The 41,367-nt window shown below is 70.4% G+C and carries 7 protein-coding genes; 3 read left to right on the top strand and 4 right to left on the bottom strand.

The window, feature by feature from the left end; translation table 11 throughout:
* The coding region (locus AB0K82_RS38405) for a TIGR02680 family protein (protein WP_364406780.1) at positions 1-3,831 on the top strand (3,831 nt) is incomplete at its 5' end.
* Positions 3,828-5,066, top strand: a complete 1,239-nt coding sequence (locus AB0K82_RS38400; protein ID WP_364406777.1) for a TIGR02679 family protein — start codon at positions 3,828-3,830, stop codon at positions 5,064-5,066. The genes AB0K82_RS38405 and AB0K82_RS38400, both read left to right, overlap by 4 nt.
* Positions 5,067-5,530: 464 nt before the next feature.
* Here AB0K82_RS38400 and AB0K82_RS38395 read toward each other — a convergent pair whose 3' ends face one another.
* The 4 genes from AB0K82_RS38395 to AB0K82_RS38380 all read right to left on the bottom strand — a co-directional run bounded on the left by AB0K82_RS38395 (position 5,531) and on the right by AB0K82_RS38380 (position 39,690).
* Positions 5,531-5,863: a DUF2637 domain-containing protein gene (locus AB0K82_RS38395; protein ID WP_364406775.1), complete on the bottom strand. Its 333-nt coding sequence runs from the start codon at positions 5,861-5,863 to the stop codon at positions 5,531-5,533.
* 441 nt (positions 5,864-6,304) lie between these two features.
* Positions 6,305-7,474 carry an RICIN domain-containing protein gene (locus AB0K82_RS38390; RefSeq protein ID WP_364406773.1) on the bottom strand — a complete coding sequence of 390 codons (1,170 nt, stop codon included), beginning with the start codon at positions 7,472-7,474 and terminating at the stop codon, positions 6,305-6,307.
* Positions 7,475-18,184 (bottom strand): hypothetical protein, encoded by a 10,710-nt coding sequence (locus AB0K82_RS38385; RefSeq protein WP_364406770.1) that lies wholly within the window; start codon positions 18,182-18,184, stop codon positions 7,475-7,477.
* 167 nt (positions 18,185-18,351) lie between these two features.
* Entirely contained in the window at positions 18,352-39,690 is a 21,339-nt protein-coding gene (locus AB0K82_RS38380) for a hypothetical protein (RefSeq protein WP_364406767.1), read from the bottom strand.
* A 1,092-nt stretch (positions 39,691-40,782) separates the two neighbouring features.
* On the opposite strand from AB0K82_RS38380, the gene AB0K82_RS38375 reads away from it, so the two are divergent.
* The coding region (locus tag AB0K82_RS38375) for a hypothetical protein (RefSeq protein WP_364406764.1) at positions 40,783-41,367 on the top strand (585 nt) is incomplete at its 3' end.

Below are 41,367 nucleotides of genomic sequence, written 5' to 3'. Positions count from 1 at the left end.
GGCGGCAGGCATCCCCACCCCGAGCGGCTCGGCTACACCTGGCTCGAGTTCGGCCGCCGCGCCGCCGACGGCAGGACCGAGTTCCGGACGATCGGATGCGGGATGAAGGCCGTCACCGGGCGGGGCATCGCGCGCCACTGGTTCTTCGTCACCTCACAGCGGGTGGGTACGGGGCTCGGCCTGGTCTCACCGACCGGGGTCGCGCTCACCCGCGAGAAGCTGCGGGAGGCGGTCGAAGGGCACGGGATGGTCTATGACAGGGCGTCCGACTACCGCCGGGCCGTCGACGAGGCGCTGTTCGGGCTCGGCGAGCATCGGTACGAGGCGCTGGTCAATCTGCTGATCCAGCTTCGTGCTCCCCAACTGTCGAAGAAACCCGACGAGCGGCTGATGTCGCGGGCCTTGACCGAGGCGCTGCCGCCGCTCAGCCCCACGCTGATCGGTACGGTGGCCGAGGCCTTCCGTGGCCTGGACGAGGAGCGCGACGCGTTGCGCGCCCTCGAGGAGGCACGTGGGGCGGCAACCGACTTTCTCGGCCACTACCGCCGATACGCCGCGATCGCCGCCAAACGCCGGGCGGCCGCGCCACGGCAGACTCACAGCAGGTACGAGCGGTTGGGCCGGGAGTTCGGCGAAGCCGAAGGCCGGTACACCGCAGCGCAGGCCGAGCTGGAGGCGGCAGGGCGGCTCTTGGGGGAGCTCGCCGAGACGAAACGGCGTCTGGAGGCCCGCAGGGAGGCGCTGCAGGCCAGCCCGCGGATGCGCGACGCCGAACGAATCGAGCAGATGGGCCAGGACGCTCGGCGCCGAGCCGACCACGCGGCCCGGCTCGAACGCGAGCACCGGGAGAAGACCGCCGAGGCCGACCGCCGCCGATCCGCCGCCGACACCACGCGGTGGCGCCGCGACGAGGCCGTCCGGACGCTGGACGCGATGCAGGAGCAGGCGGCAGGAGCGGCACGGGCGGCACGGTGCGCCGACGAACACGAAGAGATCACCGTCCGGTGGGAGGCCGACCCGGCCGCCGCGCGCCGGGGCACCGAGGCGCTGGCCGTGAACAGGTCCCGTGCCGTCGCCGAGCTCGATCGGCTGCTGGCCGGGCTCGAGCAGGCCCGGATCCGGCTGGGGAAGGCCCGTGAGGAGGTCGAGCGCCTGGACGGCGAGTTGCGCGCCGCCGCCGAGCGGATCTCGGCCGCCGAGGACGCGACGCGTGAGGGCGCCGCGGGCCTCGTCGCGGACTACCTGCGTTATCTGACCGAACTGACCGAGATCGAGGTCGGGGACCCGGACGCGATCATGGCCGCGCTGGAATCGTGGGCGCAGACGGCCGCAAGAACCAACCCGGCGGCGATGGCCGTGGACGACGCCGCGCGTGCGGCCACCACCGCGCTGGGGCGGCTTGAAGCCGACCTCGATTCCCGCCTGCGCGCCGAACGGCAGAAGGCCACAGAGCTGGAGACGGAGATCTCCCGGCTCGAGTCGGGTGTGCACGACGTCCCGCCCGTCCCCCACACTCGCGACGCCGCGACGCGTACCGACCGGCCCGGTGCACCGCTGTGGAAGGTCGTCGACTTCTCCGGCCCGCTCCCCGACGAACAGCGAGCCGGTCTCGAGGCGGCGCTGGAGGCCTCAGGCGTCCTCGACGCCTGGGTGACGCCACGAGGCGAGTTGCTGGCCGAGGACGACACATTCGTCCTGTCCGGCGCCCCCGTCGACGGCCCCTCGTGCGCGACCGTGCTCCATCCCGCCGTCGACCGTGCCGACCCTCAGGCCGCCGCCCTCAGCGACGAGGTCGTACGAGCCGTCCTCACCCGGATCGGCCTCGGTCCCGGCACGCGCACCTGGGTCACGGCGGACGGCCGCTGGGTCAATGGCGTTCTGGGGGGAACGTGGCGCAAGGACACCGCCGCGTACATCGGGGAGGGAGCCCGCGAGGCGGCCCGGCGGGCTCGGCTGGAACGTCTGCGCACCGAACTCGCCCATGTCGGCGACCGCGTCGCCGGCCTCGAACGGGACCTGACGGCATTGACGGCGCGCCAGCGGACACTGGCCGACGAACACCGGAGGCTCCCTCAGGACACCGCACTGCGCGAGGCGCATGTCCGGCTCGCCGAGGAGCACCGGCGACGCCGTGAAGTGGACACCGCGCTCGCCGAGGCCCGCGGTGTCGTGGCCCGTCGGCAGGCCGAGGTGGACACGGCCACGGAGCACGCCGCCGAATTCGCCGCCGATGTCGGCCTGCCGGCCGATGAGGAGGAGCTGCGGATCGTCCGCTCAGCACTGGACGATTACCGGCTGGCATTGGCCGGACTGTGGCCGGCCGCCGAGTCGGTGCTGTCCGCCCGCCAGGCACTGCGCGAAGCCACGGACGACCTGCAAAGCGCCCAGACCCGGCTGTACGAGGCCGCCGAGCTGGCCACGGTCGCCCGCGGCGAAGCGGAGCAGGCCGAGGAGACCTACCGGGCCCTGGTGGAGACCGCAGGCGCCGCCGTCGAAGAGCTGTTCCGGCAGCTCGAAACAGTGCACCAGGATCTCGATGCCCGCGAGTCGGCCGAACGGACCGCCGCCGAACGCGAGCGGAATGCCGTCGCCGAACGCGCCAAGGCGGAGGAGGCCCGCGACCGGCTACGCGAGGCCATCCGCGAAGCGGCGACCGCCCGCGACGCCGCGGTCGCCGAGTTCCGGTCGTTCGCCGCCACCGGTCTGCTCGCCGTCGCGCTGCCCGAAATCACGACCCCCGACCCCGCCACCGAGTGGGCGGCCAACCCCGCCGTACAGCTCGCCCGGGAGGTCAACGCCCGGCTCGAGACCGTCGACGACTCCGATGGCCCATGGGAACGCAGTCAGCGGAAGGTGGCCGAGGAGCACAAGTTGCTGTCGGACGCCATGTCCCGGCACGGCCACTCGGTCGGGTTGACCCTGCACGACGGCATCATGGTCGTGGACGTGCTGTTCCAGGGGCGCACCCGCGACATTCCCGGCCTGGCCGACGCGCTGGCGGAGGAGACCGGGCAGCGCGCCCGGCTTCTGTCGGCCAGAGAACGCGAGATCCTGGAGAATCACCTCCTCAACGAGGTCTCGGGCGAACTCCACGAGCGGATCACCGCCGCCGAGGAGGAGGTGTCCGCGATGAACGCCGAGTTGAGCGCCCGCCCGACCTCGACCGGCATGCGGCTACGCCTGATGTGGAACCAGGCCAAGAACGCCCCCGACGGCCTCGGCCGCATCCGCGCGACACTGCGGCAGACCGTCGATGCCTGGTCGGCAGAGGACCGCACGGCCGTGGGCGCGTTCCTGCAGGAACGGATCGCCCAAGAGCACGCCGACAACCCCGCCGCCGGATGGACCGAGGCGCTGACCCGGGCGCTGGACTACCGCGCCTGGCACGAGTTCTCGATCCAGCGCCTTCAGGACGGCCAGTGGCGCCCGGCGACGGGCCCGGCCTCCGGCGGCGAACGCGTGCTCGCCGCGTCCGTGCCGCTGTTCGCCGCGGCGTCGGCCCATTACAAGTCCGCTGCCACCCCCTACGCACCCCGGCTGGTGGCACTGGATGAGGCGTTCGCGGGTGTGGACGACGACTCGCGCGCCAAGTGCCTCGGCCTGTTGGCGACCTTCGACATGGACGTCGTCATGACCAGCGAACGCGAATGGGGGTGTTACCCCTCAGTGCCCGGTCTGGCCATCTGCCAGCTCTCCCGTCGCGACGGCATCGACGCGGTCCTCGTCACTCCTTGGCGGTGGAACGGCCGGGAACGCGACCGTACTCCCCGGCCCGATCCGTTCCCCCGGCCTGAAGCCGGTGATCCCTCGCAGGACGGGCTGTTCGCATGACGGCTGACCTCGACCGGCTGCGGCGGCTCCTGGGTGGGCCGGACACCGAATGGCTGCTCGCCCGGGCCCGCCACCGTCTCGAACGCGGCGCTCCACTCACCGGAACGACCACGCTGGCCAACGCGGCGCCGGACCAGCGTCGCGCGATCGAGAAGCTGCTGGGCCGACGGGCCGGCAGCGGCGCCTCGCTCTCTGTCTCCCTCGACGAGGTCGACCGCGTCCTGCGCCGCGGTGCCTGCCCCGACGGCCTTGCGTCCGCGGTCGAACTCCTCGGCGGCCCCATCCGTGACCTGGCGCGTGAGAACGCCGATACGGCCGCCGCCTGGGAGAAGGCCCACGTGCGGCTCGACGCGGTCATCGCCGGCCGTCCCGACTTGACCGACTGGCGAGCCTGGCTGGACGGCACCGGATCGGTCCGCCGCCTCACCACCGGTCCCGGCGACGCCAAGGACGTCCTGGACCGGCTTGCCGCCGTTCTCGACCGCATCCCCTCCCCTGGCATCCCCCTCGGCCAGCTCGCCGCCGAGACCTGCGGTGACGCACACGCCCTTGATGAGGGATCCGCACTGGCCACCCTCGCCCTCTCGGCGGCCCGTGCCCTGGGCGGCCTCCCCTACCGTTCGGAGGGGACGGCCGAATCCCGCCGGCGAGCGTGGGCGAACGTCGGTGTCCACCTGGACGATCTGTCCTCGCTCGTCCTCTGCCTCGGTCTCACCGGAGACCAGAGGACACCGCACGGACGCATGCTCGAAGCGGCGAAAGACGCGGGCGAGCCGATCACCCTCACACTGCGCATGCTCCGCCGCCATCCGGGGCCCATCCGTACCGGGTTGGTCCGAATCTGCGAGAACCCCGTGGTCGTCGCCGCAGCGGCCGAAGCCCTCGGCCCGGAGTGCCCACCGCTGGTCTGCGTGGGCGGACGGCCATCGGCGGCCGCTTGGCAACTGCTCGATCTGCTCCACCGGGGAGGCTCCGCCTTTGCCTACCACGGCGATTTCGACTGGGGCGGAATCGCCATCGCCACCGCCGTCCGCGAGCGTTTCGCATGGCGTCCATGGCGCTTCGACGCGGCCGCCTACCTGTCGGCCACCTCCACGGCCCCCTTGACCGGCCGGCCGCGCCCGACCCCCTGGGACCCCGCCCTGGCCACGGCCATGGCAGAACGCACGGTCCGGGTGGAAGAGGAACTCGTCCTAGGCGATCTGCTCGCGGACCTGGCCGAGGCCGCCGGCTAGACCCTCCCGATCGCCGTACGCACACCGATTCAGGTCCGGGTGATCTCCCGGGCCACGCCCCGCCGCCAGCGTGACCGGTCACCGCACAACCTGGGCGGGTGAGTTATCGGCTTTCGGAAAGGAGGTGAGTGAACCGGCGAGGCCGGCGTTCTTGACCAGGCGCCCCCACCGGGGACTTCGCTCGAACCGTCGCCCGATCGCCGCGCCACCGGGTAGCTCACCGTTCTCCGCCCGGTACGCAAGGGCCCACTGCCAGGCCTCCAACTGCAAGCGCCTGCGGAGACCGGACACCGGCAAGCCGTCGTTTCCAAGATCCTCCGGTACGGGCTCGGTCGCCACCGGTGCAGATCCTGCATCTTTCACGACCGGGGCGTCGTGATCGACTGGATCCAACAGCCGCATCCGTAGCTGCCCCTGCAGAAGGTGATAGGCCCCGACGAAGGCGAACGAGGGCCACGCGGCGATCACCCGGCCGACCACCGTAGGCTCGGCGACCTCGACATGGCGGCCAGGCTCGCCAGGCTCCCGACAATGAGAAGCGTCCACGACAACCATGGGGCGCCAACACCGGTCCTGCCCGCCAGTAGCACGGACATCGATGACGCGACGACCATCCCATCGACGCTCAGCGGGATCAGCGTCGCGTTCAGCGACGTCTCACCGTGCCGGAGCGCGAGTTCGTGCATGTGGCCGAAGCTCACCACCGCCGCGATCAGCGCGAGGAACACCACACTGACCGTGGTGATACGGCGAATGCAGACGTCGGCCGAGCCATTCCAGGTACGGTGATTTCGCATCGCCGCTCACCTGCTTCCCAGCAGAAATGAGTGGGTGAGGGCGAGAGGATGTGCGTTCGGCTCCAGTACGGCCTCGGACACTTCGGACCGGGGCCAGTGTGGTCGGAAGCTTCGCTTCCTCCCCGCTGGCCCTCGCCATTCCACCCGGGAGGCGACCCCCGGACCCCCGCGGCAGGGGGCTTCGCCCCACGCACCCCCACCGCCGCCTCCGTCATCACGAAGCCGAGGGTGCGGTAGACCTCGGCCTTTCTCTTTGGGTCGCTCATGCGCCGCTACCGGGGCGGCGATTCGGTTCCCTGAGCGGGGTCACCGATCCGGCCTGCCGCGATGGCGGCGGCCACGGCGGGCGTACCTCCCGGAGGGTCCTCTCCCCTGCGGGAGGTACGCCTTCGTGCGTTCTGTCTCCTGATCAGCGGTTCACCGCGGCCACGGAAGCCCGATTCACCGGACGAAGGTCCACAGGTGGTCGTCCTGGAGGCTGCAGGGGAAGGTGGTCAGCTTGGCGTCCTGCCCGCCGGAGCCGTTCAGGCCGGCCACATCGAGGCACTGGTCGCCCGGGGTCTTGACGTTCCGGATCCAGTATGCGCCCGACGACTTGCGCTCCAGGTACCACATCTGGTTGTCACCGGGCCCCGGGTCGCAGTACCACTCGGTCACGTCGCCCTTGTCCACGGTCCCGTAGTCCGGCAGGTCGAGGCAGTAGCCGTCCTTGGTGTTACGGATGGTGAACAGGTCGGCGCCGTTCGGGCCGGCACCCTTCTGACCGACCACCAGGTCCCACCGCTGGTTGTCGGCGGACGATCCGTCACACGTGTGCTGCTGCACCTTCCCGTCGATCGTTCCCTTGCCGAAGCCGGGGACGTCGACGCACATCCCGGTCATCACGTTCTTGAGCAGAACGCCGGAGGCCGCCGAGGACCCCGCGTTGTTCGGGAGCGCCGCCGCGTTGCCGGGGGCCGTACGGGGCGTGCTGCGCCTCGAGTGGACGGCCTTCGGAGACGCCGACGTCGGCGATGGAGCGCTGCTCTTCGCCGGCCGCGGCGCGATGTACGGGGCCGTCTCGCCGCCCTGCTGCGCGGCCAACAGCTGCAGTCTCCGTGCCGCTCGGTCGTCCGACGGCGCGGCGTTCGCGGCGGCGGTGGTGGTGCCGGGGGCCGTGGCCGTCGGCGCCGACGCCGGTGGCGAAGCGGCGGCGTTCTTCGGGTCCTTCTTCACCGGTCCGGCGGCCTGGGGAAGCGCGTTGTGCGCGGTCTGCCGGCCCGGCCTGGTCCCGCCGCCCTGCTGCGGCGCGGCGGTCTGTTGCGGAGTGCCGCCCTGCGGGGCGACCGTCTGGGCCGTCTCGCCGACGGTCCGGTTCTGCGCGGCCGGGTTCTGGCCCGTCGAGAGCGCCACCTGCCGCGCGTGTTCCTCGGCGGCCTTCTTGTGGCTGTAGGAGCTCAACGCCCCGATGCCGAACACCGTCCCGGCGACGACGATCAGCGCGGCGCCTCCCGCCAGGACGCGCGGAGCGAGCTGGGGCTGCTCGCTGGGCTGCCACGCGCGCTTGTTGAAGGCGCTGACGAGCTTCGCGCGCTCCTGGCGCTGCCGCTCCGTTTCGTTCTGCTCGCTCATCTACTCTTCCTTGCTCACTGTTAGTTGGGGGATCCCGTAGAGGGCGGTCATCTCATCGGACAACCGGTTCTCCGCATTCCAAAGCACCTCCTCGACTCTCGCCATCGCCGCCGGGAACTCCGACATCAGCGCCATGAACCGGTCCGGCGCCTCGACCGGAGCAGAGATGTCCATGAATCCCTGCAATGTTCTTTCCAAATCCTCGAGTCGCGGCAGAAGTGACTGCACGATCTGAGGCAATGGCCCGGCCTTGATCTCACGAACGCTTTCCCGCGAGCCCGTTAGGTGACCTGCAACGATCATCCGCCATTCCTTGGCGGTCAGTCGCGGGCCGCGCTTCATCATCAGTTCCTGGAAACCGGAAAGCTCCGTCCACACCTGATTGAGCCGGTCGGCGGACTCGACGGCGAGAGGCTGTGGCCAGGCGGCGAAGCGATCGGGAATCAGCGACGGGTTGTAGTGCGTTGCATGCGCGTATTCCCGGGCCACGGCGTAGGCCATCCGATTGTTCAACGGTATGGAGTCGGGACGATAGGGAGCTCCGCGAACCTCGAACAGCACCATGCCGTTCTCCTCGTCGACCCCCATCGCGCCCATGCCGTAGTCGGAGTCCAGATCGCCGGAGTGAAGGGGGTGGCCCGGAGGAGGGGACAACAGATCCTTCCTCAGCACACCCTCACCGCGACCGTGCACGATCGAGGCCAACCAGTCGATGATCCGAGGCCCGTCCGTCTTGGCCTTCGTTCGGGTGTTCACCACGTAGGGCTTCTTGAAGACCGGATCCGAAGCGCTGTACCCAAGCGCCGCCATGAGCCCTGGAACATCCTGATTCGACTGCCTGAGTAGAAGTCGGGACATCTCTTGCCGGTCGGACGAATCGAGCAACTTTTCGAAGATGGAGGCGAAGTCGCTCCGGGCCATCAACCTGAAGAGGACATGGACGGTCCCCCCGAAGGTTCCCCCCTTCGCGCGCTCGAGGTACATCGCGATCAGCGTGATGAACCCACGCGACCTGTCCGACAGCGACCTGGAATATCTGCGCTCATAGAATTCGTGCACCGAGTGCGCCGCCCGCCGTATGGCCGTCGCCTGTTTGGCACTGAGCACTTGACCGATGGCCTCGTCGAGGTCCGCCAGGCGTATGCCGTAGGTGGCCTGGAGCCGCACGTTGAAACGCACGTCCTCCGCCGATACGTCCGTCTCCTTCCGGAGAGCGACAGGCCGAGCCGATCCACCCAACGCGGCCGAGAGCGGGAAGGTCCTCGTCGGCGCGCCCAACGCGAGCTCTCTCATCTTCGCGACCACGCCGACGATTTGGAGGATCGCGGTCATGACATCGCGCAGGTCCACCATCGGGGCCAGCACGAATTCGAGACTGGAGCGGCTCGAGCCCGGAACGCGATCGGTCTCCAACCGCCACCCATCGCCTTCGAGCAGGACCTCGCCCCGGGAGTACAGCGGAACCGTGACCCGCAGCAACTCCAGTTCCAGCCCGAACTTGGCGCTCAGCGAGGGAGAAAGCGGCGGTTCGCCGGCCGGGCCGGTGGCCGACGCCGGCTGGATCGGTCGGGCCGGCTCTCTTCTCGACGTGGGGGCCTCGTCACCGGAGCCTCGGCCACCATCGGCCCTCCGGTGGACCTCCGCCCCGATGGGATCGACGCCGAGATTGGCGATCGGCGCCCCGCCGTCACCCGTACGGGAACTCCCGTCAGGCGGCGCGGACGAATCCTCCGCGCGACCTGCCGCCGCCGGCGTCGCCGGGACCTGCGTTCGCGGCGGTGCGAGCCGTACGTCCGAGGTCCGCGCCGGCGGCGCCTGGGCCGATGCCGGACCGGGGCCCGCGATCGGTTCGGTCGCCGCCCAGGACCCGGTGTGCGGTCCCGGTGCCGCGAGCCGTACGAGCACGACCCGCCGACCGGACGAGGGACCGAACTCGCGGGGGACGCCGTCCGGCGGCACGACGGTGATGCGCAGCCCCAGGACGACGGCCGCCGCGGCGAGCATCAGGCCGGCCGCCTCGTCCGTGCCGTCCGGTGCGGTGATCCCGGTCGTCGCGGCGCGGCGCCGATCGTCCGTCGGGCCGTGGCCGCCATGGGCGGGCCCGGCTCCGTCGGTCGCTCCCGCCTCGCGCGGAACCGAGAGGTGCGCGTCGAGCGCCGGCCACAACCGCCGTTCGCCCGGGGCCTGCCGGAGGTCGGCGGTGAGCGCGTCCGCGAGGTGAGTCCGCAGCTCTCCCGGCGTCGGCGGCCTGCCGTTGCCGACGGCGGCGGTCTCGGCGGGCGCCACGGCGCCCAGGGCGTTGACGAGTTCGTCGCCCATCGCGGCCACGGGGATCACGTTCAGCCCCATCCGTGTGAGCGTCATCGCCTGAGGGGCGGTGGGTCCCCCCTCCTCCGCCTCGGGGACGGCCACCGTTTCGCTCCGGCCCATCGTTTCGCTCCGGGCCACCAGGCTGTCGGTCGCCGGAGGCTCCGGCTCAGCGGGCTCGGGAGTCGAAGATGTTTCCGGAGGAGCGTCCGCCGGGGCGGGCGCCCTCGGAGGATCGGTCTCTCCGAGCCACACCGTGTCATCCGGGGGCTGCGCCGGGTCGGCGAGGCGCCGGTCCGGCGGTGTCGCCGGGGTGGGGGGCGCGGCCAGGGTCATCTGGTCGAGCCGAGTGGCGATCGCGCGTACGTCGTCCTCGGTCCAGGTTCGGTCGGCGGGTCCGCCGCGTGCAGCGTCCCGGAGCCAGCCCAGGATCTGCGCGGCGCTCTCCTCGTTCCACTGCGCGCGGCGTACCTGCTCGGACAGGTGCAGGACCACGCCGAACGGATCGTCGTCGTTCTGGCGTCGCCGCAGCCCCTCCGCCTCCTGGCGTGAGAAGGCGTGGGCCTCGGCGGCGCGACGCAGGAGCTCCGGCAGTGCCGGGTGCAGCGAGGCCAGTCGCCGGGAGCGTTCGGCGATCTCGGTGGTGAACGCCTGCTCGAACGTCTGCCGCCGGCCGTGCGCGGTCCGGTACAGCCGCCCCAGGTCGTTGTAGGTGAGGTCGTGGACATCCGACTCGGCGCGCTGGACCGGCGTGAGCAGGTCGTGCGTGTCGGCCACGGCCGCGGTGAAGAACCGGCGCCGGGAGGTCATGGGGTCGGACACCCACACCGCTTCCTCGGCGCCGGGGTCCGTACGCGTCGAGGCCGGGTCGAAGGAGGACGTCCGCCCGTCGGGGTCGATCCACGTCTGCCGCATGGTGCCGTCGAGGCGGATCACGTCGACCCGTACCCGCGCGTCCAGCGCGAGGGCGACGTCGCGCCCCACGGTCACCGGGTCCAGGGCCTGCACCGCGGCTTCTGGGGGAAGGATCGCGGGCGCGCCGGTCGGGTCGTCCGGCCGCTGGGCGTGCAGGGCGTTGACCGTGTTGATGATCTCGGTGGTGGCCTGCTGGACGGACTCGACCGGGCCGGTGATGGGGCGGCCGAGCCGGAGTTCGTAGTGCTCGAGGGCGCGGGGCGTTTCTACGGCCGGGTCGGTCTGCCGTATCGCGGCCAGGTCGGCGTTCATGGTCCGTACGGCCCAGCGCAGCACCGCCTGGTGGGCCTGGACGGCCCGGGCCTTCTCGTCGGTCGTGAGAACGACCGGTCGGCCGCCGCCGGTCCGCTGCCGGATGTGGCGGATGACGCCCTGGTGAGCGCGCGCGACGCCCAGGTGGCTGCCGGCCGCGTCGACCAGGAGCGGAACGAGGTCGAACCGGGGGGCCCGGTCCACGCGCGGCGCGGTGGGCGGCCACGGGCGTACCTCCGGCTCGGCCCTGTCCTCGACGTCCGCGGCCGGGCTCTCGGGCACCGCCCCGGCATCGATCAGCGACTCGATGGCCCGCAGGTACCGCTGCGGCATCGGCTGAGACGGGTCGAAGACACCGCCGGCCATGATCCCGTCTGCGTCGCCCCGCCCGGACGACGACGGGTCCCCATGCTCATACGGCAGTCCCAGGCGATTGAGGACCAGGCTGAGCAGGGCCGCCGTGAAATCCTTCGTTCCCCAATGCAGCGCGTCCGGTCCGCGCAGGTCCAGGTCGGGAGCGTCGCTGGTCCGGCCGGGCCGCAGCTCGACGGCCTCCGGGTGCTCCGAATCGATGACCAGTTCCACCTCGACGTGCAACTGGTCCTTGGACTCCGGGAGCTCATACCCCTGGTTGACGTACCGATCCAGCGCCCGCTGCAGGGAGGCCTCGATCTCCGTGACCTCCTCCGCCGGGACTCCGAACAACGGCCGTACGGGAGACACCACCGTGTGGTGGCGCACCCACTGGCCGGTGTCCGCCTGAATGCGCCGCACATTCCCCCGCATCCGGGTCTCCGTCCCATCAGGGGTGGACCGCTCCTCGGCGATCCGCAGCACCGGCGCCTCGGACCGGCGATGCGCCCACTGGTCCGGACTCGCCGGAGTGGCGACCCGCCTGCCCGGCTCGGCGACGGGCGTCACCTGGGCGGTCGCCGGAGCGACGGCGGCGGCGAGGTCTCTGCGCGCGGTACCGCCGGCGAGGTCCGGGCCCGCCCACGCCGGTGCGACCGACTCGATCCGCACGTCCGAATCGAAGTTCTCGAGCAGCAGTTCCGCCAGGGAGACCGGCTGCAGATGGTCGGGCCACACCTTGACGTGATAGGGGTCCGGTCCTCCTGCCGTGCCGGACTCCTCCTCGTACAGGTCTTCCGCCGATTCGCCCAGTGGGGGATGTTCCCAATGGCTCAGGACCACCTGGCGGCCCCGCTCGTCACGTGCCGCGGAACCGAGCGCGACATGCTTGGAGCCATCGAAGAGCACCCAATGACCCGGAGGGATCTCGGGCTCCACGAGCCCGGTGTCCGGATCGAATCGATGCTGCCGGGTGGACGACGGGTCACCGACGAGCTCGAAGAGGGTCCGGGAGTAAATATCCTGGCCGCCGCTTACTGCGACATGTTCATCGAGCCCGTACTCGAGCGCGTCGAAGTATGCGTCTTCCGCCGCCCGGGCCGCCTCCTGGTGCACGTCTTCCAGCCAATTCTTGTCGACGGCACCGGTCCAGTACGCGGTGAAGAGGTGCGACTCCCAGCAATTCATCGTGCTGTCCGACTTCGGTACGGGGCCGTTCCCGCGAAGCCACCGGGCGAAGTCGTTGGGCAGTCCCTTGTTGTTGAATTCGGCGATGCCCCATCCACCGTCGGCATCGGCGGTGACGTTCGAGTCTCCTCTCCACCAGTAGAATCCGGCCGATCCCTCGGCGGCCAGCATCACCCGGGTGACCAGATCCCGCGGCACTGCGGGATTCACCGGGTAGACGTCCTCGGGGGCCGTCCCGGACGCCGGTACGAGGTCCAGAGGGGCGCTGGGCACTCGACGAGCCGGCGCGTCGCCCCGTCGATCGGTTCTCCGATATTCGGCGACACTCGTCGTTGCGAGGCGCGCCGGAACCAGAGCGACCTGGACACACGCCTTCGTGCCATTCTCATGGGGCATGCTGCGGCTGCTGTCCCGCCACTGGATGGGGACGGTGGACGGGGGCAGCGGAGCGAACGGAGCGTCGGCGGGACGGGAGCCGAACAGGTGCGGCAGGGTGTTCTCCAGGTCATCGGCCAGCCGGTGGCCGCCGTCCGGGCCCTGTTCCAGCGGCAGCATCCCGTACATGCCGCCGGAGACGGGCACCCGGAGAGTCCCGCGGCGGCCGGTCAGGGTCACGGCGACGTCGAACCTGTAGTGCCGGTACCGGCGGGTGGCCTCCTTGTTCCTCTCGTCGGTGCCGCCGAGCTCCCCTTCCTGTTCTTCTGCCTCGTCGCGGCCGTATTCGAACGCGCCGGTCCCCAGTTGCTCGGCGTCGCCGACCTCACCGCCGCCCTCCGGGCCGAACCGGACGCGGAAGCCCCTGGACCTGCCGGTCTTCTCCTTCTCGGCCTCGCTCTCCTGGGTGTAGATCCGGCCCTTGAACGGCGTGCCGTCCAGCGGCCCGATCGGCTCGGCCCCGGTGATCTCCAGGCCGGCGATCGTCTTCCGCGAGCCGACCGGGACCTCGTAGGCGTTCTTCAGCGACTCCTTGATGTACGGGCGGATCAGCTGCTGACTGGTGAAGTGCAGGTACCGCAGGCCCGCGATGGTCGTGAAGTCCAGACCGGGGACGTTCCAGGCAGCGGGGGCGCTCAGATCGTCGGGGAGCCGGTACGGCGACGAGGGCAGCGCCGCCCAGCGCTCGACGGCGGCGGCGAACGGGACGCCCCAGGGATGCAGGTTCCGCGCGAGGGCGTCGACCGCCTCGTCGGGCTGTCCCTCCCACGGCGGGCGGGCGTCCCAGGCCGGGGTGTCGCCGAGGGCGGGCTCGCGGCCCGCGGGCGGCGCGTCGAGGATCGCGATGCTCTGCGGGACCAGCAGCCGGACGTCACCGGTCGCTCCGTCGGGGGCGTCCGGCTCGATCACGGTGTGCCAGACGAACGGCCGGTGGGAGTACCACCGGTCACCGGCCTTCGGGTCGGCCGCCAGCCGGCCGAGACCGATCACCGCCTCCCGCAGGCCGCGCACCGGTACGTTCAGCAGCTCGGGCAGCTCGGTGTTGAGCCCGACCTCGATCCTGAACGACAGCGGGTGTTCGAACTCCAGGGAGCCTTCGCGGGTGCCGGCCCGGTAGATCTCCAGGGTCTTCTCGTGCGCCTCCGTCCCGTGGGAGGACTCGGCGGTGAAGTCGACGCCGGCCTCGACGCCGCCGTGGCCCTCCCCGTGGCCCTTGCGCCCGACCCGGCCGCGGACGTCGACCCCGCCGCCGTACGTGAAAGCGGTCGACTTCTCGCGGGACTCCTCGCGCTGTCCCTCATCGCGCAGGGTGAGCTTCACCTCCGGCCGCGGCGACTGTGACGTGGCGGTGCCCACCGCGGCGGTCGCCCGGACGAACACGTACCGCGTGCCGCCGAACGGCTGCGGCACCGGGATCCAGCGGGTGACTCCGGATCCGGTCAGCAGGCCCCAGTTGTTGCGCAGGGCGTCGGAGGAAAACGCCGCGTCGAGCTCCCGGGCGAGAAGGTTGGGGCGGTCCTCTCCCTCGAAGAACTCCTTCAGCACTCCGTGGTGGCGGAGCTGCTGCTTGATCTTGTCGAGGACCTGGCCGGCGTTCATGGTCTCGGGATAGGACATCCCGGGCAGCAGGCCGGGCGGAACGTGGCGCGTCGGCGCCTGAGGCACCGGCCGCGTCACGCCGGGCGCGGTCAGGCCCAGATCGAAGATCCGCCGCTGGGGGACCAGCAGGTCCATCGCGTCCGTCACCCGGAGATACCGGCGCGTCCTCGACCGGTACCCCCGTCTCCACCGGATCAGCGTCACCTCGAAGACCGGGTCCGTGCGGTACGTGTGCGTCGTGCCCTCGTAGGTCGCGCGTGAGATGCCGATGTGGCCGCGCGCCTCGCTCCGCTCCTTCTTCCACGTGAATCCAACGTGATCCTGAAGGGTGACCTGGACGCGGCCGCCCACGCTCCCCCCGTGCTCACCGCCGGCGGAGTGCCCGGTCTCCGGCCCGTCTTCGGGGCTGACGACCTGTTTCCCGGCCTCGGACCCCATGCGGAGCTGAGGGCCCGCCGCGAAGCCGTAGCCGCCCTTGAGCTTGTGCTCGCCGCCGTACTTGTGGCCGCGGGTGCCCTGGGCGTACTGCTCGATCTCCGTGCTCCCGCTCGCCCCGGCGTGACGCGGCCGGTAGCCGCGCAGCCGGATGCGGAAGGCCTGTTTCAGGCCGTCCTTTCCCCGCGGCAGGCTGACGATGCGGCCCTTCTGCCCGGTCAGAACGGGGAAGTACTGCGCGAGCTTGTCCGGCTTGTTGAGGTCCTTGATCGCTGACGGCCAGTTCGTACGGTCGTCGGCCCAGCGGTCCGGCAGGCCGTTGGCCTCCGCGTACAGCCGGGCCGCCAGGCGCGGCAGCTCCGGGATCACGAAGAACGACGGATAGACGCCCGACGCGCCCCCGGCCGCCAGGTCGACGAAGTCGTCGGCCGGCCACGCCGCCGGGGTCTCGGCCGTACCGGCCTTCTCGAGCTCGACGGCGGTGAGCGGCGTGGCCGGACGGTGCTCCTCGGGGACGACGATCCGGGCGGTGACGTCTTCCGGCCGGTCGATCCACCAGGTGATCCGGCTGCGTTCGGCGGGGCGCACCGAAATCTGGTAGATGACGTTGTAGTCGTGCTCGTCCACCTGGCCGGTGGTCTCGGTGCGCCGGTAGGACTTGGCGCTCCCCCCGAACTCCCTCTTGGCGGTGTAGGAGTACCCACCGTGCGCGCTCCAGGCGCCGAGCACGAAACGAATCCAGGGCCAGGTGAACCGCACACCCCCGCCCCAGCCCAGCTCCGCTCCGATCTCGGTGTTGCGGTGGCCGGCCGTCGCCGCGGCCAGCAGCGCGCGCCCGTTCACGGTCATCGGATAGGAGTCTCCGCCGATCCGCTCCCTCGGCTGCGCCTGGACCGAGATCTCGTACGCGCGCCCGCCGACGTTGACCGTATGGTCCACTCCGGCCATCACGGCGGGCAGGTCCGCCTCCAGCGCCGGCCTGCTGAAGTAGGTGACCAGGTCCAGGTCCGCCTGCGACCAGTCCACCTTCTTCCCGCCCGAGACGGCGTCGTGCTCCTGCTCGAGGACCGCGCGGATCTGCTGGTGCACGAGTTCGGAGCCGGGCAGCAGAGCCGGCATGCCGAAGCCGACGCCCCGGCGCGCCGCCAGCGCCAGCGGCTCCCGGTGCGCGGGGTCGACCTGGATCGGACGGTTGAGATTCCGCGGCCGCCGGAACGCCGACGGTGGTGGCATCGAATCCGCCGGAGTCCGCACGGCGCCGGTCATCCGCTTCTCGAAGTCGGCGGCCTCCGGTTTCGGCACACTGGTCTCCGCCTCCACGACCGTGCTGACCGGGTCGATGGTGTGCGTCGTCGAGCGAATGTCGACGTCGACGTGCAGGCCCGTCCGATACCGGGACTGCCTTCCGCCGCGGTTCAGCACCGTGTGGCCGAGCCCTTGCTCGGACAGCCCATGGCCGGCGCCGCGCGAGAAGGGCGTCATGAAGGACGGCCCGCGTACGAAGCCCTTGCCCGTGCCGTGCTGCGCGTGTTCGAGGTCGGGCGGGTGCGCCCCGGGGTCGGCGTCGAGGCCGGCGATGCCGAAGGAGAAACCCGTCGCCGCCTTGCTGTCACCTTCCTGCCCCGGTTTGACCGTCAGGCCGACCCCAGAGTCCTCCCGGACCGTCACCTCGCTGTCGCCGAGGTACTGCAGCCGCTCGATCTGCGCGCTGAACGAGAAATGCCCTTCGAACCGGCTCAGTGGCCCCGTCGGAACCGTCACCTTCTTCGTCGGCACCCCGCTGCTGAGGACCACGCGGCTACGGTTACGCGTCGACTTCTCGTTCACGTACTCGGTGACCTCGCCCATCACCGTACGGACGGACTCGGCCGGCAGGCCGGCGCCGAGGAGGCGCCGCTGCAGGTTCGCGACGACGGGGATCAGGTCGACCGCGTTGATCGTCTCGGTCGCCTGCGACGGACGCCGCACGCCTGCGGCCGCGCCGGTCCGGGGCGTCGTTCCCTCCGGCCGCGGCGCGTCCGGGGCCGTGAAGGGCTCGGGGAGGTCGACGTCGAAACGCTGGGGCAGCACCACATCGTTCGGGCGCTCCGCACCGTCGACGAACACCCGTATCCCCAGACCCGACCGGAAACGGGTGTTCGCCGCCACGAACACTTTGCGGCCCGCGATCACCTGCCGGTCATGGCCCTCCTCCTTCTTCACGGACGCGTCCGCGGTCACCGCCGGCAGCCCGGGCACCACGGCCGACGCGACCCGCGAACCGATGCCGAGGAACGACAGGAGGAGTGCGTCGAAGCCGCGCGTGACCGATCCGCCCGACTTGCCGCCCGAGGACATCGAGGCGAAGGAGACCCCGTAACTGCGGACGCCGCCGGTCGGCTGCTCGCCCGGGCTCGCGTCCCGCAGAACCGGGCGGATCCACACGAGGTGGCCGTCGGCCACGAGGAACCGGCCGTTCTGCAGGAGCGTCTCCCACTTCTCGATGCTCTCCTCGGCGCTCTTCCCGGTGTCGTCGGTGCCGAGGACCTCACGCAGTCCACGCTGGATCCCCGCGCTCAGCTCCGGACCGTCGTCCGCGCGCCGGACCCTGCTGCCGACCTCATGGGCCCAGCGCTGGGCGTCCTCGGTCGACCACGGGTCGACGCCGGTGATCGTCGCCTCGCCCAGGGCGTCCTTGTCGAGGTACCACGGAGCCCGCGGCCGGGCCGGCCGTTCCGCCGCCGACGGCGTCCGGCCGTCCGCGGCCGCGGGCGCCGACTCGGACGACGGCGCCCCGGTCGGACCGGTGGAGGACGACATCGGCCGGTCCGCGCCGGTGCTCGCCTCGGCCGCCGTACCGGATGCATCCGCGGGACCGCCGGATGCGGCGGGAGGACGGGACCGGAGCGCGGGGGTGCGCCGGCGGAGGATGGATCGGATCGAGGAGACCGAGTACCAGCGGTACGGCCTCTTACCGGACCCGGCCGGCGCCACGGCGGGCACGACCGACGACGCCGGAGCGAGCTCCGCGGGGGCCTGCAACGTCTTCATCGCGGCCTGCCCGGCGGAACGCGTCGCGACATGCGCCGGGACGACTTTGACCTGGACACACGCCTTCGTGCCGTTCTCATCGGGGACACTCCGGCTGCTGCTCCGCCACCCGGAGGCGTCCGCCGGAACTCCCGCCACGGCCCCACCGGCACGAAGAACCGCCCGGCCAGGCGAGGAAGAGGTCTTTCTGGCGCGCACAGACTCCACCCGTTCTCCAAATATCGACGCATGTCATGCCAGATTCACCTTCCTTCTCCCGGAGCACACCAAGACGGCCACGCCCCCAACGTCAGATGACGGCGCCCTCAACGCCAGACGACGACTTCGACGCAATCCCCCTCGCTATGGCTGGACTTCCGCCACCCGGAGTCGTCGTCGAGCGGGTCGGCCATCCCAAGCCCTCCGGCGGCGGACTCGGGCCTCCCGTCCCCCGTCGTCCGGTCGGCCACGGGCACTTCATCCGTAGCCGTGCCGGTCTGTGAGGCGGGCCCCTGCGGCGCGGGCGGGGCGGGATGCCGTGGGCCCTCGTCCGGCCGGTTCACCACCCGATAGATCGGTGCCGCCGCGACCGTCTCCGCGTCGCCTTCGCCGGCCGGCGGCAGGGCGGCGGCGAACCCGCGTGCCCCGGGCGCGGTCAGCGGGAAGTCCCGCAGCACCACGCTCGCGTCGACCACCGACTCGATGTCCCGCAAGTACCGGGCCGGCATCGGCTGCGACGGGTCGAAGACGCCCCCCGCCATGATCCCGTCGGTCTTGACGGCCGAAGACCGCACCAGCCCGCGGAACAGCGACAGCACGTCCCGGTACTCGTCCCGCAGGCCCAGGTAGTGGAACAGTTCGTGCAACAGCTCGACGGTGAAGTCGTCCGTCCCCCAGTGCCGTGCGTCCGGCCGGTCCAGCCTCAGGTCGGGAGCGTCGGCCGTCCGGCCCGGCCGGATCTCGAGGGCCTCCGGGTGGTCGGGGTCGACGACCAGCTTCACCGCGAAGAAGGCCTGGTCCTTCGAAACCGGGAGCTCATATCCCTGGTTCGCGTACTGGTCGATCATCCGGTTCAGGGACCGCTGTATCGAAGCAACGTCGTCCGCGCCCACCCCGAACATCGGCTTCACCGGCACGACGACGACATGGTTACGGACCCACGCGCCGTTCGCCGCCTGGATCCGCTGGACGTTGATCCGGATCTGCGTCGCCCAGCCCGAGACGCGTGGAGTCCCGTCCGCCACGCTGAAGTCGGCCTTGGCCTCGAAACTCTCCGTCTCCACGTGCATCACCGGCGCGGCGAGCCGCCGGGCCCGCCAGTCCGCGCTCGCCGGCTTCTCGACCTTTGCAGCGGGTTCCACGATCGGCGCCGCCACACCACCCGTAGGCCGAAGACCGCGCCCAGGCCCCGACGACCACGCCGGCTCCGCCGACACGATGGACCTGGGCCGGCTGAACTGCGGAAGGGTGAGAATCTCCTCCAGCGTCGTCTTCTGCAGGTACCCCGAACCGGTCGAGGGCGGATCGTAAGGAGCGGCCGTCCGCCGTCCCGGCTCATCCTCGGGGAAGTTCCAATGACTCAGCGCCTCATGGCGCCCCTGCGCGTCGCGTGTTCCGAGCGCCAGCAAGACGTGGGCGCCCCCGTTGATGATCACCAAGTGCCCGGCGGGCAGGTCGGGCGTGACCAGGTCGGTTCGAGCATCACGTCGGTGCCGCATCGGCTCGCCGGCGGTCAGGGAGCGCATCAGCGTGGCGCCATAGGTCTCGACCCCCCGCAGTGTCGCGGCCATGGCGTCCCGCCCGCCGTTCAGCGCCGCGCGGTACGTCTCGTCCGCCGCCTGAGACGCCTCACCGTGGATCCGCCTCAGCCAGTCCCGGTCGACCGCACCAGACCAGTGCGCCGTGTAGAGGATGGCCTCCCAGCAGTTCATCCGGCCGAGTTCCGTCGGCGCGGGCCCCTGTCCGCGGACCCACCGCGCGAAGTCATTGGGCGTGCCGTTCCTCGATGTCGCAGAAACCTGGAATCCACGGCTCTGGTCGGGCAGCACCGGCGGAACCCACCGGTAGAAGCCGATCGACCCCTCCGCGACCCGCAGTACCCGACGCGTCCAGTTCCGTACCCGGGCCCGATCAAGCGGGTAGACATCCGACGCCGGAACGCTCGCCGCCGGCCGCAGATCCGACGGCGCGGACGGGACGGCATGGGACGGCAGGCCCGGCTCCCGGCCCACGTCCGCACCGGGCTCGAGCCCCCGCGGCGCGGATGCGCCGGGGTGGGCCGGTGCGTCATCGGCCCGGCCGACCACCTTCAACGCCTCCGGGTCGTCGGCTCCCGGGGCAGGCGATCCCGGCGCGCCCAGCGGATGATCACGTAGGACCGCGGTGGCGTCGACCACCGATTCGATCAGGCCCAGGAGCCGCTGCGGCATCTCCTGTGACAGGTCGAACACGCCGCCCGTCATGGGACCGTCCGCCTTGACCGCCGAAGACGTCATCGCACGCCGGAACACGGCCGACGGGTCTCGATACTCATCACGGAGACCCAGGTAATGCAGCACCTCGTGCAGCAGTACCACGGTGAAGTCGAGCAGGCCCCAATGCCGGGCGTCCGGGCCGTCCAGTTCGAGGTCCGGTGCGTCGGCCGTCCGACCCGGCCGGATCTCGATGGCCTCCGCGTGGTCGCGAGCGATGGCCAGCCTCACGTCCACATGCAACTGGTCCTTCGACCTCGGAAGCTCGTAACCCCGGTTCACGTACTGGTCGAGCGCCCGCTGCAGCGCGTTCGCCAGCACATCGACGTCGCCTCCGGTCACGCCGAACATCGGCTTCACCGGCAACGCGAGCACATGGCGACGAACCCACCGCCCGTTACCGGCCTGAATCCGCTGGACGTTCGCCCGGATCAGGGTCTCCCACCCCGACGCCTTCGGTTTCCCGGCCACCGAGAAGTCGATCTTCGGGTCGAAGCGCTCCGTCGCGACCCTCGCCACCGGGGCCCCGGCCCGCCGATCCCGCCAATCCGCACTCGCCAGGACATCGGCCTTCGTGCCCGGCCCGTCCTTCTCGCCCGGCGTCGCCGAACCCGCGGGTGCACCGTCGGAGGTGGGCAGGTCCCGGTGGCCGCGGACCACGACACCGGTGAGCGGGTTGACCGTGGGCGAGAACGCGGATTTCACCAGATTCGCCATGCCGTCGTGGAAGCTCTCCCCGGGGTGCTTGGAGAACATCCGCACGCGCCACTGGTGTTCGCCCGGGATGAGGCGTTCGACGCGCGCCAGGTGGGATACGGCGCTCTCGATCGCGTCCTCGCGCTCCTGCTCCGCTTCCGCGCCCTTGGCCCGGATCAGCGCCTCGGCCAGGTCGAGGTAGGCGAGCACCTCCGGATCATGGCCGAGGCCTGCGCCCTCCTGCCAGGCGATCTCCGCGCGCAGGTCCTCCGCCATCTCCCGCAGTTGGTCCGCCGCGTAGTGCGTCAGGGTGTGCTGGACGGCGCCACGACGCGTGAGGTCCCGCATTCCGCTTCGGGAGAAGTTCTCCAGAGTGATCTGGTGGGTGCCGTCCTCGCTGGCGAGCACCACCGTCGCGAATTGGTGACGGATGGGGCTGTCGACCGTGCCGCCCGGTTTGGCGAAGTTCTGTGCGAGGCTCGGCCGCCCCTGCGCGTCGGGGGCGGCGATGGACTGGACCACATACCCCTCGCCCACTTCGGCCCACGCGTACTCGTTGACGCCGATACGCCGGGCGGCCTGCGACAGGGCGTCACGTCGCGGGTCGTCGGTCTCCCCGACGGCCAGCGCGCTGCCATACCTCTCGCCGGGGAGCGGGCCGCCCTCCCCACCGGCCGGCCGGCGATCGCGGCTCAGGTGCGCCGCCGCCCACTCCGGAGCCACCTCCTCCGGCCGGATCTCCCCATCGGCCGCCTGAGCCAGGGCCTCGGCGAGGTGGTGAGTGCCGGTGACCTCCGCGTCGTCGGACGCGTTGATCGGCGCGGCGGCGACCCGGCCGCTGTCCGGATCGCGGAACACCATCGACGACGGGCGATCACCGCCGGTCACCAGGTCGGCGAAGTCCCGGCTGTCCTCGGCGGTGGACTGCCCGGACTCCGTCGGGAAGACCGGAGTGACCTGGAACAGCCGGCGAATCCCGCCATCCTCGGTGGGAAGAACGATGGACAGGTCCCCGTCGACCTCGAGACGCACCCCGGCGCCCGCACGGACCAGTTCGGCCGACGAACGTGCGACGGCCTCGGCCGTCGCGAACACCTGCTGTCCTGAGACGCCGTCCTCGACGGCCAGCGTACGGTCCCCGGAGATCCGCAGCCGGGGCCGGGCGAAGGTGCTCACCTCGACGTAGTTCTGCGTATGCACGAGGAACAGCGGGCGGCTGGGCACGTTCATCAACGCCCGCGGCACCTGCCAGCGAGGGACCTGCGTACCGGGTGCGCGGAAGAGCACACCCGTGCCGCGCCTGTCGATGATGCCGTAGTCATCCGTCGTCAGCGGCCTGGGCCACCGTGCCGCGATCGGAGTCCCCGCGGCCGGTGCGGCCTCACGACCGGCGCCGGCCGGGCGACCCCGATCGGGCCAGCTGACCATGCGGAAGCCGACATGCCGCCCCGTGTGCGCGCTGAGCAGCGCCGCCGCGTTCCAGACCCAGTGCCGCACCTCGTTCGGCGAGTTCGGGCCACGCGAGTACATGTAACGGCCGGAATTGTCGTCGACCACCCACTGCTGGAGTTCCTCGTCCCACCAGAACTCACCCGAAACCCTCGACGAACCCTCTTTCGCATCGCCATTCGCAGCGAAATCCGCGCCTATTCCCGGGTGCCCGATACGACCCCAACGCTCATCAAGGGTCTCCCGAGCCGCATCGTCATCCAGCTCGGCAAGAGTCGGATCCGACGCCCGGAGGTCGGCCAACTGCTCCGGCCCCAGAAGCCGGCCCGGCGTCTCACTTCCGACCACCACCCGGCCATCGGGACGCACCGTGTACAGCCATACCGCTTTCCGGTTTCCGGTCAGCACTGACGGCGGTACGTCCTCGAGCAGGGACCAGAGGGGATTCAGCCGTAGATCTGCCTGGTCGTCCAACTCTCGAGTCCGCAACCGATCCGGGAAGACCGCCTCTCCGAAGGCTCGGTCGAATTCCGCCGGCGGATCCGCCAGCGCGAGCGGGGCACCCGGAACCGACCACGCCGGCGCCATGGACGCGATGGTCAGCTGCACCCCGGACCGTTCGACCAGGTCATCCAGCGTGATCACCCGCAGGGAGTCGGTCCGGTCCGAGGCGTCCGCGGAGTCCGCGACCCAGTAGCCGACCAGTCGCAGCTCGCCGTTCTCGTCGCGGGCGCCCAGGGCGATCCCGCTATGGTCAGCGGAGCTGATGTGCACCAAATGGCCGACCGGAATGTCGGGCACCACCGAGCCGGTCGCGGAATCGAGATAATGCCGGGTCTCCGAACCGACGTGCATGCGGTTCCGGAGCGCCTCGAAGTACGCTCCCCCGCCCTCCTCGAAGGCATCTTCGTCGTCCATGCCCGTGTTGATCGCGTTGTAGTAGGCGTTCCGCGCGGCCCGCGCCATCTCTTCATGAGTCCTGTCCAGCCACGCCTTGTCGACGGCGCCCACCCAGTAGGCGATCAACAGGAACACCTCCCACATGTCCATCGCGCTCGCCGCGTTCGGAGCGGGGCCATCGCCGCGGATCCAGCGCGCGAAGTCGTTCGCCACGCCGTCTGCTTCCCCGGCGATCTTCCAGCCGTCCTGCGGATCGGGTCCTGAGTCCACCCGGCGGAAGGAGCCGATCGATGCCTGCGCGGCCCGCGTCACGCGATCCACCCAGTTCGGCGTCACCGCCGGATCGACCGGATACACCTCCGCCGCCGGAACGCGCGGTCCCGGACGCAGACCCATCGGTGCCTTGGGCGCGGGATGGGGCGGGGCCGCCGGGGACCGGTCGAGCAGGTCCCGAGCGTGCTCGTCGGGGAACCTGCCCTGGTAGGCCACTGCCGTACGGAGCTCGTCCTCGCTCAGCGGGGCGATGCGACGGTACCGCCCCCAGTTGTCCACGTAGTCCAGTGCCGGATCGTGGTCCGAGATCTCGTCCAGGGCGATCTGGGCGCCACGCATCACCTCGTGGAAGCTGTGGTGGTCCGCCGACAGCATCGCGCCCAACAGCGCCAAGCGCAGCAGGCCCAGGTCGACGTCCACGCCCCGCCACCGGCGGGGCATGCGTGCCAGGTTGTGGATGAACAGGTACGCGGAGCCCGACGTGCCGGTCCTGACCAGCCCGCCGGTCTTCTCCGACAACTGCTGGAAGTCGCTCTTCATCAGCAGCGTGTGGTTCTTGTCCGCGCCGACCCACGGCAGGGACTCGCCGTCGCCGACCATCAGGCGCTCGTTCGCGCTCAGCGGTGGCCGTACCTGTGACGCCTGCCGCTTCGTACGCAGCAGTTCCGCCGACGCCGCCGCGATCGCCGCCTCCTTGGCCGCGGGATCCAGGTCCGACTCGCCGATCTCCTTGAGACGTTCCTCGAATGCGACGCGGGTCTCGGTGGGTACCCGGTCGGCGCGCTCGGTTCTGATCTCCGCGGCCGGCTCCTGCGAGCCCCTCAGCAGGTGGGGGACCAGGCCGTGGCTCACCCCGTTGAACAGGAAGGCCACCCTTTCCCGGAGGTTCCCCGCGTCCACCACCTGCTGCAGCCGGTCGATCGACGTCCCCACGACACCGGCCACCCAGGTGTCCTCGGAGCCGTACTCCGACCGGCGATGCTCCGGTGTGCGCGACCAGAGGTTCCGCACGACCGTGCCGAGGTGCTCGTTGACCGCCTCGTGCTCGGACAGGTGGACGGCGAGGCGCTCTTCGAACCGGAACGCCTCCTCCATGTACCGAATCTGGGCCAAGACGGATGGGGGCGCGTCCTGGGGCACGAAGGGCGCTGTCCGCGTCCGGTCCTCGGACGCCCGTGAAGCCGGGTCCGGCGAATCGGCCGCGGGGCGATTCTCGGACTGCTGCGGCGCGGGTGCGCCGGGATGGGCCGGCACGTCATCGGCCCGGCTGACCATCTCCGACGCCTTCGGATTGTCGGCTCCTGGTCCAGGCCTGTCCGGCGCGTTCAGCGGGTGGTCGCGCAGGACCGCGGTGGCGTCGACCACCGACTCGATGATCTCCAGATGACGCGACGGCATCTCCTGTGACGGGTCGAACACACCTCCGGCCATCAGACCGTCCGTCTTGACCGCCGAAGACGTCGCCGCGCGCCGGAACACCGCCAGCAGATCCCGGTACTCATCCGGCAACCCCAGGTAGTGCAGCACCTCGTGCAGCAGTTCCACGGTGAGGTCCCCCAGGCCCCAATGCCGCGCGTCCGGACCACCCAGTTCCAGGTCCGGTGCGGCGGCCGTCCGGCCCGGCCGGATCTCGACCGCCTCAGGATGACCGGGGGCGTCGACCAGCTTCACCTCGACGTGCAACTGATCCTTCGACTTCGGAAGCTCATAACCCCGGTTCACGTACTCGTCGAGCACCCGGTTCAGCGACGCCTCCATCACCGCGACGTCACGCTTGTGAACCCCGAATATCCGTTTGACCGGCAGTACGATGACGTGGCGACGAACCCACTGCCCGTTACCGGCCTGAATCCGCTGCACATTCGCCCGGACCAGCGTCTCCCACCCCGACGCCTTCGCCGTCCCGGGCAACCCCTCGGAGAGCCGCTGCCACGCACGGCCCTGGATCGTCTTACCCGATCGTGACGCACGGCCCGGCAGGTTCGAGACGAACCGTCGCAATTCACGACCCGGAGCCGCTTGATCCGATCCCAGCGCACGGCCCGGCGCCCGTCCCGGCAGGAAATCGATCCTCGGGTCGAAACGCTCCGTCGCGACCCGCACCACCGGCGCCCCGGACCGCCGATCCAACCAATCCTCACTCGCCGGAAGATCCGCCCTCTTACCGGGCGCCACCACCGGCACGGGCGCGGCCTGAGCTCTGGAGTCCTGGAGCGAAGCGGCCACCGTACGTGAATCCGACCACGCCGGCGCCGCGGACGTGACGGTCGCGGAAGGACGGAGTCCGGGCAGCAACTCCTCGATCGTCGTCTTCTGGGTGTAGCCGGTTGCGCGCGAACCGAAAATCCGCCGCCGGAACGGCATCGACGAACCACCCGATGGGGCCGTCCAATGACTCAGCACCTCCTGCCGCCCCTGGGCGTCACGAGTGCCGAGCGCCCACGCGACATGCCTCCCGCCGTCGTCGATGAAGACGAGATGTCCCGCAGGGACATCTGGCGTCCACAAGCGCGTCCGCGGATCTCGACGATGTTCGGTGACCTCGCCGACGGCCATCGAGGCCAGCAGCGTTTCGTAGTACACGTCGAATGCCTCGCCCTCCGCGGCGGGTTCATCCGATCCGTCGGCGACCAGTCCGTCGAACACCCGCTTCGCCGCTCGAGCCGCCTGGTCGTGAATCGATTCCAGCCATGCCTTGTCGACCGCGCCGACCCAGTACGCGGTGAACAGGGGGAATTCCCAGCAGTTCATCGCGCTCAGCCACGACGGCGCAGGTCCCTCGCCGCGGAGCCACCGGGCGAAGTCGTTGGGGCCCCGATCCGTTGGGACGTCGATCCGGAAATCGTCGTTCGGGTCCGGACCCGAGGGCACCCACGTGTAGAAGTCGACCGACCCCCTGCCGGCCAGCAGCGCGCGATGGTTCCAATCCCGAACCATCGCCGGATCGAACGCGTAGACGTCCGCGGTCGGAACGTTCGAGGCCGGATGCAGATCCGTCGGCGCCTTCGGCGCGGAATGGCGCTCGGACGTCGGGGACCGGTCGTCCAGCTCCGACCAGACCGGTTCCAAAGAGTCGATCGTCATGCCCTCGGGGAGTTTCTGGAGCAATTCCTCCAGCGTCGTCCGCTGGACCGTCCCGAGCCCATCGGCCCCCCTCGACGGATGAATCCAGTGGCTCATGACCTCTTGGCGCCCGAAGTGGTCACGTGTGCCGAGCGCCAGTACGGCGTGCCAGTCCCCGCCGAGGATGACGAAGTGCCCTGCCGGAACGTCCGGAGTGACCAGGCCGTTCTCGATCCGGTGCCTGGTCGGCGTACCCCTGGTGGCGCGACGGAGCAGTTCGCGATGGTAAGCCGTCTCTGCTCGGTCTTTCGCACGGTCCCGGGTGTGCCCCGCGGCTATCGCTCGATGGAACCTGATATTCGCCGCACGAGTCGCCTCATCGTGGGCACTTACCAACCATTCCTTTTCAAGCGCTCCGGACAAGTATGCGGCGTACAGGATTGCTTCCCAGCAATTCATCGCGTCGGTCGGCTGCGGCGCAGGCCCCAGACCGCGAATCCATACGGCGAACCCGTTGACCCGTCCATCGCTCGGCCGCACGCTGATGTTGAAGCCGTCATCCTCATCAGGCCAGGACCTTCCCCAGCGGAAGGAGCCGGCCAAACTCCGCATGGTCTCCAGGACGCGGTGCGACCGATCGCTCGCCGTCCCTGTGTCTTCGCCCGGACTGGGCGGAGCGGCATGGGTCGGCACGTCATCGGCCCGGCCGACCACCTCTGACGCCTTCGGATTGTCGGCTCCGGGTCCGGGCCTGTCCGGGGCGTTCAGCGGATGGTCGCGCAGGACCGCGGTGGCGTCGACCACCGACTCGATGATCTCCAGATACCGCGACGGCATCTCCTGTGACGGGTCGAACACACCCCCCGCCATCAGACCGTCCGCCTTGACCACCGAAGACGTCGCCGCACGCCGGAACACCGCCAGCAGATCCCGGTACTCATCCGGCAACCCCAGGTAATGCAGCACCTCGTGCAGCAACTCCACGGTGAGGTCCCCCAGGCCCCAATGCCGCGCGTCCGGACCACCCAGTTCCAGGTCCGGTGCGGCGGCCGTCCGGCCCGGCCGGATCTCGACCGCCTCAGGATGACCGGGGGCGTCGACCAGCTTCACCTCGACGTGCAACTGATCCTTCGACTTCGGAAGCTCATAACCCCGGTTCACATACCGGTCGAGCGCCCCCTGCAGCGCGTTCTCCAGCTCACCGACGTCCCTCGCGGTCACCCCGAACATCGTTCTGACCGGCAACGCGATCACATGACGACGAACCCACCGCCCGTTACCGGCCTGAATCCGCTGCACATTCGCCCGGACCAGCGTCTCCCACCCCGACGCCTTCGCCGTCCCGGGCAACCCCTCGGAGAGCCGTCGCCATTGGCCCCCCTGGGCCCCCTCGAGCGCACGGCCCGGGGCTTGTCCCGGCAGGAAATCGACCTTCGGGTCGAAACGCTCCGTCGCGACCCGCACCACCGGCGCCGCAGCCCGCCGATCCAACCAATCCTCACTCGCCGGAAGATCCACCCTCTTACCCGGCGCCGCCACCGGCACCAGCGGTGCCTGAACCCTGGGGTCCTTGAGCGAAGCGGCCACCGTACGCGGATCCGACCACGCCGGCGCCGCGGACGTGACGGTCGCGGAAGGACGGAATCTGCCCAGCAGCTCCTCGATCGTCGTCTTCTGGGTGTGGCCGGCGTCGCCCGAGATCCGCTGCCGGAACGGCATCGGCGAGCCGGCCGATGGGTAATCCCAATGGCTCAGCACCTCCTGCCGCCTCTGGGCGTCACGAGTGCCGAGCGCCCACGCGACATGCTTACTGCCGTTGATGAAGACGAGGTGTCCCGCAGGGACATCCGGCGTCAGCAAGCCCGTCCGCGGATCTCGACGATGTTCGGTGACCTCACCGACGGTCATCGAGGCCAGCAGCGTTTCGTCGTACACGCCGAGTGCTTCGTTCGCCGCGGCGCGTTCAGACGATCCGTCGGCGAGCAGCCCGTCGAACACGCGCTTCGCCGCTCGGGCCGCGTGGTCGTGAATCGATCCCAGCCATGCCTTGTCGACCGCGCCGACCCAGTACGCGGTGTACAGCGGGAATTGCCAGCAGTTCATCGCGCTCAGCCACGACGGCGCAGGTCCCTCACCACGGAGCCACCGGGCGAAGTCGTTGACTCCCCGGAATGTTGGGATCATCATCCGGAAATCGCGGTCCGGGTCCGCGCCCGAGGGCACCCACGTGTAGAAGTCGACCGACCCCGTACCGGCCAGCAGCGCGCGATGATTCCAATCCCGAACCATCGCCGGATCGAACGGGTAGACCTCCGCCGCCGGAACGCTCGAGGCCGGACGCAGATCCGGCAGCACGCGCGGCCCCGAGAGGCCAGGGGACGCGGGTCCGAGGGCATGCGTCGGGGCGCCACCCGAATCGCCGACCGTCAGGTCCCGCGGCGAGGCGACGAGCCTGGAGGGCGAACCGAAAATCTGCTCCAGCAGTGGGTACAGATGCGGCTCATAAACGCTGAGCCACTCAGGGTGGTTATGCCGCTCACTTCCTGTATACGGATCAGTCCCGCCGTTCACCGAGAAGAACACGTTGACGGCTTGAGCGAAGAACTTACCGACGTTGTACATCGAATAGTTCTTCAGATCCGGGCGCGAGGGATGGCTTACCCCGTCAGGCCACCATTCGACGGTGTGGGCTGCTCGCTCCAGTTTCGCGTTGAACACCGCCTGCACGAGGTTCTGCCCCTCTGGCTTCAGCCCATAAAAGAGAATCGCATGCGCGATCTCGTGCACGGCGGCAGAATAACCGGCCGGGAAGGAATCAGGGCCCGCCTCGGAGTCCGCACCGATGACAGTGGGCGCGCCTGTGAGGTTCTCCTCCGGAATCACCGACAGGATGTAGCTCTCGGAAAGAGAGTATGCCCGCACATGTTTCCACAGCCGGGGGTATCCCCTCATAACGGGACTGTCGGGGTCCTTATCGGCGAAGACCGAAAGATCTGTGATCGGCGTGGTTCTTGGAAGGATCAGCGCCCGCGCGCCCGCTCTGAGCAGGTTCTCCGCAACCTCCTCATTAATCAGCATCCTGCTCAGAATCGCGTGGAAACTGGACTGTGCCGTACCCGGATCGTCCAACCCGGGAACCACCCACGTCATCAGATGCGCCACCGCGGCCGCGAAATCACGCGCCGGCATCAGATCCCGCATCCGGCGCACCACGTCAGGGTCTGACGCTATTCTCTCCCGCGCCTGCATGGACATGGAGCGCAGCACCGCATCCTGCTCATCCGGCTCCATCTCCACGAACTCGCGGTAATCGAATTCCGCCTGCCCGGTCGGCGCGCCCGCCCCCGTGTGTTCGCCTGGACTGGGCGGAGCCGCGTGGGCCGGGTGGTCGTCCGGCAGGCCGACCACCGTGTCCGCCTCGGCAGCGCCCTCACCGGTGCCCGCGCCGGGTTGCTCGGTGACGGCCGAGCCGTGTGAGTCCCCCGAGTAGCCGTACAACACCGCGGTGCTGTCGACGACGTCCTCGATGGTGCGCAGATCGCGCTTCGGGATCGGCTGGGAGGGATGGAACGGCGCGTCCGACATCGGGCCGTCCTGATGGACCGCAGGGGACTTCGCCGACTTCCGGAACAGCGACGATGCGTCGGGATATGCGTCGAGCAGCCCGGCGTGGTGCAACGCCGCCTCGTGCATCACGGCATGGATGTCGTCCTCAAGACCCCACTCACGCGCGTTCGGCCCTGCCGGGGTCCTGCCCGCCCGAAGGGTGATGGCCTCGGCGTGGTCGGGCCAGATGACCAGTTGCACCTCGATGTGCAACTGCTGCCCCGACTTCGGGAGCGCGTAGTAGCGCTCGTTCAGATAGACGTCGAGCTCCTTGTTCAGCTCCTCCGCGTGTCGCGCGACGGCAGCGGGGTCGACGCCGTTCTCCGGCTTCACCGGCAGGGCCACGACGTGGCTCCGGACCCACTGCCCGTTGGGGGCCTTGATCAGCTGCACGTTCTCGCGGACGAGCACCTGGCGCCCGACGTTCGGGTCGCCGCCCGGCGGAGGAGTGACCTGCAGGAACCGAGGTCCCGCGTCGAACGCACGCTCTGTCGCCACCCTGGTCACCCGGGCGTGGGACCGCAGGTGCTCCCACGTCGCGAACGGCGCCGGCCGGGCGACCCGCGTACCCGGTTCGGAGACTTCGCTCATCGCGCCCTGGTCGGCCCAGGCAGGGGCCATCGAGGTGATCGGTGACTCGACGCCGGCCTCCTGCAGCAGCTCCTCGATCGTCGTGATCGGCTGCGATCCGGGCGGCTGCTCGCCGCTGTGCGTCGCGGGCTCCGCCGCCGAGGACGGGGGAAGGCTCAGCACCTGCTGACGCCCTTCGGCATCGTGGGTGCCGAGCGCGAGGCCGATGTGGCGGGTGCCGTCGATCGCCACCCAGTGACCACGCGGAATCGGCGGCGTCACCGTGGAATCCGGACCGAGCCCATGCTCGGTGGCCGGGCCCGTACGGACGAGGCGCATGATCCTGTCGACGTACGCCTGGTGCGCCCGTTCGTACGCGTCGGCCTGCCCGAGCCCGTCGGTCGTCGCGGCCGCGAAGGCGGTGAGGGCGGCGTCGGCGGCCGCGTCGTGGACACGGACCAGCCAGTCCCGGTCCACCGCTCCGGCCCGGTAGGCCGTGAACAGGATCGCCTGCCAGGAGTTCATCGATGCCGTCGGCGTCGGTTCGGGTCCGTCCCCCCGGATCCACCGCGCGAAGTCGTTCGGCGAGCCCGACGAGTCCGTCTCCGCGATACGGAACCCGTCGTCCGGGTCGAGACGCGGCTCTCCTCCCGGCCGATAGGCGCCGACCGACTCCTGACCGAGCCGCACCACGTGATCCAGCCGGGGATCGACCTGCCCACCCGACGACGAGCCCGGCGCGGGCGGCGCGTAGTGCGGTGGCATGTCATAGGGCCGGCCCACCACCGGATATCCCTGCCCCTGGCCGTACGGGTCCTGTCCGTACGCGGTGTCGTATCCGTATCCGTAGGACGAGGCGAGATTCGCGGCCGTCTGCGCCGGAGGCAGCCAAGCCGGCCTCGCGGATTCGATCGTCGCGTCCGGCGCCAGGGCGGGAGGCGCGCCGGGCACCAAGGGCGTCGACGCTGTGGCCATCACGTCTTCGACCGTCGTCAGTTGCCAGAAGCCATGTGACTCGACGGTGAGCTGACCGAGCGGTCGCCTGTTGGGGTACCACCACAGGCTCAGGACCTCATTGCGGCCCTGCGCATCACGCGTGCCGAGGGCGAGCATGACGTGGCCGAAGCCGTCGAGCAGGACCAGGTGCCCACGCTGGAAACCGGGCTCCACCAGGCCGGTGTTCGGATCGATGGAGTGACCGACCCTGGCGGCAGGAGGGGCGATCTGGTTCTCGAGTCGGTCGATGTACGCGGCCGATCCATGGTCGCGGCCACGACGAGCGGCCCTGATCGCGGCTCGAGTCGCGATCGCGTGGATGCCGTCCAGCCATTCCTTGCTGACGGCACCGGCCTGGTAGGCGACGAGGAGGATCCCCTCCCAGCAGTTCATCGTGCCCGATGGCCCCGGCTCAGGTCCGCTACCACGGACCCACCGGCCGAAGTCATTGGGCCGGCCCCACACGGTCTGTTCGCCGATCTGCCAGCCCGCCTCCGGATCGGCGTCCGAGGACCCGCGCCACTGGTACAGGCCGACCTGCTGAAGCCCGGCCTGCACGACCTGCTCCGCGAGGAGATCCCGGACGGCCGGCGATTCCGTACCACCGGTGGAATCGCCGCCCCAGCCTGTCCCGGCCGTCTCATGGATCTGCCAACCCGCCTGCGGCTGGGACTCCGGGTACCCCCACGACTGGTGGTGACCTCCCGATCGGCGGCTTCCCGGCGGCGCGGGTGCGGCGGCGTGCGCCGGCGTATCGTCCGGATCGCCTACCACCGCATACGGCGACGGCGACGGGGTGGCGGCATGCGCCGGGGCGTCGTCCAGGTCACCCGGGGACAACACTTCGGGCCGGTCCGGTGATTCGGCGGTCAGGACGTCGTCGAAGGTCGCCGGGTCGACGGCGTGGATCCGCCCGGCCGGGTCCGCCCAGTGGCTGCGTACGGTGCCGTTGGGCCGGTGGACGTCGAGCCGGACGTGCGCGCCGAGTTCGAACGCGACGTCGCGGGCGAGGTGGACCGGGTCCAGGCTGAGCATCGCCACGTCCGGCGGCAGCTCCGCGGGGGCGCCGGCCTCGTTGTCGCGGCGCAGGGCGTGTGCCCGGTTGACCTGGCCGATGATCGCGGTGATCTCGTCCTCGACGGAGTGGGGCAGGCCATCGGTCAGCCGGTCGCCGGTCCAGGTGAGCCGCTGCTCGTACCGGGCGGGGAGGGTGAGCAGGCCGGGGTCGGGCTCGTGAGCCGAGAAGCGCAGGTCGTCCCGGATGGTCTGGGCCGCCCACTGCAGGATGGTGCGGTACTTCCGGACCTGCGCGTCCGGACCGACCGTGAGCACCAGAGGACGGTCGCCGCCGGTCTGCTCGCGGATGTGGGTGACGAGGCTCTGGTGGGCGCGTGCGGGGGTGTAGCCGTGGCCCGCCGCGTCGGCCAGCAGCGCGAGCAGGTCGAAGCGGGGCGCGGCGTTCAGTCCCTTCCACGCCTGTGGGTCCACCCGGTTCCCCAGGTCCTGCTCGCGCTCCCGCCGCTGCTCGTCCACGGCCGCGCGCAGTTCCGCGTACTGCGCCTCGAAGATCTCCACGTACACGTCGCCGGTGACCGGGTCGCTGCGGAGCGGGTCGCCCACGTTGTGGGACTCGCGGAACAGGTGGTGCCGGGTCTTCTGCGCCTCGAGCCGGAACTGGCCGCGCATGCGCACCAGCAGCAGCGAACCGAGTTCCTTGGCGTGCTGCTCGCGGCGGTAGTTCTCGGTGCCGGCGCTGTTCTGGTTCGCGGAGGTGACGCGGCCGGCCGCGTCGGTCAGCCCCCAGCTGCGGTCCGGATGCTGCGGGTCGAGGACACCGCTGCCGCCGACGGCGACGTCACCGGTGACCCGGGCCAGGTCGGAGCTGTTGTTCGCGGTGGTGCCGCTCTGGTGCTTGATGTACCGGCCGGTGCCGGTACCGCCGTCGGCCATCCGCCCGATGACCTGCGCGTCGAACAGGTCACCCCGCAGCCACATCGTGGCGCGTTCGCTGGAGTGGCCGGGGATGAACAGGTTGTCGGCCAGCTTGTACCGCTCGCCGCCGATCGCGTTCCGCAGGTGGTTGGTCAGGTGCGACCGCGACAGCAGGGTCGGCAGCGACAGGCTGGACCGGGTCCCCGGATCGTTCGCCTGGGCGCCGAGGGCCTTCTCGTACCAGTGCGGGCCGAACAACGCGCCCAGCATCCTGCGGGAGGCGGGCAGCAGGTCGTCCAGCACGACGCCGGTGACGTACGCGTTGCCGGGCAGCTTGCCCAGCGGGATCAGGTCACGGACGTTCTCCGGGCCGCGGAGCGTGCCCGCCTCCGCCAGCGCGTGCGGCACTTCGAGGTCCAGCGTGCCGGCCACAGTGGTCTGGGCCACCGCCCCGTGGCGGGTCCACTTGTCGAGGCCGGACAGCAGCAGGTTGTTCAGCGGCCGGCCGGACATCTTCAGCCGCCGGACCGTGACCGTCAGCTCGTGCTCGAAGCGCACCGCGTAGTGGTTCGCCCAGTCGTAGACGGTCTGCTCGCTGACCGCGTTCTCCGCGCGGGTCGTGCCGCGATGGTGCCCCACCGAGGTTCTCAGGTCGGCCGGGCCGCTCGCGTGCGCACCGCCGGCGGACAGCTTCGCGAACATCCACGATTGCGAGCCGTCCCGGGACGTGGACTTGGACGTCGGGACGTAACCGTGGGAGTAGACCTCGATGCCGGTGTTCCACCGGTAGTCGTGCACCTCCGGCCGGGAGGTCAGCACGTCGGTCAGGTTGATCTCGATCACGTCGGTCAGGAACCAGCCGACGGGGTTGACGAGGTAGAGGGAGTAGCCGTCCTTGGCCAGGAACTCCTCCCACATCGCCTGGTCGCGGCCCTCGGCCAGGATCGCCTGCAACGCGTCGACGGAGCCCTGCATCCGGCCGACGCGGCGGCCCTTGCCGTTCCAGATCTCCGCGCCGGCGGCCAACAGGCCGGGGGCGACCCGCTCGATCTCGTCCCGGACGATCTCGTAGGTGGTCCGCCCATCGGGGTACTTCAGCTCATGGACGCCGGAGTGGCCCAGGAACCGGCCGCCCGGGTCGTCGCGGGTCAGGTACTCCGGCAGCTCCATCAGGTCGTACGGCCGCCGCGGGTTCCCGAGCCTCTGCCGGAACCTCTCGTTGAACCGCTCACGGATCCCCAGCGAGGTGATCGGCGTTCCGCCCAGCGTGTGCAGCTCGGCCAACGTTCCGGCCAGCGGGCCACGGTTGATCTTGACCCCGGTCGGGAGCTCGGGGACCTCGTCGTGCCAGCGCATCAGGGTCTGGGCGACCACGTCGCCGCTGAGCCGCAGCCTGCCGTTCCGCCAGTCGTTCAGCGCCTCCGCGAGCCGCTGGTCGGTGAGCGGCTCGCGGCCCTCCGCGTACGCGACGACGTCGTCGGGCATCCGCGGGTGCAGGTACGGGTCGTACGGGTCGCGCAGGCCGTGCCCGAATGTCGTGTTGAACTGCTCCCTGACCTGCGCGTCCAGCACCGGGGCGGCACCGGTCACGTGCATCCGCGCCAGCGAGTGCGCCAGCTTGCCCCGCGATACCCGCCTGTCCTTCGGCAGGCCGGGCGCCTCGTTCTTCCAGCGCATGAGGATCTTCGCCGCCAGGTCACCGCTCAGCTTCAACCTGCCGGTGTGCCAGCGGAGCATCGCGTCCTTGAGCTGACGGTTCGAGATCGGCAGGCGGCCCTCGGCGTACTGGGTCAGCGCCTCCGGCTCGGGCAGCAGGAACACCATGGTGCGGGGATCCATGTGCTCGGTGTGGTGCGCCGAGCTGCCGGGGACCAGCTTGGAGTGCTTCTCCCGGCGGCTGGAGACCGCGAAGTCCACCGTGGTCTCGAAGGAGTACACGCGGTTGAAGTTGAGCTGGAGGAGCTCCTTGCCGCCGGTGCGCCCGGAGGTCTGCGACGTGTTGTGCTGCCAGTGCCGGTTGAGGTCCGTCTCGGCGGTGAGGCTCGCGAGCCCCGCCGTATCGCCGGCGGCGATGTCCAGCTGGTCCCAGCTCCAGCCGACCGAGCCGGAGTCGGTGAGGCTGCTCTGGGCCAGGAACAGCTTGATCAGGCCCAGCACGAACTTGTCGCCGGTCGCGCCGGTGAACCTGGTCGGGCCCAGGTCGCCCCGGATGTCCATCGCGCCGAACGTGTCGCGGAAGATGCCCGGCTCGAAGGGACGGTCGGTCGTGTACTCCCCGTTCAGGATCTCCTTCAGATGCGCCCGCATCTCGATCGTGCTCGTGAAGGTGTCCCGGGCCGCGGACGCCGTACCGGCCGGATCGGTCATCCGCCCCAGCGCCGCGACCGCGTCCCGGACGCCGGTGGTGTCCACGAAGTAGACGACGCCCTGTTCGAGGACCCCGGCCGGCGTCGGTCCCTCCGATATCGGGCCTTCCTCGGTGCCGAGCGGCAGTAGATAGGCGAGGGCGGTCTGGTTCTCGACCTTGATCGGGTCCGGGTCGCGGCGGCCGTTGCGGACCCTGCCCTGCACACCGGAGTGCTGGTACTCGACGGTGATCTCATAGTCGCTGGTCAGCGCGAACTCGTCGACCTTGCCGGGGTACTCCAGGAGTTCGGGACGGTTGTTGAGGAAGCCCACCGCGTCGGAGGCGCCGACGCTCCGCTGGAACTCGACGCCCATCATCGCCGTCTTGAGCGACTGGAAGAGCCCCTTGAACTTGAAACCCGCCGCGACCTTCCGCGAGTGGCCGACGGACGCACCCGCGCTGTCCATGCCCATCGCCAGGTTCACCGTGTGGAACTGTTCCGTACTGCGGATGAACTTCGGCTCGCGCGCGGGGTTCTTCCGCGCCTTGATGGTGACCTTCGCCGAATCGACGTCCAGGTCCACGCCCATGCCACCGCGCCGCTTGCGGAGCGTGAACGTCATGCCGTCCTGGTGGATCTGGTCGTAGTGGGAGTCCAGGCCACGGCTGGAGACCATCTTGTCGAACAGCTCTTCGCTGTCGACCAGGCTGTCGAGCCTGTTGCCGTGCCCGTACCACGTGTACCCCTCGAACGGATCGTCCCCGTCCGCGGGCAGGAACCCGGTCCTGGACAGCTCGGCCGTGAGCGCGTTCCGGATCTCCTCGACGGTCTCTTCGGCCACCATGACCAGACCCATTCCGACGCCCTTGCCCTCCGCGACGTAGTGCGGCACGGGCTTGGTGTCCGGGTCGTTCGGGCCCCGGCCGGTGCCCCGGATCGCGTCCGGCTCGTACGGCACGGTGCCGCCCTGGGCCGGCGGGTTCTTCAGCGCCTCCCGGTCGACCGGCAGACCGTGCTCGTACGCGGCCGCCTCCGGCACCCGGACCAGCGCCCTGCCGGGGACCGGGCCGGTCGTCCTCGGCGCCCGCTTGTCCTCGTCACCACGGACGCTGACCGTCGCCCGATGCGTGAACGACATGTCGTACGCGGTGGTGTACGAGATGTCACGCGGCACCAGCACGTGCAGACCGGTCCGCCCGGCCGAGATCCCGTCGGTGTTCGACGACGAGTACGACAGGTAGCCGGCGATGCCCAGGCCGGCCTTCTCCAGCCCCGTGACCGGCGCCCCCAGGTCGACCTCGGCGCTCGGGAACGTCAGCGCGCTGGCGTTGCCGATGGTGTGGCCGCCGCTCCAGCCGTCGATGGCGGTCCGTACGTTCTCGATGTGCGACTTGTCGCTGGTCGCACCGACCCGCGGGGCGCCGGCCAGCCGCTCGGACCGCACCGACACCGCCGCCACCGGCCGCCCATGCTCGCTGTGCAGCCTGAACCGGTACCCGCGAGCGGTGTTGACCGCCGCGTCCAGGTGCATGTCCAGGTTCCACAGCTTCTGCAGCAACTCCTGACGGATCGAGCTGCCCATCGGCAGCGGCAGCCCCTTCTCCCGCAGGGCCGCCGCGATCTCGTCGAACAGCCGGGGGAGGTTCGTCAGGCCGGAGGCCGAGAAGTACGACGGCAGCTTGTCGACCTTGACCGCCTCACCGGTCGCGATCACCTGGTCCGACGGGGACTTCTCCAGATAGTGATCCGGAATCCAGAGGAACAGGCGCTCGTCGGTCGGGTCGTCCAGCCGTTGGACGGGCGTCCGTGCCCAGCTCTGCTCATCGTCCGTACGCACCTTGAACGACCACTTCGCCGTGTAGGCGATCAGCTTGTGCGGGGTGCGGTTGTCCTCGACGTGACCGCCCTCGGCATCGGCGATGTGCGTGTCGGACCGGTTCGACTGGTTGGCCGTCCCGGAGATCGAGGCGCCGCCCCTCACGATCACACCGGGCGCCACGGGGACACCGACGCTCGCCGAGAGCGCGCCACGGGTCGCCCCCAGCTGCCCGCTCTGCGACTGGGCGTGCGCACCGGTCGCGAACACCGAGTTGATGCTGCCGACCGCCTGGTGCCCCCCCTCCACCGGAGGCAGGCCGGGCGGCGTGAGCGTGGCACCGGCCGGGTTCTGCTCCTCGTACGGATCAGTGGCATCGAGGGTGACCAGCACCTCGCCATCGCCGATCGGCACCTGCAGGCCGCTGTCGCCGGTCTCGCCGGCCGCGTCGTGCATGCCGAGGTACCGGTAATTGGACAGCAGGCGTTGCGTCAGCAGGGCCAGCTCGTTCTCGGTGTAAGTCACCCCGGCCTCGTCCAGCGCCTGCCGGATCCGCCGCAGCAGCGCCGGCATCTGCGGCAGGGCAGCACGCGGCACACCGATCGAACGGACCATCGGATCCGCGATCGGCTCCACCGCGGGCGGCTCCGCCGTAGGAGGCGTACTCCCCGGAGGAGACGGCGGCACCGGCGGAGGCACGTCCTCGGCAGAGGGTGCGGCCGCCGCAGGAGGCTGCCTCTCGCTCTCCGGCATCACGGAGGTGGACGGGGAGGGGCCCTGGCCCGCCTCGACCTCCGAGACGAGGCCGTCACGGACCGGTCGGTTCAGGAGCTTCGACAGCGGCTCGGCCAGACTCGCGCCACCGTCGATCCGAAGATGCGGGATCAGGCCGAACGCGCGGTGGTCGATCGCCGCCAGGCGTGGGGCAGTGGTCAGTGCCGGGGCCCCGCCGGCGCCGGCGACCGACTCGGGCGCATCCGCCACGGGCTTCGACTGCGGCTCCGCCGCCGATTCGGCGGGCATACCGGAAGTCATGGCAGGACTCTCACCGGCGTTCTTCGGACCGGCCGTCGATCGCCAGATGCCGGCCGGCCGGCCACTCGCCGTCGCGGCGCTCGCCTGGTCGCGCAGGAAGGCCCCGGAGTCGGGCAGGGTGCGGACCCGGCCGGTGAGGTCACCGTCCGGCCCATAGGTGTACCAGCCGTCGTTCGGCGCGTCGTCGATCCGCAGTCCGCCGTCCGGCTCCCGCCGCAGCGTCCCGGCCACCAGATCACCGGTCGGCAGCGACAAGACGTCGCCCCACGGTCCGGTCACCGGCGCGCCGAGAATCGGCGCGACGGCGAACGCGAACGAATGCGCGTCATCGGCCAGCAGGACGACGGGAACACCCGGCGCGTACTCGGGCTGCTCCTGGATCCACGCGGCGAACTCGTCGGGAGCCATCAGGGCGGACTGACCGTCGACGACGAAGCCGTCATCGCCGTCATCGCTCGGCTCGATCCGGCCGGAGACGACCACCCGATCGCCGGTCGCCGGGGAACTCACCGCCGCGTCCGGTGCCGAGGGCGATCGACCGTTCTCCGGCGCCGAGTGATTCGCCGGGCTTACCGGGCTTACCGGGCTCAAGCGGCTCAGGGGAGTTTTGGGACTGCGGGGGCTCGGCGGACTCACCGGGCTCAGCGGCGAGGTTCCCGTGTGGGAGTCGTTCTGTATGGGTGCAGGGCCATCGGCCACGGAGGTCTCCGCGGCCGCCGGGGGCAGGGTGCCCGGCCGGTGCGTGATCCAGCCGCCACCGGCTGACGAACCGCCGGAATCGGGCGTCAGGACGGGCCCGCCGAGATGGGTGGCGACGACGTCCGCGAAGGAGGGTCCGCCCCCCGGACTCGGCCTCCCCACCCCGGGGATGCGCAGAACGACCGGCTCGCCCGGTTCGTACGTCGTGTTGCGAGCGATCCACCGCGCCGTCTGCTCCGGGTTCCGGGCGCCGCCCCCGACATGGACGGTGAACGACCCAGCGTCGTATTCGCCATGGACGACCGGAATCTCCGGGTCCTGGTGGACTCCCTCTCCGCCACCGAACCTGGTCGGCGGGCCGTCACCGTGGTCATCGGCCGACGGCATCGCCGCCTGCAGACGCGCCTCGGCCTGCTCCACGCGCTTCTTGGCGGCCATGACCTGGGACGCCCAGGCGGACGACCCTTCTCCCGCGTTCTTCCACCGCTCGCGCATGGACGCCAGAGCCGTCCGCGCGTCGCGCAGCTCACCGAGAGCCGCCCCGGCATCATCCGGACCCGGATCCGCCGTCCGTGGTCCGGTCTCCGGCTCGGCCACCGATTCGGACGTACGCGGCTCTCCACTGACGGCCTTCGAGCGCGGCCCGGCGCTTCCCGGACGACCGGTCGCCTTCGCGCTTGCCGGCCTCGAATCCTGGGGCGCGTGCGGAGTGAGGGTGTCGCCGACGGACGTACTCGCCTGCGGCTTGGCCGATTGGGACCTGGTGTCCGACGGTGCGGGAGAATCCGCGTTCGACTCGGGACCGGCGGGATTCGGACTCCGGTCCCCCTCGCGGGGATTCTTCAGATCGTTCTTGATGAAGGACCACTGCCGCTGATCATCGAGGTACTGGGCAAGCTCTCGATGCACCATTTCGACGGACTTTTGACCACCGAAGATGTACGCCCGGTAAGTCTTGCCGTAGAAGCGCGAAGCCTCATCGGCCGAAAGCCCGTACTTCTCAGTTACCTGATCGACTCCCTGGGTCGACTTACGCGCCAACTCGTCAAGCTTCTTACCCTCGTCGCCGAGCCTTTTTTCCAGCCGCTGGGCAGTCAGGTCGTCACTGGCGAGCCGCTGGTTCAACCGTTCGTCCAGCGCCGTCACGGCCTCGGCACCACCGGCCTCATGCGCCTTGACGAACTCCTGCCCCCACTCCTTCGCCTCAGACGGACTCAAACCACCGTCCAGCGCCCGCTTCTCGGCAACCGCACCGACCTGATCCGCCGACGCACGCGGCCCCCCAGGCGAAACCACGCCATCGGACCGCACTCCCCCAGGCCGCGGAGCCCGAGCATCATTCAGCAAACTCTCCAGCCGCTGAACACTCACATCATCACTGGCGAGCCGCTGATTCAACCGCTCGTCCAGCGCCGTCACGGCCTCGGCACCACCGGCCTCATGCGCCTTGACGAACTCCTGCCCCCACTCCTTCGCCTCAGACGGACT

Origin of the sequence: Actinoallomurus sp. NPDC052274 (assembly GCF_040679475.1) — a bacterium.
Lineage (GTDB): Bacteria > Actinomycetota > Actinomycetes > Streptosporangiales > Streptosporangiaceae > Actinoallomurus > Actinoallomurus liliacearum.
The sequence above is the reverse complement of the archived record's forward strand: the minus strand, read 5'-3'. Positions and strand labels throughout refer to the sequence as shown.

Excerpts from the sequence above, each read along its gene's own strand:
- AB0K82_RS38400 (WP_364406777.1), top strand. The coding sequence starts at position 3,828 with ATGACGGCTGACCTCGACCGGCTGCGGCGGCTCCTGGGTGGGCCGGAC.
- AB0K82_RS38395 (WP_364406775.1), bottom strand. The coding sequence starts at position 5,863 with ATGCGAAATCACCGTACCTGGAATGGCTCGGCCGACGTCTGCATTCGC.
- AB0K82_RS38390 (WP_364406773.1), bottom strand. The coding sequence starts at position 7,474 with ATGAGCGAGCAGAACGAAACGGAGCGGCAGCGCCAGGAGCGCGCGAAG.